Annotated in this window: 47 protein-coding genes; 36 read left to right on the top strand and 11 right to left on the bottom strand. The window is 37.9% G+C overall.

Features of this window, described 5'->3' with window-relative positions:
• Positions 1-216 precede the first annotated feature (216 nt).
• Both CWC11_RS13170 and CWC11_RS13175 read left to right on the top strand, forming a co-directional pair.
• Positions 217-1,221, top strand: coding sequence for a family 16 glycosylhydrolase (locus CWC11_RS13170; RefSeq protein ID WP_138683050.1), 1,005 nt, complete (start codon positions 217-219; stop codon positions 1,219-1,221).
• Positions 1,222-1,233: 12 nt separating this feature from the next.
• Positions 1,234-3,162 (top strand): CRTAC1 family protein, encoded by a 1,929-nt coding sequence (locus tag CWC11_RS13175; protein WP_138683051.1) that lies wholly within the window; start codon positions 1,234-1,236, stop codon positions 3,160-3,162.
• A 70-nt stretch (positions 3,163-3,232) separates the two neighbouring features.
• Here CWC11_RS13175 and CWC11_RS13180 read toward each other — a convergent pair whose 3' ends face one another.
• Together CWC11_RS13180 and CWC11_RS13185 are read right to left on the bottom strand one after the other, a co-directional pair.
• Positions 3,233-5,767 (bottom strand): TonB-dependent receptor, encoded by a 2,535-nt coding sequence (locus CWC11_RS13180; protein ID WP_138683052.1) that lies wholly within the window; start codon positions 5,765-5,767, stop codon positions 3,233-3,235.
• A 338-nt stretch (positions 5,768-6,105) separates the two neighbouring features.
• Complete coding sequence (locus CWC11_RS13185) at positions 6,106-8,241, bottom strand: multiheme c-type cytochrome (RefSeq protein ID WP_138683053.1); 2,136 nt, start codon at positions 8,239-8,241, stop codon at positions 6,106-6,108.
• A 344-nt stretch (positions 8,242-8,585) separates the two neighbouring features.
• On the opposite strand from CWC11_RS13185, the gene CWC11_RS13190 reads away from it, so the two are divergent.
• The 10 genes from CWC11_RS13190 (at position 8,586) to CWC11_RS13235 (ending at position 19,987) form a co-directional block, all read left to right on the top strand.
• The gene (locus CWC11_RS13190) at positions 8,586-10,007 is read left to right on the top strand and encodes a sulfatase (RefSeq protein WP_138683054.1); all 1,422 of its coding nucleotides are present in this window, start codon (positions 8,586-8,588) and stop codon (positions 10,005-10,007) included.
• A 19-nt stretch (positions 10,008-10,026) separates the two neighbouring features.
• On the top strand, positions 10,027-11,190 hold the full coding sequence (locus tag CWC11_RS13195) for a mandelate racemase/muconate lactonizing enzyme family protein (RefSeq protein ID WP_138683055.1): 1,164 nt from the start codon (positions 10,027-10,029) through the stop codon (positions 11,188-11,190).
• Between the two features lie 17 nt (positions 11,191-11,207).
• Positions 11,208-12,083 (top strand): SMP-30/gluconolactonase/LRE family protein, encoded by an 876-nt coding sequence (locus tag CWC11_RS13200; RefSeq protein ID WP_138683056.1) that lies wholly within the window; start codon positions 11,208-11,210, stop codon positions 12,081-12,083.
• A gap of 193 nt (positions 12,084-12,276) precedes the next feature.
• Positions 12,277-13,848, top strand: coding sequence for a sugar porter family MFS transporter (locus CWC11_RS13205; protein WP_138683057.1), 1,572 nt, complete (start codon positions 12,277-12,279; stop codon positions 13,846-13,848).
• An 11-nt stretch (positions 13,849-13,859) separates the two neighbouring features.
• Entirely contained in the window at positions 13,860-14,639 is a 780-nt protein-coding gene (locus CWC11_RS13210) for an SDR family NAD(P)-dependent oxidoreductase (protein WP_024594147.1), read from the top strand.
• A 1-nt stretch (position 14,640) separates the two neighbouring features.
• Positions 14,641-15,624, top strand: a complete 984-nt coding sequence (locus tag CWC11_RS13215; RefSeq protein WP_138683058.1) for an aldose epimerase family protein — start codon at positions 14,641-14,643, stop codon at positions 15,622-15,624.
• 124 nt (positions 15,625-15,748) lie between these two features.
• On the top strand, positions 15,749-17,176 hold the full coding sequence (locus CWC11_RS13220; RefSeq protein ID WP_138683059.1) for an NAD-dependent succinate-semialdehyde dehydrogenase: 1,428 nt from the start codon (positions 15,749-15,751) through the stop codon (positions 17,174-17,176).
• A gap of 10 nt (positions 17,177-17,186) precedes the next feature.
• Entirely contained in the window at positions 17,187-18,350 is a 1,164-nt protein-coding gene (locus CWC11_RS13225; RefSeq protein WP_138683060.1) for a mandelate racemase/muconate lactonizing enzyme family protein, read from the top strand.
• A gap of 18 nt (positions 18,351-18,368) precedes the next feature.
• A complete protein-coding gene (locus CWC11_RS13230) occupies positions 18,369-19,376 on the top strand; it encodes a 2-dehydro-3-deoxygalactonokinase (protein WP_138683061.1) in 1,008 nt (335 codons plus the stop codon).
• The gene (locus CWC11_RS13235; RefSeq protein ID WP_138683062.1) at positions 19,367-19,987 is read left to right on the top strand and encodes a 2-dehydro-3-deoxy-6-phosphogalactonate aldolase; all 621 of its coding nucleotides are present in this window, start codon (positions 19,367-19,369) and stop codon (positions 19,985-19,987) included. Before CWC11_RS13230 ends, CWC11_RS13235 begins: the two co-directional genes overlap by 10 nt.
• A gap of 91 nt (positions 19,988-20,078) precedes the next feature.
• On the opposite strand, the gene CWC11_RS13240 is transcribed toward CWC11_RS13235, so the two are convergent.
• Complete coding sequence (locus tag CWC11_RS13240; RefSeq protein WP_171038427.1) at positions 20,079-20,813, bottom strand: FadR/GntR family transcriptional regulator; 735 nt, start codon at positions 20,811-20,813, stop codon at positions 20,079-20,081.
• Between the two features lie 68 nt (positions 20,814-20,881).
• On the bottom strand, positions 20,882-21,619 hold the full coding sequence (locus CWC11_RS13245) for a FadR/GntR family transcriptional regulator (RefSeq protein WP_138683063.1): 738 nt from the start codon (positions 21,617-21,619) through the stop codon (positions 20,882-20,884).
• Between the two features lie 194 nt (positions 21,620-21,813).
• On the opposite strand from CWC11_RS13245, the gene CWC11_RS13250 reads away from it, so the two are divergent.
• The 6 genes from CWC11_RS13250 (at position 21,814) to CWC11_RS13275 (ending at position 27,315) form a co-directional block, all read left to right on the top strand.
• The gene (locus tag CWC11_RS13250) at positions 21,814-22,596 is read left to right on the top strand and encodes a 2-keto-4-pentenoate hydratase (RefSeq protein ID WP_138683064.1); all 783 of its coding nucleotides are present in this window, start codon (positions 21,814-21,816) and stop codon (positions 22,594-22,596) included.
• A gap of 281 nt (positions 22,597-22,877) precedes the next feature.
• Positions 22,878-23,780, top strand: a complete 903-nt coding sequence (locus CWC11_RS13255; protein WP_138683065.1) for a LysR family transcriptional regulator — start codon at positions 22,878-22,880, stop codon at positions 23,778-23,780.
• 154 nt (positions 23,781-23,934) lie between these two features.
• Positions 23,935-25,155, top strand: a complete 1,221-nt coding sequence (locus tag CWC11_RS13260; RefSeq protein ID WP_138683066.1) for an MBL fold metallo-hydrolase — start codon at positions 23,935-23,937, stop codon at positions 25,153-25,155.
• Positions 25,156-25,334: 179 nt separating this feature from the next.
• Entirely contained in the window at positions 25,335-26,345 is a 1,011-nt protein-coding gene (locus CWC11_RS13265; protein ID WP_171038428.1) for a haloalkane dehalogenase, read from the top strand.
• 173 nt (positions 26,346-26,518) lie between these two features.
• A complete protein-coding gene (locus CWC11_RS13270; protein ID WP_138683068.1) occupies positions 26,519-26,830 on the top strand; it encodes a hypothetical protein in 312 nt (103 codons plus the stop codon).
• A gap of 38 nt (positions 26,831-26,868) precedes the next feature.
• Positions 26,869-27,315 carry a redoxin domain-containing protein gene (locus CWC11_RS13275; RefSeq protein WP_138683069.1) on the top strand — a complete coding sequence of 149 codons (447 nt, stop codon included), beginning with the start codon at positions 26,869-26,871 and terminating at the stop codon, positions 27,313-27,315.
• Between the two features lie 1,236 nt (positions 27,316-28,551).
• Here the strand turns inward: CWC11_RS13275 and CWC11_RS13280 are convergent.
• Together CWC11_RS13280 and trhA are read right to left on the bottom strand one after the other, a co-directional pair.
• On the bottom strand, positions 28,552-29,052 hold the full coding sequence (locus CWC11_RS13280; RefSeq protein ID WP_138683070.1) for a hypothetical protein: 501 nt from the start codon (positions 29,050-29,052) through the stop codon (positions 28,552-28,554).
• A 284-nt stretch (positions 29,053-29,336) separates the two neighbouring features.
• Positions 29,337-29,966, bottom strand: coding sequence for a PAQR family membrane homeostasis protein TrhA (trhA, locus tag CWC11_RS13285; protein ID WP_138683071.1), 630 nt, complete (start codon positions 29,964-29,966; stop codon positions 29,337-29,339).
• 173 nt (positions 29,967-30,139) lie between these two features.
• Between trhA and CWC11_RS13290 the strand changes: the two genes are divergently transcribed.
• From CWC11_RS13290 to CWC11_RS13370, 17 genes are all read left to right on the top strand, one after another.
• Complete coding sequence (locus CWC11_RS13290; protein WP_138683072.1) at positions 30,140-30,481, top strand: hypothetical protein; 342 nt, start codon at positions 30,140-30,142, stop codon at positions 30,479-30,481.
• Positions 30,482-30,817: 336 nt separating this feature from the next.
• On the top strand, positions 30,818-32,191 hold the full coding sequence (locus CWC11_RS13295; protein WP_138683073.1) for a cellulase family glycosylhydrolase: 1,374 nt from the start codon (positions 30,818-30,820) through the stop codon (positions 32,189-32,191).
• A gap of 426 nt (positions 32,192-32,617) precedes the next feature.
• On the top strand, positions 32,618-32,890 hold the full coding sequence (locus CWC11_RS13300) for a hypothetical protein (RefSeq protein ID WP_138683074.1): 273 nt from the start codon (positions 32,618-32,620) through the stop codon (positions 32,888-32,890).
• 237 nt (positions 32,891-33,127) lie between these two features.
• On the top strand, positions 33,128-33,706 hold the full coding sequence (locus tag CWC11_RS13305; RefSeq protein WP_138683075.1) for an LON peptidase substrate-binding domain-containing protein: 579 nt from the start codon (positions 33,128-33,130) through the stop codon (positions 33,704-33,706).
• A 69-nt stretch (positions 33,707-33,775) separates the two neighbouring features.
• Entirely contained in the window at positions 33,776-34,399 is a 624-nt protein-coding gene (locus CWC11_RS13310) for a sigma-70 family RNA polymerase sigma factor (protein ID WP_058550261.1), read from the top strand.
• Positions 34,392-35,072: a ChrR family anti-sigma-E factor gene (locus CWC11_RS13315; protein WP_138683076.1), complete on the top strand. Its 681-nt coding sequence runs from the start codon at positions 34,392-34,394 to the stop codon at positions 35,070-35,072. Before CWC11_RS13310 ends, CWC11_RS13315 begins: the two co-directional genes overlap by 8 nt.
• Positions 35,073-35,080: 8 nt before the next feature.
• The gene (locus CWC11_RS13320; RefSeq protein ID WP_138683077.1) at positions 35,081-36,034 is read left to right on the top strand and encodes a YbgA family protein; all 954 of its coding nucleotides are present in this window, start codon (positions 35,081-35,083) and stop codon (positions 36,032-36,034) included.
• Positions 36,034-37,428 (top strand): deoxyribodipyrimidine photo-lyase, encoded by a 1,395-nt coding sequence (gene phrB / locus CWC11_RS13325; protein WP_138683078.1) that lies wholly within the window; start codon positions 36,034-36,036, stop codon positions 37,426-37,428. The genes CWC11_RS13320 and phrB overlap by 1 nt, the downstream gene beginning before the upstream one ends.
• A 1-nt stretch (position 37,429) precedes the next feature.
• Positions 37,430-37,858, top strand: coding sequence for a nuclear transport factor 2 family protein (locus tag CWC11_RS13330; RefSeq protein ID WP_138683079.1), 429 nt, complete (start codon positions 37,430-37,432; stop codon positions 37,856-37,858).
• A 2-nt stretch (positions 37,859-37,860) separates the two neighbouring features.
• Entirely contained in the window at positions 37,861-38,571 is a 711-nt protein-coding gene (locus CWC11_RS13335; RefSeq protein ID WP_138683080.1) for an SDR family NAD(P)-dependent oxidoreductase, read from the top strand.
• Positions 38,568-39,824 (top strand): NAD(P)/FAD-dependent oxidoreductase, encoded by a 1,257-nt coding sequence (locus CWC11_RS13340; RefSeq protein WP_138683081.1) that lies wholly within the window; start codon positions 38,568-38,570, stop codon positions 39,822-39,824. Before CWC11_RS13335 ends, CWC11_RS13340 begins: the two co-directional genes overlap by 4 nt.
• Positions 39,817-40,545, top strand: coding sequence for a DUF1365 domain-containing protein (locus tag CWC11_RS13345; RefSeq protein ID WP_138683082.1), 729 nt, complete (start codon positions 39,817-39,819; stop codon positions 40,543-40,545). The genes CWC11_RS13340 and CWC11_RS13345 overlap by 8 nt, the downstream gene beginning before the upstream one ends.
• A 51-nt stretch (positions 40,546-40,596) precedes the next feature.
• Positions 40,597-41,859, top strand: a complete 1,263-nt coding sequence (locus CWC11_RS13350; RefSeq protein WP_138683083.1) for an SAM-dependent methyltransferase — start codon at positions 40,597-40,599, stop codon at positions 41,857-41,859.
• Positions 41,837-42,346 (top strand): DUF2878 domain-containing protein, encoded by a 510-nt coding sequence (locus CWC11_RS13355; protein ID WP_138683089.1) that lies wholly within the window; start codon positions 41,837-41,839, stop codon positions 42,344-42,346. The genes CWC11_RS13350 and CWC11_RS13355 overlap by 23 nt, the downstream gene beginning before the upstream one ends.
• Before the next feature lie 81 nt (positions 42,347-42,427).
• Positions 42,428-42,916, top strand: coding sequence for a chalcone isomerase family protein (locus CWC11_RS13360; RefSeq protein WP_502704800.1), 489 nt, complete (start codon positions 42,428-42,430; stop codon positions 42,914-42,916).
• 3 nt (positions 42,917-42,919) lie between these two features.
• The gene (locus CWC11_RS13365; protein ID WP_138683084.1) at positions 42,920-43,456 is read left to right on the top strand and encodes a DUF3833 domain-containing protein; all 537 of its coding nucleotides are present in this window, start codon (positions 42,920-42,922) and stop codon (positions 43,454-43,456) included.
• A gap of 210 nt (positions 43,457-43,666) precedes the next feature.
• Positions 43,667-43,942: an HU family DNA-binding protein gene (locus CWC11_RS13370; protein WP_004586404.1), complete on the top strand. Its 276-nt coding sequence runs from the start codon at positions 43,667-43,669 to the stop codon at positions 43,940-43,942.
• 365 nt (positions 43,943-44,307) lie between these two features.
• On the opposite strand, the gene ilvN is transcribed toward CWC11_RS13370, so the two are convergent.
• Positions 44,308-44,805, bottom strand: coding sequence for an acetolactate synthase small subunit (gene ilvN / locus CWC11_RS13375; protein WP_058550273.1), 498 nt, complete (start codon positions 44,803-44,805; stop codon positions 44,308-44,310).
• Positions 44,805-46,529 carry an acetolactate synthase 3 large subunit gene (locus CWC11_RS13380; protein ID WP_138683085.1) on the bottom strand — a complete coding sequence of 575 codons (1,725 nt, stop codon included), beginning with the start codon at positions 46,527-46,529 and terminating at the stop codon, positions 44,805-44,807. Before CWC11_RS13380 ends, ilvN begins: the two co-directional genes overlap by 1 nt.
• 477 nt (positions 46,530-47,006) lie before the next feature.
• Between CWC11_RS13380 and CWC11_RS13385 the strand changes: the two genes are divergently transcribed.
• Positions 47,007-50,012, top strand: coding sequence for an immune inhibitor A domain-containing protein (locus CWC11_RS13385; RefSeq protein ID WP_138683086.1), 3,006 nt, complete (start codon positions 47,007-47,009; stop codon positions 50,010-50,012).
• A 272-nt stretch (positions 50,013-50,284) separates the two neighbouring features.
• On the opposite strand, the gene CWC11_RS13390 is transcribed toward CWC11_RS13385, so the two are convergent.
• The 3 genes from CWC11_RS13390 to CWC11_RS13400 form a co-directional block, all read right to left on the bottom strand.
• Positions 50,285-51,292, bottom strand: coding sequence for an isocitrate dehydrogenase (locus tag CWC11_RS13390; protein ID WP_058550276.1), 1,008 nt, complete (start codon positions 51,290-51,292; stop codon positions 50,285-50,287).
• Positions 51,293-51,517: 225 nt separating this feature from the next.
• On the bottom strand, positions 51,518-53,206 hold the full coding sequence (locus CWC11_RS13395) for a hypothetical protein (RefSeq protein ID WP_138683087.1): 1,689 nt from the start codon (positions 53,204-53,206) through the stop codon (positions 51,518-51,520).
• Positions 53,207-53,217: 11 nt separating this feature from the next.
• Positions 53,218-53,601: a DUF3192 domain-containing protein gene (locus CWC11_RS13400; protein WP_058550278.1), complete on the bottom strand. Its 384-nt coding sequence runs from the start codon at positions 53,599-53,601 to the stop codon at positions 53,218-53,220.
• Between the last annotated feature and the right edge of the window lie 93 nt (positions 53,602-53,694).

The following is a 53,694-nucleotide window of genomic DNA, read 5'->3' on the forward strand; positions in this document are numbered from 1 at the left end:
CGATAAACTCTTTGTTGCCTACATGGATGTAGGTAAGGGGCGTGAGCAGGACGCGGAAGCTTTACTCGGTTTTTACTTAGCCCACTAGGTTACAAACCTCGCGCCGCGATTTAATCGCCCCTAGATTGAACAAATTTCAATACACAAAGATCAACACGCCCTAAATATTCCCTAACATTAATTTTAAAATCTGATTTATAGGATGCAAAATTTTATATGAATACTTTACACATTAAAAAGCCAGCAATAAGTGTAATTGCTCTTAGTATACTGATGTTTTTTGGTAGTAAGAGCGTTTCGGCTAATGAGTTACTACTTCCACTAACGGATCCCCTAAATGAAGGCGAGTGGGTTTTAAACACTCAAGTAAGTGATGAATTTGAAGCCAGCACTATCGATGAAGAACGTTGGTACATTGTGGGTAAAATAGAAAACGGTAAACCCGTTTATAAGCACCCTGATAAGCCAAATAAAAAAGTATGGAAAGGTCGAGCACCTTCGCAATTTTCGGGTAATAACTACCGATTAGAAAATGGCAAACTAAAACTCGAGACACGTTGGGAACCCGACTTTCCTTTTGAAGAAAAAATACATAAGCCCGTGTTTGGCGATGCACTTAAATACGAAAACCTCACGACGGCATGCTTTATTGGCAGAAAGTCTTTTCAGTACGGATACATAGAAATTAAAAGTAAAGCCGCTGATGCCCAAGTTAGTAGTGCATTTTGGTCGATGGGCGAAAAGTTAGAAGTTGATTTTTTTGAATTATTTGGCGATTCGCTCGATCCTCAAAAAGATCACATAGACAGTGAATTATGGTGGTCAATTCGCGATTGGAATAAAAAGGTCATGGGCAAGCCCACTTACACAGAACGAAAAGACTTAGGTTTTAGAGTAGCCGATGACTTTCACGTGTATGGAATTGATTGGAGCGCTGATGGAATTAAATATTATGTTGACGGTAAATTATTTAGCGATGTATCTGCAGCACAAGCTGATGCCTGGGCAAAACAGCATCGCGGGGTTGATAAAGGCTATGTAGCCACTAAGCCATTATTTTTATGGCTTGATCAGGAGACTTTTCCTTGGCATGGCGTACCAAAAAGCAAAGAAGAGCTTGAACGTAATAGCCCTGAGGGCAAAAAAGATGATGGTGTAGTCGACTTTGAAATTGAATACATCCGTGTGTGGCAGCAAAAACCGTTACAGTCAGTTAAGTAAGGAATGAGTTAAATGAAAAAAAATATTAAGTCAGCAAACACGTTATTTTGTTTATCAGTGATTGCTACAAGTGTTCTGCTTTATGGATGTAACACTACTCAAAAGCAAAGTAATGAAACGCTAAGTGAAAATAGCAGTAATAAATTAATGTTTAGCGAATCGCACAATATTATACCTTTTGAGCCGCTATCGCGTCGTAAATGGGACAGCGCACTAATTGCGGACTTTGATAAAGATGGCTATCAAGATGTATTAATTACTGAGCATACTCACGCAGTAAAAATTTTTTGGAATAACAAAAACAATACATTTTCAGCACCACAGGTAATTATTAAAGGCGATACACACGGCGTTGCTGCTGCTGACTATGACTTAGATGGTCGAATGGATTTAATAATAGCCCAAGGCGGTGGTGGAGGCCTAAAACCGCGTTTACCTGTATCGTTTCAAATAAATCATGACCGTACTGTTGAAGGAGGGGAAACATTTGATGATTTTGAACGTACACGCGGACGTGCGGTTAAATTAATTGATGGTAATAACAGTGGCACTTTAGATTTAATGCTCTCTGCTTTTCCGCTTAAGAAGCAAAAAAAGGGAGCTAATCATATATATAAAAACGAAGGGCATAATCAGTTTAAGTTTGTCGATTACTTACCTACTGCAAAATGGCTTGGATATAAAGCCTTAGTTAGTGATTTTGATAATGACGGGCACGATGATTTATTTTTTTACGGTGGAGATGACATTGTTGCAGCGCAGAGTAAATCTGATTTAGGTTATAAAAATAAAAGTAAGGCTGTACTAGGAAATAATCGCAATATTAGCCATGTAAGCAGCATGACCGAAATCGACTTTGATAATGACGGTGACTTTGATTTATTTTTAACCCGCGCTAAACACCAATTTGAACAACATACTTTTTATGACGCTCAATCTCAAAATTTTGCTTTTTTTACTCGTAACGAAGCATTTAAATTTGAAGATTTTAAAATCCAAGGTAATTTTGAAATAGAAAACCTGCAAATGGCTTACCCCCATTTTAATGTGTTTATTGGTAAAAATAGTGCGCCTTTAACACTCGAAGGGCATGGCGGTAGTGAACGTACGGTACAGGTAACAAAAGAGCAAGCTGCTGGCTGGCCTAAAAAGCTAAATAAAAAAGGTTTATATATAGGTTACTTAGGTAACGATACTTGGCGCGTAGCGGGGGATACTAAATCGCCTACAGCCGGTGTTATTAAAAGAGTGACTAATTCACCCAAAGTAAAAGGGCTTGAGCCATTACCAGCGGTATTATTAGAAAATCAGCAAGGTAAATTTGTTGATGCAACAGCCAAACTCAATATTAATCTTAGCGAACCTACAACCAGTGCTGTAGCCGGAGATTTTAACAACGATGGTTGGAGTGACTTATTTGTATTGCGTTATGGTAACCCGGCAAAAGCTAACGAGCAGCTTCTATATTTAAATCAGCAAGGTAAAGGCTTTGAGGATTTACAAAAGCATGGTGTTATTTCAACTGAGCTTGGAGCAACAGGGGGCAGTGCACAGGCCTTTGATTACGATAATGATGGCGACCTTGACTTAATTTACTCAAACGAGCGCGGGCGTTGGCATTTATTTACCAACAACACAGTTTTAGACGCGCAGCATAATTTTTTAGTCACTAATATTGGTTACTCACCTAACGCTGGTGTGTCGGCATTGGGAGCTACTGCGACTATAAAAGCGTGTGGGCAAACTTATAAACGTGTTGTAGGCGCAACAGGTGCCGGATTTTCACAAAGCGAAAACAGCAAGCTACACGTTGGTTTAGGTACGTGTACAAAGATAAATAATGTATCAGTTCGTTGGAGTAATAATGAACATGTAGATATTAGTAATGCGGTTATAAACGATGCTAACGGGGAGTTAGTTGGAAGAAAAGAGCCGTTGTAAGTAATAAAATGCAGGTATAAAAATAGCGCTTAATTAGCGCTATTTTTTTATATTCAGTTTTCGTTATTTACTAAAAGCTATACTCAACACTTGCACCTACATAACGTTTCCAATCACGAGGGTAAAACGCTTCACCAAAACCTTCAGAGTTTATACGTTGGCGAGTAGTGTAAGACTTATCAAATAAGTTTTTAACGAATACGCTCAACTTAACGTTATCTTTGCTAACAGTTAAGTAGCCATCCCAAATGCTTGAAGATGGGTTTGCTGATTCACCAAAAGCAAGTTCATTAATTGATTTAGTATGGCTACCATTGTAACGCCAAACCGCACGGGTATTTGCACGCCAGCCTGTATTAGCAATTTTTGTATTATACGAAATAGTACTTAAAAATTGCTGCTCGGCATTATTAGGGAATGATAAGCCTGTTTGATCAAAGCTCTGACGGCCTGTTGCATCGGTTGTACAACGTGAGGCAAGTAAACCACCATCATCTGCAGGACAATTAATAGGAGTGTCTGCAAAATCTTCGTAACGAGCATCAAAATATGCATAGTTAAATGACCACTTAAAGTTGTCTGTAATCTTAACTACAACATCTGCTTCAATACCGGTAGAGCGGGCTTCGTTTGCGTTTACATAACCTGCAAATATAATGTTATTGTCTTCATCTATTACGCGGCTGGCACGTACTTGATAATCTTCAACCCTCATATCAAAGTAAGTAAAGTTAAACAGTAAATCGTTATCAAAATAAGCTGAACGCAGACCAATTTCAAAGTTTGATGAGTTTTCAGGGTCTGTAGGGAAGTTATCAGCTTCAGCAGGATCTGTATTTGTTGTTACAAAGTAAGATGCCCCTTTATAGCCAGTTGAGTAATTTACATAACCACGAATATCGTCAGTAAAGTCATACCCTAATACCGCTTTATAAATAAAGGCAGTGTCTGAGTCTGAAAACTTAGTTGGGTCGTCTTGGCGTTTAATAAGTGATGGATCGGTTTTAGAAAGTTCAAGTACTTGATCAAACGTGTCCATTCCTGTGCCTGTACTTGGCGTAGCTAGGTCTGTACGTGCAAATGTGGCTTCGCCTTTTTCATGAAGTAATCTAAAACCAAATGTAGCGTCTAACTGCTCGGTAATTTGGTATTCAAGTTGACCAAAAACGGCAATATTTTCAAAGCTGGTGGTAAAGTCACCACTGTTAAGTAAGCGAGACGGCGTTAATAATGAGCGGTCATCATCGCCTGTGGCTGCATAATTAGCTAAAAAAGCATCGGTCGATTGTTTTGAATAACACCCTGTTAATTCACCGCCTTCAATAAAGCCACGGTTACCTGCAATACACCCATCTCTTACTTCAGAGCGTTGACCATCTGTATCGTGATAAAAAAGGCCTAAAACCCAGTTGAATTTTTCGTTGTTAAAAGACGAAATACGAAATTCTTGTTGAATTACGTCAACCGACTCGTTACCTCCAAAGGCCGTGCGCTCTACAGGAAAGTTTACAGTAAAAAATGCAGAACTATTATATAAATCAAAGTCTCTGTAGCTACCATTATAGCTAAGAGTAATTTCATCATTTAAGTAATAGTCAGCTGACATAGAAAAACCAAAGTTTTCGGTTTTACCGTAATTGGCTTCTGCATTTCTGGCTGTAACTGGGCCGCCCGCTTCTTCAAAGGTAGACTCAGGATTTACACGGTTATAGGTAGTACCTTCAATAGTACCATCGTCTTTTACATTAACGATAGGGCGCGGACCAAAGTCTGGGTTAATTCCACCTAAACGAGTGAGTGAACAACAGTTTGTGTCTGTCTCTGAGTACTCTAAACGAAATAGAACATTTAATTCTTCGCCATTATCATATAAAAGCTGACCACGGCCCGCTTTAGTCTCTTTAGCACCAATATCGTAATTTTCTTCGCCTGGCATGGTGTTTTTTATCCAGCCATCTATATCGCTGTATTGTGCATTAAATCGAGCAGCCCAGTTTTCGTTAAGGGGGATATTAATAGTACCGCTAAAATCGGTGCCATCAAATTCGGTAACTTGTGCTCTTACCTTGCCAGCAACTTCATTTAGTTGCGGTTTCTTAGTTACGTAATGCAATAGGCCTGTTGATGTGTTTTGGCCAAATAGCGTACCTTGCGGGCCGCGCATAGCTTCCACACGCTGTACGTCTGAAATAGGTAGATTAAGCATAGATTGGCGAGGTAGTACTTCGCCATCAATCACTACTAAGTTTGATGATTGCAAGCCAATAGAGTTTGTAAAAGTGCCTATACCGCGTGTTTTTAATGTTGTAGTTCGAATTTCACTGCTGTCATCAATTCCAAAGCCAGGTAGATAAGTAACTAAATCAAAACCGTTATCTATACCTACCTCTTGAATTAAATCACCACTTAATACCTCAATTGAAGACGGGACTTCTTTTAGTGCTTGGTCACGTTTTTGTGCGCTCACTAAAATAATCTCGATATCATCATCATTTTTAACTTGCTTCGTAGGTGCCTCTTCTTGAGCTGATACTGTATATGTGAAAGCTGATAAAGAACAACATGCAAGCAATATTGCTGTGTGCAATTTACTGTGTTTAAGCATTTTAACCACTCCATTTCTTTATAATTATCTTGTGTGTGCAGATAGTGCTTTGCAGTACCTGTTATATAGAACCAGGCCAATTAAAGGTTATTTACTGTTGCTTAATTAAATATTAACAGCGAATGACAAAATAATAATTAGCACGATTCATTCTAACAATTTAAACATATGATGTTTGCACTTGCAATATGTTGAATACTTGTTTATCAAATGTTGCTTATAAAAAAGAGTGAGCAACCTTGTATTACAGTGCAAATAATACAAGGGGATTTAATTTAGGGTATTGAATTTAAAGCTATAAAAAATATCTATAGGCTAGCTAAAAACATATTTAAAATTTACTTTAAACGAGCAAAAAAGTAGTAATCCTCAGCATTTTTCAGCTTTTGAGCAAAGCTCATTCCTAAATTTTTAAGCTGCGGCGCATTATTATAAGCACCTATTTTGAGTTTTAATTCACTCACGGCTTGCGCTGTTGAGCCAATGCTATCTAGTGCTAAAAAGTATAAATAAGCGTATTGCACGTTATTACTCTCAAGTGCCATTGCGTGTTTAAACGAATCAACCGCAGCGGGTTTGTTACTGCTTCTAATAAGCGCCATACCGTTTGCATAGTTCAGCGACGCAGAGGTAGGTACTGCCTTTAAACCACTATTTAACGTGCTTTGCATTTTCGCTGTTTGACCAAGACGATAATAAATATCAGCTAAATTTACATAACTCGCATCAAAGTAAGGGTCTACGCTAATGCCTTTTTGTAACGACTTTATAGCACCTTTTATGTCTTGTTTATTAAGCGCGAGCATACTTTGATTGATGTTGCCTTCACCGCGCCATGTATTTACAGTATTGGCGTGTGCAAGATCTATAATTGATTGATTAAGTCCGCTTAATTGCGCTGTTGTTTGGCTCAGGTTTTGCGCTGCAGCAACACGCACCGACTTTAATTTGTCGGTTAATAGTTGCTTGTAGCTTTTTAAGCGCTCTGCTTCGGGGAGTAAAAAGCCCACTTTAGCAATCGCTAAGCGAATAAGCGGAAGCGGCGAGTTAACCCAACTTTTTACTGTGGCATCGTTTAGCTCAGCGCCTGAATTACCTAAATAGGCAATTGCACTGGCGCGGTCTATTTCGTTTAACGAAAAGTCATTAATCAAGCTCATATGTGCATTTTGCGATATCGCTTTTAATGAGCGTAATTCAAGCATACTGTGCTCGCTTGCACTTAATGCCGGTGCTTTACCATGCCATTTTTCAAGTGTGCTTGCTGCCCACTCATTTGTTTGACCGTCGTGGCATTGCACACACGCATTGGGTGTATCATATTTTATTGATATGTCAGGGCGCGGAATTTTAAAGCTGTGGTCGCGCCTGTCATCAACGCCCATGTATCTGTTAGTTGGCATGTGGCAACTAACACATTGAGCCCCGGTTGATTGTTCTTTATGACGATGATGCTCGGGTTTGTTGTATTCGCTGGCACTGTGGCACTGTAAGCACAGCCCATTTGTTTTAGTTTTAACTTTCATGGTGTGTTTATCGTGGCAGTCAACACAGTTAACCCCGGCTTTGTACATTTTACTTTGTGCAAAAGAGCCAAACACATACACTTCTTCTTTAATTTGGCCATCGGCGTGATACAAATTCGGTTCTAAAAAAGAAGGGCTAAATTGATCTAAAAACGCTTGGCCGTTATCAAAACCATCAGTCAGCGGGCTTCTAAGCGAGTGGCATGCATAACAGCCTTGCATAAAGCTGTTATCGCGGGGCTCACCTTGCCAAGTAGCAATTTTATTATCGCCAATTATTTTCCACTGCGACATATTGGTAGGGCTTGTTTGAGCTGTCTTTATTATTTTTTTAGTTTTATGTTCATCCGTTATATCGCTGTGGCAAGATTTACAGCCCACATTTATATTTGAAAAGTGGGTATCAAAGCTTTCTTTTTCAGTAGTGTAATTACGCTTTAAATTATCTGAATGGCAATCGGCGCACATGCCGTTCCAGTTTTGTAGAGGTTGCAGCCAATGGAGACGGTCGTTAGGTTTTACATCCTCGTTAGCGTAGTTGGCATACCAACGCTGGCCGCCTAGTGATTTAGCGCGGCTATCCCATGCAAAAGGAAATACCTGGTACTTACCTTTTTCAACTTCAATTAAATATTGTTGCAGTGGCTTAAAGCCAAATACATAACTTACGGTATACGTTTTTTTAGTGCCTTGCTCGGTCAAATCAATTAAAAAGGCTTCTTTTTCTTTATAAAACACGGCTTTTTGAGAAAAGTGGGTCGCGGTTATATTATTAAAATCACCAAGCACGGTATCTTTATTGGCTAAAGCCATTGAACTTGCATGGTCTGATTGTTTCCAATCGAGGGTTTGTTGTTGATGGCAAGACTGGCACTCATCATTTGCAATCGCTGAAAAACAATTGCATAAAAAAAGAACAACAAAAAGGCTGTTTTTTATATTTATCATTTTAGAATCCACCTTTAATAGCACACCAATGCATACTTAAAACTAAATAACAGGCCGCAGCTAAGTACTCAATAAATGAGCTTTGCCTTTAAGCTGACGCTGTTATTAAGCTTAAGTAATAGTGAGAAATTGAAAAATTAATTTCAAAATATCATACATCATATGTTTGCAATATTGTTATGTTTTGTTTAGTGTAGCGATATTGTGATTTATAAACGCATTATTTACAACTCAACCATTAAATTAACTAGCCGTAATAGTCTAATATAACCAATATGTTAGCTATGGTGTAATTAATGTTTTTTAGTTATGTGCTTAACTATTATATTAAATAGGAAACTGTGATGAATAAGCTACTTGTTCTTCTTTGTGTATGTTTAGGCTTTTGCGTTAGTGCTAATGCAATGGCAAAAGCACAAACAGAAAAACCTAATATTGTTTTAATTTTTGCTGATGACGCAGGTTTTGGTGATTTTGGCTTTCAAGGTAGTACGCAGCTTAAAACACCTAATTTAGATAAACTTGCCCAAAGCGGTGTTCGATTTACTCAAGGTTACGTAAGTGATTCTACTTGCGGCCCTTCACGCGCAGGTTTAATGACGGGTAAGTACCAGCAACGTTTTGGTTACGAGGAAATTAACGTACCTGGTTTTATGAGCGATAACTCAGCACTTAAAGGTGCAGATATGGGCTTGCCATTAGATCAAAAAACAATGGGCGATTACCTTAAAGAGCAGGGCTATAAAACAGCGGTATTTGGTAAGTGGCATTTAGGTGACGCCGACAGGTTTCACCCTTTAAAACGTGGTTTTGATACCTTTTTAGGGTTTAGAGGTGGCGATAGAAGCTACTTTAACTATTCAGAACAAGAAATGAAGAATGGAAACAAACATTTTTTTGATAAAAAATTAGAGCGCGACTTTGGTAATTACGAAGAGCCAAAAGAGTACTTAACCGATGAGTTAGGTAAAGAAGCCGCTAAATACATTGAAAAAAACAAAGATGACTCCTTTTTTATCTACCTAGCTTTTAACGCGGTACACACTCCGCTTGAATCAGATCCTAAAGATTTAGCTAAGTTTCCACACTTAACGGGTAAACGTAAAGAGCTTGCTGCTATGACCCTAGGGCTAGACAGAGCCAGTGGGTATGTACTTGATAAACTTAAAGAGCTAGGCTTAGATGATAATACTATTGTGGTTTTTTCAAATGACAACGGTGGCCCATCTGATAAAAACGCATCAAATAATGCACCACTTGCAGGGACTAAATCAAACCAGTTAGAAGGGGGCATTCGTGTACCATTTTTAATTAGCTGGCCAAAGCATATTAAACCGGGTTCTACTTACGACTACCCAGTAAGCACACTAGATTTACTGCCTACTTTTTACAGTGCCGCACAAGGTAAAGCGTTAGGTAATGATATTGATGGTGTTGATTTACTTCCTTATATTCAAGGTAAAAACACAGCACGCCCACATAAAGTAATGTACTGGAAAAAAGAAAATAGAGCTGTAATACGCGATAACGATTGGAAACTTATTCGTTACCCAGACAGACCTGCTGAGCTATACGACCTAAGCTCTGACATTAGTGAACAAACAGATTTAGCAGCAAAAAATCCTGAACGTGTTAAAACTATGTTTAAATCATTGTTTGAATGGGAATTAACGTTAGAGCGTCCGCGCTGGTTATTAAAAAGAAAATACGAAAAATACGATATAGACCGCATGGATAAATACCGTTTACCAGCAACTCAACCTTAATAACGCATAGGTAATAATAATGAAAATAGAATCTGTTGAAGCGCTCTTAGGCTGCGTAGGAAAACGTAATCAGCTTTTAGTAAAAGTAGTAACCGAATGTGGCGTAGTTGGTTGGGGCGAATCGGGCTTATCAAATAGAGAACAAGCAGTTATTGGCGCGATACATCACTTTGCTGGATTTTTAAAAGGGCAAGATCCGCGTAAAATTGGCCGTATTTGGCAAGAGCTTTACCGTAGTCATTACTTTGAAGGAGGCCGTGTAATTACAGCTGCTATTTCAGCGATTGATATTGCTCTTTATGATATTTTAGGTAAGTCACTACAAGTGCCTGTATATCAGTTGTTAGGGGGCAAACAACGCGAGCACATAGCGTGTTTTGCGTGTTGCTATACAGAGGCCGATCCTGATAAATTTGACGATTTAGTTAAAGAAGCTAAAGCACTTATTGCACTTGGTTGGACAACAATAAGAGTGATACCGAGCCGTTTTGACGATTTACAGTTTTTTGAGCCTCAAGAATCTATTACCAGAACGGCACGTTGCTTAAATGAGCTTCGTAAAGTACTTGGGCCTGATATTACACTTGGTATTGATTACCATCACAGATTAAGCGTGGCTGAGGCAGCTTCGTTTTGCCAACGTTTAAAGCCCGATACACTCGATTTTATTGAAGAGCCTATTCGTCATGAATCTCCTGATGCGTATAAAACGCTGCGTACTTTAACGCATATTCCTTTTGCGATTGGAGAAGAGTTTAGTTCTAAATGGGCAGCTAAGCCTTATATAGATCAGGGGCTTACTCAATATTTACGTGTAGATGTGTGTAACATTGGTGGCTTAACGGAGGCGATGAAAGTGGCTGGTTGGGCTGAGGCACATTATATAGATGTTATGCCACATAACCCGCTTGGCCCTGTGTGTACAGCGGCAACAAATCACTTTGCAGCAGCGCTGCCAAATTTAGGTTTAATGGAAACACACCAAGGTCCGTTTAGTGAGTTTGGCGCTCATGATCCACTTCTTTTTCCTAAGCAGCATGTGTTAACAGGCAATAAGTTTACTATTCCTGAAGTACCTGGTTTAGGTGTTGAAGTGAATGAAGCCGCGTTTAGATTGGCAACCCCTGTAGAGACCGAAGCGCCGCATTTATCAAAGCGTGATGGTTCTCATACTAACTGGTAACTTGTTTAGAGAATTAAATGAATACACTTACAGCGACTGTTATTGACAACACACTAAATTTTGTAGGCGAGGGGCCTTTGTGGCACCCGATCACACAAACGCTTTATTGGGTTGATTTTCCAAACCACATTTTGCACAGCAAAAAAGGCGACCATAAAGTTGAGCAACGCTTAAATAATATGGTTACCGCTCTGGCTTGGGTAAACAATGAAACCCTATTACTAGCAAGTGATAAAGGCCTAAATACCTATAATACCAGCACGCATAAGCAAACTTTTTTGTGCAGCGTTGAAGCAGATAAACCTGACAACCGCAGTAACGATGGGCGTGCCGATCCGTGGGGTGGGTTTTGGATAAGCACAATGCACGGCGATGCTCACGAAAACGAAGGGGCAATATATCGTTTTCACAACGGCGTACTTACTCAAGTTGTTAGTGATTTAACCATACCTAATGGTATTTGTTTTGATAAGTCGCGTGCTAGAGCTTATTACGCAGATTCAAAAACGCAAAAAATTTACCGATTTGACGTCGACCCACTTACGGGGTCGCCAATAGGAGAAAGTGTGTTGTTTTATGACTATTCAAGCTCAGCTGTATCACCTGATGGCGGTGTAATTGATTGCGAAGGCAACATGTGGATTGCGCTTTGGGATGGCGCACGTGTAGATTGCATATCGCCCAAAGCAAAGGTAATTCAAAGCTTAGCGACTCAAACACCTCGGCCTACCTGCCCAGCGTTTGGCGATGACGGTACAACACTTTACGTAACGTCAGCACAATGTGGCCTAGAAGATACCCCATTTGATGCTATACCTCACGGTGCTACGCTTGCATTTAAAAATGCAGTAAAAGGCGTATTTGAGCCTTGCGTTAAAATAGACGGCTTTTAATTTTACATATTTACTTCAGATATTAATTTTTCCTCTTTCATTAGTTCAATGTGAGAGGAAAAACATATTGCACATATAAACATCATATGTTTATATTGTTTTCATTAATTCTATCAATGTTATTCTTTTATATGTTGTAGAGCACTCATTACCAACACAGTAAAAGTATAAAAATAAAACTAAGGGTAATACATTGAAAGACACACACACACCATCAACAAAAGCAATTAAGTACTCCCTCATTGCAGCATTTGGCGGATTTGTATTTGGCCTAGACGCGGCTAATATATCAGGGGCGTTACGCTATGTTAGCTCGCAGTTTGAGCTAACTAGTTTGCAAACAGGTAATGTAGTGGGTTGCGCGATTGTTGGCGTAATCATCGCACTGTTTTTTACAGGTACTTTATGCCAAAAATTTGGCCGTAAAAAGGTGCTTATTGGCATTGCTTTAACGTATTCACTCTCAACGGTTATTTCTGCTTTTGCGGTAAGTTACCCCATGCTGGTTGTTGGCCGCTTTATAGGAGGAGTCGCATTTGCCTCCATAACCGTCTCAGCCATGTATATTGGTGAAATTGCACCCGCTAATAAACGAGGCAAATTTGTATCAGTTAATCAGTTGCTTATAACGTTAGGTAGTTTATTTGCGTTTGTTGTTAATTACTTTTTTGTTAAATATATGGGCTCAATTGAATGGTTAAATGAAGCTAATATTTGGCGTTATATGCTTGGCTTTGAAATAGTGCCTAATATTATTTGGTTTTCGTTATTAATGACAATTCCTGAATCGCCGCGCTGGTTAATGAGCAAAAAACGTGATGAAGAAGCACGCGCTGTATTTAAAGGTATGGGGATCAATAACGCCGATACCGAAGTAGTACTTAATGATATTAAAGCAACCATCCAAGAAGATTCAAAAAACAGTGCACTAGAGCAACTTAACGTATTGTTTAGTAAGCCTATGCGTTTTGTTGTATTACTTGCTGTATGTTACGCGGTAGTGCAGGGCGCAACCGGCATGAACGCCGTACTGTTTTATGCACCTACCGTGTTTGAACAAATAGGTATGAGCGTCGAAAACTCATTTTTACAAACAATAGTACTTGGTGCAGTATCTGTATTATTTACATTGGTCGCCATATTCTTTGTTGAAAAACTCGGCAGAAGAACATTAACCATTAGCGGTTTACTGCTTATTGCTGTTGCGCATGTATCAATTTGGTATGGCTTTGAAAATGCCACTTACTCACTCAACAGTGAAGCAATAACCAAAGTTGCAGATCAAAAAGTAGATATTACAAAGCTGCACGTTTTCGAAAATAAAATATACAGCACTGATGTTGCGCTAAAAGCAGATTTAGCCACTATTTACAGTAAAAAAGAGCTACCAGTTGTTACCGGTGCAATTATTAATGCTTCTATAAATATTAGCCCTGCGTATGTTCTATTTGGATTATTTGCATTTTTAGCCGCTTTTAATATGTCGATAGGGCCAATAATGTGGGTGATATTCTCGGAGATATTTTCAAGCCGAGTTCGCAGTGTTGCGCTACCCTTTGCCGCATTAGTACAGAGTATTTCTAGCTGGAGTATTCAGCAGTTTTTCCCTTGGCAATTAGAGAACATGGGCGCAGCAAATACGTTTTTATATTACGGAGGCGTCGCTATTGTGGGCTGTATTGTTATGGCATTCATACTTCCCGAAACTAAGGGCAAGTCTATTGAAGCCATTGAACGCGATTTGGTCCCAGGGCTTAATAAATAAGGAACATAACTATGTCATCACGATTATTAAACGAAGTTGCTATTGTCACTGGCGCAGCCGATGGAATTGGAAAAACAGTAGCACGTGTATTTTGTGAGCAAGGGGCTAAAGTGTGTGTTGCTGATATAAATAAAGAAATGGGCGAAAGTGTTGTAGCAGAGCTAAAAAGCAAAGGGTTTGATGCTATTTTTGCTCATACCGATATTAGCGACGAAACGGCTATAAAAAACATGGTTGAAAAAGTAGTTAATGAGCTCGGCAAGCCCAGTATTTTAGTTAATAACGCCGCTTTAATTAGCCCTGGGCGAAACGTAGATGACGTTACTCCACAAATGTGGCGTGATAGCTTTGCGGTTAATGTTGAAGGTATGTGGCAGTGTGCTGTAGCCGTACTTGAGCATATGAAAGAGTTAGGTCGTGGCAGCATTATAAATGTAGGTTCTGTACATTCTTATAAAATTGTACCGGGGTATTTTCCGTATGCGGTAACTAAGCATGCGGTTATAGGGTTAACTAAAAACTTAGCCGTTGAATACGCAAAGCACAATATACGAGTAAACGCACTGTGCCCAGGCATGATAGAAACACCTATGGCGTTTAAGTCGTGGGAGCAAACAGACGACCCGCAAGCTTCACGCAAAGCAATGGGCGATGTACATCCTCTAAAACGAAATGGGACAACTGAAGAAATCGCTTACCCAGCCGTGTTTTTAGCCAGTTCAGATTCGAGTTTTATGACAGGGCAAAGCTTAATCATTGATGGTGGCCGCTCTGTAATTTATCACGATTAAAGTGCTTAACTTAACACACTGTAAGGCTCATGGTTTTGAGGCTATTTTGCTAAAAAATAGTGAGCTTGCTATCACAGTCATTCCTCAGTTGGGTGCAAAAGTCATCTCTATTGTAAGCTTAAAACACAATAGAGAATGGCTTGCTCACGATAAACAAATCACTTTAAAACCTGCAAAAAATAATGATTTTTCTGAGCATGATAGCGGTGGTTGGGATGAATGTTTTCCGGGTATTACTCCTCAGTTGTACGAACATATCCCCAATAAAACGCACTTTTCACATGATCACGGTGAGTTGTGGTGCCAAGCATGGCAAATAACTAATACCCATATTAACGATGAAGAAATAATACTTAGCTTACAAGCTGAGGTTTTTGACTCTACTTTTACATTTATAAGAACGTTTACCTTAAAAAAACAAAGTAAGCGGCTGCTTGTTGATTACCTTGTAAAAAATAACTCAACTCACAATCTCCCTTTTGTTTGGTCAGCGCATCCCATTTTTGCCGTAGAACCAGAGATGCGTATTTTAATAAATAACAAACATATGGAGTTTAAAGTTGATGAAGGGCTTAGTCGTTTTTATAACGTTAATAGATCCTTTATTAACTGGAGTGATTTCTCAACTAAAGTCCCGCCGCTAAATAAAGTCATGCCCTATAACAGTAGTTTTGCAAGTAAGGTTTTTAGCAAACACTTAAATACGACCACTTATAAAGATCAAAATATAATTGTAAAACTGATTGATGATAAAGCTCAGCAAAGCTGCGGGTTTGAATTTTCTTCAACAAACATAAGTCACTTAGGGCTTTGGTTTAATTACAATGGTTGGTCTACAACTGGAGCTTCAGCTCCTTTTGTATTAGGTATTGAGCCGTGTATAGGTAACAACGACTCTTTAAATCATTCAATGCAAAGTAGTGAACATGGAACGGTTGCAAGAAACGAATCGAAATTTTGGCAGCTAATTTTTTTTGTTAACTAAATGTATTTTCTGTTTGCTCATTCAAACATCATATGTTTAAATAGTTCGTATGTATTAAGGCCGGTGAGTCTTTCTTTAATCATTTAGCCCTAGTGGGTGTTGTAGATAATAATGGAGCGACAGAATGCTTTCTAAACAACTGTATATTGGCGGTAAATTAATAACCAGTGAAGTAACAACTGATGTTATTAACCCTGCAACACTTGAAGCCGTTGGGCAAATATCAGCAGCGGGTATTAACGAAGCTTTGTTAGCACTCGATGCTGCAAAGAGTGCATTTGCAAGGTGGTCAACAACATCAGCAAAGGTGCGTGCGCAGTGGATGCTTAAACTGCGTGATGCTGTAATCGAAAACGAAGAACACCTTCGAGAGTGTGTTCATTTAGAAATGGGAAAACCGTGGGTTTCAACAGCTGATGATTATCAAATGCTTGTTGATAGCCTGACTTTTTACGCTGATGCCATTGTTAATATCGCCGATGAAGAATTAAAAGACAATGAAGGTACACACAGCCATGTTCTTTCGCGTGAGCCTATTGGTGTAGCTGCAGCATTTTTAGCATGGAATTTTCCATTATTAAATTTGGCTTATAAATTAGGCCCAGCAATGGCTTCGGGTTGTCCGCTTGTAGTAAAGCCATCAAGTAAAACGCCTTTGTCTGCTTATGCTGTAGGCGAATTATGTGCACAAATCGGCTTGCCAGCAGGTGTGGTTAACATACTTTCGGGCACAGATAGCACCGTAGGCGATGCTATTTCAGCGTCAACGATTCCCTCTGTACTTACTTTAATTGGTTCTACTAATGTGGGTAAGCATGTAATTGCAACAGGAGCTACGTCAATCAAGCGTTATTCAATGGAACTTGGTGGTAATGCGCCCGCCATTGTATGTAGCGATGCAAATTTAGATAACGCAGCCGATGTAATTTGTGGTGTTAAGTTTGCCAACGCAGGGCAAATTTGTGTTACCCCAAATCGTGTATTTGTACACGAAAGCGTTGCAGACGAATTTATTGAAAAAGTACTTACTCGTGCAAAAGCAGTAAAAGTCGGTTTTGATAAAAACGAGGCCATTGATATGGGCCCCGTTATGGATGCTAACTCATGGCAACGGATTGATGAGCTAGTCAAAGATGCACAGCAAAATGGCGCACAATTGCAATTAGGTGGTAAAAAACCAGCCGGCGTTAATGGGTATTTTTATGAACCAACCGTGCTCACTAATGTTGATTCGAGCATGAAAATATACAAAGACGAAATATTTGGCCCCGTTATTAGCATTATTATATTTAGTGATAACGAACAAGTGCTTAGCGATGCAAATGACACGGACGCTGGCTTAAGTTCATTTATTTTTAGTAGTAACGAAGAGACCATTTCTTACTTTGCAAAACATTTACGCTTTGGCGAAGTACAGGTTAACGGCATTAAATACAGCATTAATTTACCTCATTTTGGTATTAAGCAATCGGGCGTGGGTGTTGATTGTTCGTTGTTAGCTTTAGATGACTACCTTGCATATAAACGCGTTTCTCGTGCGTTAAAGGTTTAAGGAACAGACTATGAAAATCACACAAATTATTAGCCACGTTTTACAGTACGACCTTGAAGAAGAACTTGGTTATTCGCAGCAGTATTACGCTAAGCGCACCGCGCATTTAGTTGAGGTTCGTACTGATATAGGTATTACAGGTTGGGGTGAATGTTTTGGCGGTGGCGGCGTTGCGTTTGCCAATAAAACCATTGTTGAGCATGTAATTCAGCCTATGATTTTGGGAATGGATCCACTCGACAGAGAAGTAATTTGGCATAAAGTTTATAACTTACTGCGCGATCATGGCCAAAAAGGCATGCCTATTCAGTCTTTATCTGGTGTAGATATTGCTCTGTGGGACATTGCAGGTAAGTTTTTAGATCAACCCGTTTATAAGTTACTAGGGGGGGCTTTTAGAGACCGCATTCCGGCTTATGGTTACGGCATGATGCTACAAAAGTTTCCAAACCTCGAAGAGCGTTTTACAGAAGAAAGCCAACGCATTAAAGAAATGGGCTTTACGGCCATGAAAATGAAAATAGGCCTTTCGCCAGAGCGTGATGTAAAGCTTGTTGAGGCCGTGCGTAAAGGAATTGGCAGTGATATGCGTTTAATGGTTGATGCTAACCATGCATATACAGCGCGAGAAGCGATTCCGCTAGGTCGAGAGCTGCAAAATTTAGGCGTGTACTGGTTTGAAGAACCAGTAGCACCAGAGGATCATCAAGGCTATCGCGATTTATGTGAAGCACTTGATATGAGCATTGCCGGTGGCGAAGCTGAATTTACACGCTGGGGCTTTAGAGATTTAATTAAAAACCGCTGTGTTGATTTACTCCAGCCAGAAGTGTGTGCACTCGGTGGTATTACCGAATATCAAAAAGTATTAGCTATGGCTCATGCGCATTTTGTACCTGTAATAAATCATGTGTGGGGCTCGGCTATTGCGGTTGGCACTAACCTACACTTATTGGCTGCACTGCCTGATTTACCAGGTGCTGCGCATCCTGTACAGCCTATGCTTGAGTACGATACAACACCAAACTTATTTAGAGAGCAGTTATTGCAAGAGTCTCTAAACATTAACGAGCAAGTTAAAAATAACAACGGAACTGTTGCGCTACCACAAGGTCCAGGCCTTGGTATTGAGCCCGACCTTGATTTTATTAAACATTACGAAGTATCAATTTAATAAATAAGGGCAAAGCTTATGAGCGATAACAAAAGCAACTTACCAGCATTAATTGTGGTTGATTGGGGAAGCTCTAACTTTAGAGCTTTTTTAGTCGATGGCAAAGGCAGCATTTTAGATACTGTTAATGGCGAGCAGGGTGTACTTTCGATAAAAAATGACTGTTTAGAAACCGTTTTACTTAGTTATATATCAGGCTGGTTATCAAAGCATAAAACGCCGATTATTATGGCGGGTATGGTAGGCGGTGCTATTGGTTGGCAAGATACAGGCTATGTAAATACGCCAGCTAATCTAGGTAGTATGAGCGTAAACCTTTGTAAAGCAAATAATAAAGCAGGCTTACAAATTAGTATTGTGCCGGGTGTTAAATACGTTATGGAAAATAATGTATGCGATGTAATGCGCGGTGAAGAAGTACAAGTATTTGGTGCCGTATTAGATGTAGAGCAAACAGCGGGTGAGCTAAGTAATCAAACCTTAAGTGAGACTATGTTTTGCTTACCAGGTACTCACTCTAAGTGGGTTCAAGTTGCAAAAGATACTCACCGCAAAACGGTTATTACGAGCCTTAGTACGTTTATGACCGGCGAAATATTTGATTTATTGACCAAACAAAGCATTTTAGGTGAAGGGTTAGAGTCACTAGGTAAAACACCAACAGATATGCCAAGCTTTTTAAAAGGCGTTGGTGTTAGTCAAATTCAGAGCAGTTTATTAAGTGCATTATTTAGTGCACGTACTTTAAAGCTAGATAAACAATTAACGCTGCAAAACGTACCTAGTTACTTATCTGGCTTACTTATTGGCGCTGAGCTTGCGGGTATTAAAAGTAAGCTAAACGACATTAAGCATGTTTATTTAATTGGAAACTCAAGTTTAAACACTTTGTATTGTGAAGCGTTAAAAGAACTCGGCTTTACTTCTTCTATTTTAAGCAGTGCAACTGCATCGACTAAAGGCATGTTTACACTAGCTGTACAGGCCGGTTTAGTCACTGAAAAGGAAACTCAATTATGTCATTAATTTCGTTAACACATGCTATGAAGCAACTACCACTAGTTGCTATTTTACGCGGCATTACACCAAGTGAAGTGCTTGATTATGCAAAGGTACTTATTGATATTGGTTACCGCGTTATAGAGGTACCACTTAACTCTCCTGATGCATTAAAAAGTATTAAGTTATTAAGTGATAAATACGCAGATATAGCCATTATTGGCGCAGGCACGGTTGTTACTAAAGACGAAGTTGAGAAAGTTATTAAAGCGGGCGGTCGTATTATTATATCTCCGCATAGCGATGTAGAGCTGATCCGTTTTAGTAAATTAAAAGGACTGTACTGCGTACCAGGATTTTATACACCCACTGAAGGGTTTGCTGCATTGCATGCCGGTGCAGACGCGCTTAAGTTTTTTCCAGCAGATACAGCAGGTCCAAAAGGCTTAAAAGCAATTACTACAGTGCTTTCAGGAATTAATATTTACCCTGTGGGCGGTGTATCGCCTCAAAACCAGGATGAATTTGTTAATGCTGGGGCATCGGGTTTTGGTTTAGGAAGCGGCTTGTATAAAGCTGGAATGGGTTTAGAAGAATTTACGACTAATGCTAAAAATTATGCTGAATATTATCTTTAATTAAATTGCGATAAAACGTTGTTGTGCTTGCATCGCTACTCATCATTCCTCTCACATTAAATGATGAGTTAGCGGTGCTATTTAAAATAATTTAAATATCCATTAACTTGGCTAAATTAGCTTTAGCGTCAGCTAATAGCTTTTCGGTTAAAGCGAGCGCTTTATCACTGTCACCTTTTGCTATTGCATCAAATACTTCTTTATGAAACGGAATAGAAGCATGATTACTTTCTGCGCTTTGATTAGTTACTTTAATACTTACTAGTAGCGCTGAAAAAATAACACATTCCATAGAAATAAATAGCTCATTATGAGAAGCTCGTAAAATAGCGCCATGAAAATGCGCATCAGCAATAACATACTTATCTAAATCGCTTACTGAGCTTTGCATTTCATTTAAAGCATCTTCTATTGCTTTTATATCTTCAGGCGTCGCACGCTGAGCAGCAACACTTGCTGCTTTTGGCTCAAATGCTAAACGAAATTCCATTAATTGAGTTAAAAACTCAGGGTTAAGAGGAGCACTTAAATGCCACGCCAATACATCGTCATCAAGTAGGGCCCAGTTATCACGCGTTTTTACGCGAGTGCCAATGCCTCTGCGTACATCTAAAAGCCCTTTACCAACAAGAATTTTTACTGCATCACGAACAACAACTCGACTTACTTGAAAACGTTCAGCTAAACGGTTTTCATCATCAATCAGTGTGCCAGGAGTATATGTGCCAGCAACAATTCTACGGCCTAATTCTTTAGCTACCTGTACCGGTAAGCTAGGTGACATGGCGCTGCTGCGTCTTAGATCGTAGTATGTTAATTCGCTCATAGTATCTTAGTGTCCGTATTATTTATTTATACGTACTATTTATATGAATTTGCGACAATAAACAATGGCTATTTGTTATTTACTGTCGCAGAAAGGCGAAAACTGGCGTCTTTGAGGAGTTTTTCGGTTAGTAGTTCAGCTTTTTCGCCATCTTTTGCAGCAATGGCTTCGTACACTTCACGATGAAACGGAATAGATGCACCGTTATCGCGAGGGTCTTTATTAGTTACTTTAATACTAACCAAAAGTGCAGAATAAATAACGCCTTCCATAGAAGCTAAAAAGCTATTTTGTGCTGCTCTTATAATTGCCTTATGAAATAAAGAATCAGCAATAATAAAATCTTCTGCGCTGTTATCTGTTTTAGCCATGCGCTCGCATGCGGCTGCAATTTCAATTAAATCCTCAGGTCGTGCGCGCTCTGCAGCCCAGCGAGCAGCTTTTGGCTCAAAAGCCAAACGCACATCCATTAGTTGTTCTAAAAATTTACGATTAGGTGGTGCTGACAAATGCCATGCTAATACGTCATCGTCTAGCATATTCCATCTATCACGAGGTAGTACACGCGTACCAATACCTCTGCGTACATCAAGTAGGCCTTTGCTTACTAAGATTTTTACCGCGTCGCGTACTACTACGCGGCTTACTTGGTAGCGTTTAGCGAGTGCATCTTCATCATCAATTAAACTGCCGGCTTCAAATGATCCAGACACAATGCGTCTGCCAATTTCTTTAGCAACTTGCACAGAAAGGCTTGCTGCCATTCCTGATGTTTGTTTTAGGTCGTAATATATAAGTTCACTCATACCTTTAATATAAACATATTATGTTTACTCGGTCAATTTAATATCAAAAATAGTGAGGTTAAATCATAAATATAAACATCATATGTTTATATTGAAAGTCTGATATTATTACCACATTTACTATATGGATGTAAGCTCACACTCTTTTGTGAAATAGCTAATGTTCAACCTAATACTAATCAAAGGATTATAAATTGAGTGATTTAAAGCAATTAACAGATATAGCAGCACACTTATTAAGCAAAAGAGAGTGTGGAAATGGCGCCTCTGATCTCCCTGAAGAGTTTACGATTGAATCGATTGAAGACGTTTTAGCAATTCAAAAATTGATGATAAAGCTAAATGATGAGACCGTTTACGGTTGGAAATGTATGCTTCCATCAAGCACAGGAGCTATTACTTTAGCCCCACTGCTTTATAAGCCAATTAATGCCACTAAGACTTGCTTATTAAATACAAAAAATAACAAAGCTCTGATAGAGCCTGAGATTGCCTTTGTTCTAAATAAAGACCTAACTGTATTAAAAGAATATACAAATGAACAAATAGACAGTGCCGTAAGCCGTGCGCACTTAGCATTAGAGCTTATTGAAAACAGGTTTAGCAAGCAATACGAAGCTACACAGTTTGAAAAGCTTGCGGATGGATTATCTAATCAAGGTGTATATATCGGCCCAGAAATAAGTCTGGAAAAAGCATATGAGAGTAATAATATTACGCTGATAGTAGAGCAAGAAGGCGATAAGAGCTTTAATGTTATAGGGCAGCACCCTGGTCATTTACCTCAACTTCCACTTTATTGGGCCATTAATTTTTTATCTGCAAATGGCTTTAAGTTAGAAAAAAATCAAGTATTTATAACCGGCTCATTTAATGGCCTTATGGAGATGGATATAAATAAAGAGATACAAATAACATATGAAGAATTGGGTAAACTGCATATCAAATTTGAAATAAAAAACTCAAATAAACCCTAAACCTAAAATTTACTATTAAACTGAGTTAGCTAAATTCTACCCGTATGAGCGGTAACCAATCATTGAGATTGATTAAATATAATAGTTAATTTATCAGTAGAACTTATGTTTTCTTATATATTTTCGAAAATGATCGATGCGCAAATTGTCTTATTCAACTTTACTGAAACTATTTTAGGTCGTTAGAAATAAGCTAATCTCCAAAATTTTATTTTAGCTTAAATATAAACTTAAAAATTTTTATGATAATTTAAGTTTTAGACTTCTTTACAGGATTGCAGATGAAATTTGATGATATGGCACTTTTTTTATTGGTGGCGGAGTTAGGTAGTTTTACTAAAACGGCTGAATATAAAAACATGCCTAAATCAACTGTTAGCCGTCATGTTAAAGACTTAGAAGATAGTTTAGGTGTAAGGCTGCTTGATCGCACGACGCGAACTTTAAAGCTAACAGCACAAGGCGAACTTTTTTATCAACGGGCAAAAAAAATTCTGCAAGATATCGATAAAGTACGCGATGATATCGGAGAAGAGCAATCAACAGCTGCAGGTGACATAACCATGTATGCCCCAAGTATTCTATTTCACTTATTTGGTAAGTGGATTATGCAGTTTCGTGAGCAGTATCCCGATATTCATTTAGAGTTGCTTAACCTTGACTCAAACACTCGTTTTCCAGAGCAAGCGAGGTTTGACCTTATTCTACAGCCTGGTGTAGTTAACGACTCAAGTTTTATTTCAAGGAAGATAGCCGATACGAAGGGGCAATATTATGCTAGCCCAGAGTATATTAGAAAAATGGGCGCACCTAACGAGCCCAACGACCTAACACAACACCATATTGTTTTTTATTCCTTACATCACGGTGAAGTTCCACGCTGGCAGTTTCATGGCAGCAATGAGCCATACTTTGTTGATTTTAAACGACAAATAAATAGCAATTCAGTTGAAACAACACTATCTTTAGCGTTGGAAGGGGCTGGTGTGGTTCGCTTACCCTTGATGTTAAGTAAACCTTATGTGGAAAGTGGGCAATTATGCGAGTTGTTTAATGGGGCCCATAAAATGAATGTTCCACTTTATGCCATTTACCCTTCACGTCGTTATATGCCGGAACGAGTAAGACTCATATTACAGTTTTTATTAGATAACGCCCAAAGTGCGATAGATGAACTCTCATAGTTTATCAACAACAAAAGACAGCTTATTCTCAATAAGCAAACTTCAATTACTGTTCCATTTTATGGAATAGTTCATCCTGCCAGTAGCTATTTATCTCGAGATAGATGACCACTAAACTCAACGCCATCAAATTTGTATATTAAAGAGATGGAAAATGTTGAAAAAAACAAAAAGTATTTTTATTCCCATGTTGATATCCAGCGTTGTTACAGGCTGTGTTACTCACGAACATATCTCTGAAAAGCAACAGCCTAGCGAAATAACTCCAGAGATGGCAATCAATAAGTTATTCGGTCCGTTTCCTCCAGAAGCCCAGGTTCCAACTGGATTTCAACGTCATGAACCTGTGCACAGCGTTAATCCACCGGACCCGTCGATTCCGACTCAAGCTTTATCAAAATGGGAGAAATTAAAACCGGGATATCAAGCTGATGTGCCGGAATGGCCAGAAGAAGTAGGTAAGTATTACATTCAGCGACTTACAGACAATACTTGGTGGCTCTATTCTGATGTGTTTGCAATGACGCTATATGTTGGTGAAAAAGAAGCGCTTATTATAGATATGCCTGAATTCGTACATATGGATGAGCTATTTGAAAATATTGATGATATTTTAAATGGGAAACCAATTACTACATTAGTCTATAGTCATCCGCATGCTGATCATATTGGTAAATCACAAGAGTTTGTTGCTTATCAGAAGGCCAAGGGAATTGATGTCCGAGTTGTTGGCAGTGAAGCCACAGTTCGTGAAATCAAACGTTATAACCAACCAGTGGCTGTGCCAACAGATGTGTTACCGACAGGTCGTGCAACTTTTGAATTTGATAGTAAAGAATTTGTTTACGCTACTATGTCTGATTGGGCTCATACAGGTGCTGATGCTTATATTATCACGCCAGACAAAGTGCTACATGTCGTTGATATTTTTTACAGTAATCGGTTACCGTTGCATGATTATTCAGGTGTTCAAAACATGAATGGTTGGATAGAAATTATGCGTCACCTTGCCGGCGAAGAAAATTGGAATGTAGCTAATATTGGCCACGTCAATGTTGCTCACCGTAAGGGATTAATCAGAAGTCTTGAATACACAAAAGACATTTACGATACCTGGTTCAAGGTAGCGCCTAAATATTGGAGCCGAGATATTCTCGTTCATGGTCAAGGTTATGTAGGTGCATTATTGCGTAATTTGTTTGACAAAATTTCTTATGAAGTTGCACTGGAGCTTAAACCTAAATGGGGACATTTACCTCATTGGTCGCTAGCGCATGATCACGCAATGAAAGTGCAGTGGGAATTGTTTTTAAACTATCGCTTCATCGATCATCCGGAAATTCGCCCGAGCTTTGAGCCAATAAAACCAGAATAAGCCAAAAGTAAGTTCTTGATATCCACGAATCCCTGTTATGTCGATAGTACAGGGATTCTATGCCTTCGTTGAACAACTCTGTGTAAAACAAATTTAACTGTCCACTTAAGGGTTGTTCAGTGTTTGTCGTAATGTCAGGCATAGAATATTCAATTAACAATTCATCGAGAAATAGAGTAATGAAAATAACAAACCTAAGTCGTTTAGCAATGGCTGGATTAATACTAATACCAACTTTTACCATTAATGTCACAGCCGCAGAAATTAAGGTTGAATCACCCAGCAGTGTAAGCGCCAAAGCACAAGAGATATCCGCTGATTTCCCTTTTGAATCAAAATATATAGAGGTGTATGGCTCGAATATGCACTATGTGGATGAAGGCACTGGTGCTCCTATTTTATTCCTGCATGGCAATACAACATCTAGCTACCTGTGGCGCAACGTGATGCCGCATTTATCAGGTCAAGGACGTATTATAGCCCCTGATTTGATTGGTTATGGTAAGTCTGACAAGCCAAACCTCGAGTACCGAGTATTTGACCAAATTAAATACGTTGAAGGCTTCATTGAAAAACTCAATTTAAACAATATCACCTTGGTAATTCACGATTGGGGTTCGGCGATTGGTTTGCACATTGCGATGAAATATCCTGAAAAAATTAAGGCTATTGCCATGATGGATGCCCATTTAAAACCAATGGAATCTTGGGATGAGTTTGCAGATGATGAACAAACGATTAAAGGCTTTCAAGCATTTCGGACACCGATTCTAGGTTGGGATCTCGTGACTAACAAAAATGTATTCATGAGAGAGTTATTTCCAAGTGTGATTCTCCGAGATTTGAAGCCAGAGGAAATGAATACCTATTTAGCACCATTTCCAACACCAGAAAGTCGTCGACCAATTTGGCGATTAGCGAATGACATTCCAATGATGGGGCAGCCAGTTGACACTCACAAGTTGTTTGCAACCTATAGTGATAAGTTAACAAAATCTGACCTACCAAAACTCCTGATCTACTTTGAGCCGGGACTGATTATCAGGGATGAGCAGTTAACCTGGGCAAAGACAAATCTAAAAAATCTTACTTTAACTAAAGTTGGAAACAGTGTGCATTTTGTTCAAGAAGATGACCCTCATGGTATTGGCGAAGCTATTTCAAACTGGTATCAGAAGCTGAAGCATTAGAAATACTTGGGCCTGGAAAGCATCGGCCGGTGGGAAAAAATGTTTTCTAATGCTATGAGCGACCCTGAAATGGAAGCAAAAGTGACTAATGAAAACTATTTTGCGACCGAGATAATGCAAAAATACATTAATGAAAGTCTGCCAGGAATAAGGTAATTACAGATGCTTATGCTATGCCGTTCCCTACACCTGAATATCGTAAAGGTACCGCTTTATTTCCGCAGCAAAAAATAATTGCTACACCTTGGTTAGAAAAAATTGAAAGTAAATTGGACACACTTTCAGATAAACCCATTGAATTGATTTTTGGATTAAATGGTGAGGTTTTAGGCACAACCGATATTCAAGAAAAGTGGCATGGTTTTTATCCAAATGCACCGGTGCAGTCACTTCCTAATGCGAATCATTTTACTCAGGTAGACAGGCCCGAAAGCTTTGTATTATCACTGATACGAATTTTAAAACAACTTTATTCAGAACAATAAATTATTAATATTACTTTTATAAACGGTTGTATAATCAAATGAATAACATAAATAACGCAAATGATATTAAGCAAATTTTAGAAAGCCACGAAACTGTTATTTTACTTACTTATAGAGGGTCATGGTGCCCATTTTGTAGGAAGTATCTAAGTGATTTTTCCAAAGCATTTCGCTCAGTAGATAAGAGTAATAAAATTATTGGGATTTCGTCAGAGAGTGTTGAGGAATCTCAAAAGCTTAAAGAGCAGCTTAATTTAGATTTTGAACTTGTCTCTGACCATAATTTTATTATGAATTCTTTATATCAAGTAAAAACAGGTGAAAATAGAAGTGGAGCCTATCTGCAACCAAGTATTTTTATATTTCATAAGGGGGTTAAAGTATTTGAGTGGATACAAAACCCAAGCTTATTTAAAAATTTAGGTGGTGCTATAAATAGAATACCCGTCGGAGATGTTATAAAGGAATTAAATGCATTGACCTAAAGGTGGTACACCAGGGCGTGTTGAACTTTGAAAATTAAAATCCGTTTAATATAGGTGGTATTTAATCGAGGTATGAGAAATGACCTCGAAAACTGCCTATGCGTTATTTTACTGATACCTATGTTCAATAGTATCTGATCAATTTTTGGGCTTAAACCAGACGCCAACTGTGTTAAAAAATTCTGATATACAACAAGTGGGTAACGAAATTTTCGCTTTGTTATCGACACGATTTTCTTACCTCAAAATAACTCACTTAATTAAGCTGATTGGTATGACTTACTGTATTTCCCCGCTTTCACTAGACACCGGCTTATAATCTTAAAGTACAAAACGGAAGTAAACTTCCGGCTTGTAAGCCTATATTTATATATTACGGAATCAAACTTCCGTTTCTAGGGCTTTAATGGTAGTTATCGGTAATTTACTTCTGTATTTTGAAAGCGTTAACCTAGATAGCTATATGAACAACTTATCGGGGTCTTCTTTGAACTCACAGCACTTTCTAGCCACTCGGCAACATAAAATGTTGATAATAATTGGCAAGGTATTTTACTGTGTCGGATGGTGCTTCGCTTATCCGACCTACACTTACACAAACCGGCAATCACCACCCATAAATTCGGTATTTATACATTAAGGTTTTTAAAGCCTTAATGTAATTAATTTTCCACAATTCAAAAATTTACCTAAACCTAATCTTACTTAGATTTAAGGTTGCCTCTAATTAATAAATCTCAATCTGTGTGCTACACCTTGCTTAATATTCAAACTATTCTCAAGCTGCCGCGAATTCTCAAGTTAAGTGGCGCTGGCCATATGGACATAAAAACTCCCGCTAATACCAATGCAATCCCGATATATCTTTTTTTCATATTCCCTCACAACGTCAGAGCATTTTGGTGATTTTATAAGATTACCTTTGCCATTTTTAATGAGATTTAAGCTACTTTCGCAAAAAGCATGATCTACAAGTGCCCATATATTCTCCACTATAAAAATTAAGCATCTGGTTCTCGCGCCTTATTTTATGGCTTATATAGACTTCCCAGGATTTATTTAGATCTTTTAGGGTTAGTTCTTCATATTTCTCTAATAATTTTAAAATTATTAAAGTTAAACTTTGCACAACCCCTACATTTCAGCTCGCTTCTAATTAACAGGCACTAGCATGGCGTACTCAATACGAAAGGCGCGCCGGATTTTGTACATATGAAGCAACAATCAATGCATGATTTAACGACTCGTTAACGGGACGATTTTAAAAATGTGATTTTTCTGCCCGTCTCTGACATAACTGATTTCCATACACTGGCCTTCAGTGATGAAGTTATCGGTATGATCATCTCCAGTAAAATATAAACTTTGAGTGTAATTACTAAATTGGAATCTTGTATTTTCGATTACGAACGTTTCCGTACGGTAGTTTGTTGGTGAAGTCTCAGAATTGTAATGTTTCACGCATCCAGCTACCATCTGGTACTTTTTCTCATCAATGATTTGGCGTAAATGTGAAACTTTAAAGTAACCAAAGATACTATCCGATACCAAAACGCAAGATAAAAAACCAAAACCCAAAAGAAATTTGTTGCTACTTATTTTTAAAATCTCTGAAATATATTGAGTAACATCAGAAAATTTAAATAGTATAAATAAAATCAGTACTATTGGGAAAATAGGTAAAAGCTGATCTAAGGCAAAACCTATCTGAGTTTCAAAATATGCACCTGAGTTCAATTTAGTCCTACTAATAATTTAATAGTGCGCTAGTCGCGCATACTTCTGTCGACGCCACGCTAATTTTTCTGCATGATATAGTTTTAGCAAATAACCTAAGTTATTACTATCACAAAGTTTTCTAAAATTTTTAGGTAAAGTTAAGTGAACCAATATGCGCGCAGTGTTCATTTTTATGAATCAATGGGCAAAGAGCAGCCTACCAATTAATTCACGACGATATTTGGCCAATCTCAATATCCTGCTATCGCTCAAACCAGACCACTCTAAATGGCTTTACCAGCCTAATAAACATACTTACTAATTGAAATATAATGGCAAACACACCCAGCAATCACAAACAAATGCCAAATAGCGTGGCTAAATTGGGTGCTTTTAGCGCTGTAAAATAAAGTACCTAAGCTGTAAAAAATGCCACCGGCGAGTAACCAATAAAGTGCATTTACATCAATATTTAAATAAAGCGGGTATACAATCGCTAGGGCAAACCAGCCCATGAGTAAGTAAGTAGCTAACGATACTTTTTTGTTACCATTTTTAACCAGTATTTTATAAGCAACGCCGCTAAGTGCTACAGCCCATATAAAGCTAAGGGTGCCCCAAGACCAAGCGCCATTTAGCGATAGTAATAAAAAGGGGGTATAAGTACCGGCTATTAATACGTAAATTGCGCAGTGATCACATTTTTTATAAAAGGCACGGAGTTTAGGCTGTACGCTTGCGTGATAAAGTGTGGATGATAAAAACAAAATAAATAAGCTTGCCCCATAAACAGCTGTGCTTATATATGCTTTAACACTGGTTGCTTGAGTGAATAAATCCCACATTACAAACACTGCAAATGCAATACCCAATGCATGGCTTAATACATTGAGCTTTTCTTCTTTTCGGGAATAAGGCGCGTCTAACGACATAACAGATCCTACCACTGTAAAATTTAATTTGAGTGTACAGTTGTACGCTGAAAGTTTCAATATGGTTTTTATGCGTTCTCGATTTGAGTTAATTAAGCTTTTACTTGATTTTAAAGAGAATTAATTCACTATGTTGTTGTCTACTGTAATCCATATTACGAGCTGAAACAAACATGAAAAAAGATTTAAAAGCGGCTTTACTTACCGCTGTTGTTTACCCTGGAGCGGGGCACTTTTCGTTAAAGAAACACCTAATAGGGAGTATTTTTGCAGGTGTATTTTCTATTTTATTAATATTGACGCTTAAAGACATTTTTGCGATTGCTCAATGTACTGCTAATGAACTTGTGTCGGGTAAAATACCCATGACAATTGCGGGTATATTAAAAGCAGCGCAACAACCTTCTGATGAGTGCGCAAAGCTTGCTGAATATAAGTATGTACCCTTAATGGTTGTAATTTGGTTATTAAGCATTGTAGATGCCTACCGTTTAGGTAAAAAGTCCTCAAAATAAAACGAACCGATTTATCCCTTACAGATTAAGTGGCTGCTATATGCAGCCTTTTTTATTTTTAATTTATTATTTTTATAACTTACAACATGTGTGTAAATGCATTGTAAATATAGTTAACTCCCTCGTTATGGCTCCCAACTACTAAATACGTATTACTTTTATGCCTAGGCATCAATAAATTACAGCTCTTTTGATGGGTTTTGTTCATTTGTTGTTAATAAATCTTTGCTATTTTTACGACGCAAATAATATTGATTGTTATTTGTGTATCTAAATTAATACAAAACTTTATTGGTTTAGCTTTAACGAGCTAATATTTTATTTAAGGAAAATGTTATGAATGTTTGTTTAAGTAGTCATATAAAAGGGAGCTTTAAGGTTGCTAGTTTATCTGTAGCGCTATTGTTGGGTGTTTGCTCTACTGCGCATGCTGCTGTTGAAAAACTAACGGTAAGTGGGAATCAGGTTTTAGCGGGCGGTGTGAGTAAGAGCTTTGCTGGGCCAAGCTTATTTTGGAGTAACACAGGCTGGGGCGGTGAAAAATTTTACACGGCAGAAACAGTCGCAAGTGCTAAAACACAATTTGGTGCAACGTTAATCCGTGCAGCTATTGGCCATGGTACAAGTACGGGTGGTAGCTTAAACTTTGATTGGGATGGCAATATGAGCCGTTTGGATAGCGTTGTAAATGCGGCTATTGCTGAGGATATGTACGTTATTATTGATTTTCATAGCCATGAAGCACACACAGACCAAGTCACTGCAATTCGTTTTTTTGAAGAAGTAGCCACTAAATATGGTGATTACGATAACGTTATTTATGAAATTTATAATGAGCCATTACAAATCTCTTGGGTTAACGATATAAAACCGTATGCAGAAACCGTTATAGATAAAATTAGAGCAATCGACCCTGACAATTTAATTGTTGTTGGTACGCCTACCTGGTCACAAGATGTTGATGTAGCATCACTAGACCCCATTGAACGGGCAAATATCGCGTATACACTTCATTTTTATGCAGGTACGCATGGTCAGTCATATCGTAATAAAGCTCAAACGGCACTTGATAACGGTATTGCCTTGTTTGCTACTGAATGGGGTAGTGTAAATGCCGATGGCAATGGGGCTGTAAATATTAATGAAACAGATGCATGGATGGCGTTTTTTAAAACAAACAATATTAGCCATGCAAATTGGGCATTAAATGACAAAGCAGAGGGTGCATCAACATTTACTCCTGGTGGAAGCTGGGGCTCGTTAACAGCGTCTGGCACTAAAGTTAAAGAGATCATTCAAGGATGGCATGGTACTAGTGGTAATGTTGATTTAGACAGTGACGGAGATGGCGTTATAGATAGCCTTGATCAATGTAATAACACACCAGCTGGAACAACCGTTGATAGTATTGGCTGTGCAATTGCAGATACTGATGCTGACGGGGTGAGTGACAATATAGATCAATGTCCTAATACGCCAGCAGGTACTAATGTTGATTCAAGTGGCTGTGCTGTATCTGTTGGTACTGGCTGCAGTGATGCTAACGTTTATCCTAATTGGGTAAGCCAAGACTACATAAACGGTCCATATACGCATAATAATACCGACGAAAAAATGCAGTATCAGGGTAACTTATACACAGCAAAATGGTATACCAATTCGATACCAGGTAGCGATAGTTCTTGGGCGTTCTCGCAAAGTTGTGACTAACGAATAGTCAATCATTTATTAAATGATTTAATATAAAAGTTAAGTACAAATGTACTAAGTGTTTGTGCTTAACTTTATCAATAACAAATGCACTTTAAAGCACAGTTTTATTATATCTACCTTCTAAATTCCTTCTAAATATTCCGCTGTAAATTTAATCCCTACAGATAAACAGGCTCAATATTAAATAAAAATGGCCTAATAAAATTTTGTACAAAAATATATTTTACTCGTAAGTAGATTTTTAACTAAATATTGGTCAAAAAGTTAATTTTATGTAGTTAAATTAACTAGTGCTGAATTGTTTTATTTTAATGATTATTTATAAAGTTGTTTAATAACAACTCCTTAGGTTTTATTCTTATATTGGCACAACCCTTGATTATGTTATTACGTCTAAACAATACACAAACAAGGAATACCATTATGAAACATTCAATTAAAATCGCTATGGCAAGTTTATTAGTATTAGGTTCTGCACATGTTAATGCAGCTGAAGTGGACCTAGATGTAACTGATATTTTATCAACCAGTGTTAGTAACTATGTAAAGCAAACAACGTCTGAGCTTGAAAACTCGTTAAAAGAAACGCTAAGTTTTGATGCACAAGCTATTTTAGATAGCTTATTAGAAACCAAGCAGCCAAGTGAAGTTAGTGATAGTGCTACAGCAAAAAATGTAGCAAATAACGCGCAGTAAACTAATTAAAAGGAATTAAGACGATGAGCAATGAATTAGGATTATTTGCATTAATGTTAGCACCAGTAGTGAGTATGATAAGTGCTTATTACTCGGTTCAAATGATTAAAGTTATGGGGAGTTGGTTTAATCTTTAATTAATAACATTACAGGTAATTAATTCGATTGATACTAAGCTGATCGACTTAGCAAAAGCGCACGTAAATAAAGGCAGAGTGATTTAAATAAGTAGACTTTATGAAGCGTGCGATTTTTCCATTACCAATTTTTATACTACCTCAGGGCTATACGCGTTTACGTATATTTGAGCCTCGCTATTTAAATATGGTTAAAACAGCACTAGAGAACGACACCGGATTTGTACTGTGTACTTTTGAGCACGACACACCGTTTAATATAAGCGCTCAAGGTTGCTTAGTCGACATTATAGACTTTAACCAAGATGACAGCGGTATGTTGCTTATAGATGTAATTGCATCCAAAACCGTGCAAATTGATGATGTTTACCAAGATGAGCAAGAGCTTCGCCATGGTTTAATTTCAAATTGTATTGCACCTTATTGGTACAACCAATCGTTCGTTGATATTGGCGAGCATACAAAGCTTAAATTGACCCTTCAAAATATATTTTCAACCAATCCTGAACTGAGTGAATTGTATAAGCAAACTCGCTTTGACGAACTAACGTGGGTTGTAGCCCGCTGGTTAGAGCTATTGCCTATATCTATTGAGAAAAAACAGCAACTTGCGTTCGAAACTAACTTTGATAACTTACTAAGTTTCCTCCATACTGTGATTAATAACGAATTTGCCTGATTTTATTTGATCCTAAACAAACTTGCGTGCGTACTTACTAATACAAAAGCAATAACGGGATATATTATTATGGTAAGTCAACAACAATCACCACGTTGTGAACCTAATACAGGTAAGTACACTGCCATGCCAGAAACGCCAAGCAAAGAACTCATGCAAGCGCTCATTGACGTAGCTCAATCGCGAGACAAAAAAGCGTTTGCTTATTTATTTGAATATTTTGCTCCAAAAATTAAACGATTCGGCATTAAACAGTTTGGTGTTGAAGCGCAAGCAATGGAACTTGTGCAAGAAACACTAACATCTGTATGGCGAAAAGCGCATTTATATCACAGTGACAAAGGCGCTGCGACTACGTGGGTTTACACGGTAATGCGTAATGCATCGTTTGATATGCTTCGAAAAATGAAAAGCAATAAAGAAGAAAACATTAGCGAAGATATTTGGCCGTTATTGAACGAAACTCAAGATACTAATCACGAATACACCGATCACCTTGAAGATAAACAAATTAAGCGCTACCTCGACAAGTTACCACTTGCACAAAGAGAAGTTGTAAGAGGCGTTTATTTTCAAGATATGTCGCAAGAGCAACTTGCACATCAACTTAACATTCCAGTAGGCACGGTAAAATCACGTTTACGTTTGGCCTTACAGAAATTACGTAATGAAATGGGAGATCAGCATGATTAAACATCACCCGAGTGAAACTTTACTGACACAATATTGCAGTGCATCACTTAGCGCATCACTTAGCTTAGCCGTATCTATTCATGTAGATATGTGCCCAGTTTGCCAAGCAAAAGTAGCAAAAATTGAGGCCAGTAACGCCGAGCAAGTTTTTAGCGACTCTTTTGAGCAAAGTACGCAACTAGATACATTGCCTGTTGATATTACAGATGAGCAAGAGTCTAGCTTATTTGATTTTATTACTGCCGATACAAGCGCTGATGAAGTATATGAAGTAGAACCGGTTGCTATTAAAGTAAATAACCACAACTACCAGTTACCACGAGCACTGACACGCATATCGCATGGTAAGTTTACGCAGGTTGGTAAATTAGCCCGCTCACGTGTAGCGCTTGATGACGGCCCATTGCGCTCAAGCTTGTTACATATTGATGCTGGTGGTGAAATTCCGGAGCATACTCATACTGGCTTTGAAATTACTTTATTACTTGATGGTGAGTTTAGTGACGAAGAAGGTAGCTACGTACCAGGTGACTTTATTTTTCAAGATGGTAGCCACCAACACACACCACTTACAAAAGATGGTTGTTTATGCTTTACAGTGGTCAGTAGTGCGCTACATTTTAATAAGGGCTTCAGCAAGTTACTAAATCCAATTGGTAATTTGATTTATTAAGAGAATTTATGCAAACAGACACAATAAAAATAGGCATAAGCGCCTGCTTAGCAGGCGAAAAAGTAAGATTTGATACAGGTCATAAAAAATCTAACTTTTGTATGGATGAACTGGGTAAGCACGTTGAGTACACACGTTTTTGCCCAGAGGTCGCCGTAGGTTTACCAATTCCTAGACCTACGATTAGGCAGGTTAAGGTTGGCGACACAATTAAAGTGTGCAGGCCAGATGGCTCGGGTGATGTAGGCCCACAATTAACCGAATATGGTAAAAAAGTAGCCACAGAGCAAGCAAGTACATTAAGCGGTTTTGTTTTTTGTGCCAAAAGCCCAAGCTGTGGTATGGAGCGTATTAAAATATACAACGAAGCAGGTACAGGTAACACATCTGAAGGCGTTGGTTTTTTTGCAGAGCAAATAATGAAACACAATCCGTTATTGCCATGTGAAGAAAACGGCCGTTTAAATGACATGCACCTTCGTGAAAATTTTGTAATGCGTGTTTACGTATATAAAAACTGGCAAATGCTAGCAAAAGAACCGCTAAGTGTTCATAAATTAACTCAATTTCATTCTCAGTATAAATATTTGCTAATGGCTCATAATTACCAAGCTTATAGAGATCTAGGCAACTTACTGGGTACTTTTGTTGGGGATGATGTAAACGCACTTGCCGACGAATATATTTTAGGTTTAATGACGGGTTTAAAAAAGCCTGCTTCTCGCAGAAATAACTGCAATACCTTAATGCATTTACAAGGTTACTTTAAAAAAGATTTATCTAAAGTTGAAAAACAAGAGTTACGTGACGCAATTGATGAATATAGAGAAGGCTTGGTGCCGTTATATGTACCGTTAACGTTACTTAAACACCATTTAAAAGTGCATCCAAACGAGTACCTTGAAAAACAAGTATTCTTTAACCCTTACCCTAACGAACTAAAACTACGATACGGTATTTAATGAACACATTATTTTGGTTTAGGCGCGATTTGCGCCTTTTTTCGAACGAAGCGTTGATCCAGGCGCTAAATGATGGCGCTAAACACGCCATTTTTTTTGTTTGTGAAAAGCAATGGCAGCAGCATAACACCGCGCCAATTCAAATAGATTTACTTAAGCGACGAGTAAAGTACTTACAACAGCAACTAGCAGATTATGGTATTACGCTGCATGTAATTAGTGCGCCATACTTTAGTGATTGCGAATCGAAGTTAATTGAGTTTTGCCAGTCGAATAACGTTAAACATATTGTTGCTAACACTGAATATGAATTAAATGAAGTAAATCGTGATAAGGCAATTTTAGCTAAATGCGATGATGTTGGTGTTACATTTACTCTGTACGAAGGGGATTTAATTGCGCCAGCGGGCAGTGTTAAAAACCAAAGCAATGAAATGTATAAAGTGTTTACTCCGTTTAAGCGCGCATGGCTAAAGCAGTATCAAGACATTCACTTTAGTTTACCAACGTGGCCTTTAGATAAAGCGTCAGTTGATGTAAAAGCTGAACCACTTCTTAAAAGTGATGATAGCTCTGAAAAATGGCCTGTAGATGATGAAACACTCTTTAAAATAGTGAATGATTTTATTGCTGACAAACTAACAAGCTATGACGATAACCGTGATATACCAAGTATTAAGGGGACTTCGGGCTTAAGCCCTTATTTAGCGCTTGGTATTGTGAGTACAAAGCAATTATTAATTAATATTCAGCAGCAATATCCTGATATTTTAACAACGTCAAAAAGTAAAACCTTCACATGGGTAAACGAACTTGTTTGGCGTGAATTTTACCGACATTTAATTTCAGAGTTTCCTAAGTTATCGCGTGGAGATAATTTTAGCGAAAAGTATAACGCGGTAAAGTGGCGTAAAAACGAAGATGACTTTAATGCATGGTGCGAAGGTCGTACAGGTTATCCACTTGTAGACGCTGCTATGCTTCAGTTAAAGCAAACAGGTTGGATGCACAATCGTTTACGTATGGTAGTTGCAAGTTTTTTAACTAAGCATTTGCTTATTGATTGGCGTGAAGGCGAAAAGTACTTTATGCAGCATCTAATTGATGGTGATTTAGCATCTAATAATGGTGGCTGGCAATGGGCTGCCAGTACAGGGTGTGACGCTCAGCCTTATTTTAGAATTTTTAACCCTATCACCCAAAGTGAACGCTTTGATCCAATAGGTAAGTTTATACGTAAGTATTTGCCAGAGCTTAAAAATGTGCCAGATAAACAGATTCACTTTCCACATACTTATATTGCTTCTATGGGTAAAACGAAGGACTGTTACTGGCCGGCAATTGTAGATCATAAAGCTGCACGTGAGCGTGCGTTGGCTGCTTTTAAGGTGTGATATGGATAACGTGCTACCAGTAGGTAAATTTGTAGATATTTATCAAAAACTTGATAACAGTAATTTAGAGCTATTAAGTGAAATTTACAGTGATGATATTGAGTTTATAGATCCAATGCATCAGATAAACGGTATTGCCGAGTTACGTGCTTATTTTGCTAATTTATATAGCAATGTTAAACACTGCCAATTTGACATAACGGATTCCTTTAGCGCCGGTAATAACGCGTTTATTTACTGGACTATGCACTACGCACACCCAAAACTTTCCTCGGGTAAAACAATATCTGTACAAGGGCACAGTAAGCTTATTTTTAAAAACGATAAGATCATTAAGCATCGAGATTATTTTAATGTTGGTGAGCTTTTGTATAAACACATTCCGTTATTAGGCTCTGTTATTAACTACATAGATAAAAGGGCAGGCTGAATATGATTACATTAATTACAGGGGCTACCTCAGGTATTGGTGAGCAACTAGCGATTAAATATGCTGAGCAGGGCGATACCGTTATTGCTTGTGGTCGAAACAGAGAAAAACTAGCCGAACTTGCTCAACACAAAAATATTCAAATTTGTCAATTTGATGCCACAAGTTTAGATGATATTAAACAATCAACCATTGGTTTTACACAATTTGACCGCGTTATATTAAACGCAGGCAATTGTGAGTATGTTGATGATGCACGAAATTTTGATAGTGCTTTATTTGAACGTGTCATTACAGTTAATTTATTAGCAATGGGTTACTGCCTAGAAGCTTTACTACCTAAAATTAACGCAGGTGGCCAACTTGTATTAGTAAGCTCAAGCGTAACTTATTTGCCACTTCCTCGTTCAGAAGCCTATGGGGCATCTAAATCAGGCGTTAGTTATTTAGCTAAGAGCTTAGCCGTAGATTTAAGTGACGTTGATGTAACGCTAGTTCATCCTGGGTTTGTAAAAACGCCGCTCACAAACAAAAATGACTTTCCTATGCCAATGGCGGTTACCGCAAAAGAGGCGGCAGATTATATGATTAAAGGTATTGGTAAGCGCCGCAAAGAAGTTCATTTCCCTTATCGTTTTACACTTATCTTAAAAGCTTTGCGAATATTACCACTCCCGCTATGGCTTAAAATCGCAAAAGGATTAACTCGTTGAAAAAAATAGCAATAATTGGAACTGGTGTATCTGGATTAACTGCCGCACATTTACTTCATAAACATTATGATGTAACAGTGTTTGAAAAAAATGATTACATAGGCGGGCACACTGCAACAGTTGATGTAACTATAAGCGGAGCCAAATACGCTATTGATACTGGTTTTATTGTTTTTAATGATAGAACTTATCCATACTTTGAAAAACTACTTGCTCGTATAGGCGTTGATAAACAGCCTACCCAAATGAGTTTTAGTGTGCATAACGATGCTACTGGCTTTGAATATAACGGCCATACTTTTACTAGCTTGTTTGCTCAGCGAAGAAATATATTTAGACCTAAATTTTGGCGTCTTTTATACGATATCGTTAAGTTTAATAAAGTGTGTAAAGCTATTTACGAGCAAGGTGACTACAAACAAGAACACTCGTTAGGTGAGTTACTTAATGAACATGGCTTTAACGACTTTTTTAAATATCATTATATTCTGCCGATGGGCGCTGCTATTTGGTCTACCAGTATTAAAGAAATGGAAAATGTTGGTGTCGAGTTTTTTGTTAAATTTTTCTTTAATCATGGACTCTTAGACATAACAAACCGCCCGCAGTGGTATGTTATTCCTGGTGGGTCTCGTGAGTACATTAACCCTTTAATTAAGGGGTTTGCAGATAAAATAAAACTAAATAGCAGTATAGAATCAGTGATCCGCACTAACGACAAAGCTATTATTGAGTTTGCAAATGGTGACAAAGACGAATTTGATAAAGTCATTTTTGCTTGCCATTCAGACCAAGCACTTAGCCTTTTGGGTGATGCAACAGCGCAGGAGCAATCCGTATTAGGTGCCATCGCTTATACTGAAAACTCTGTGGTTTTACATACCGATACGAGTTTATTACCTGACAGAAAAGCAGCGTGGGCAAGCTGGAATTATCTTCTTAATAACAACACTGATAAAGCCGCGGTTGTTACGTATCAAATGAATATTTTGCAAGGAATTGCAAGTGATACACAATTTTGTGTAACGCTTAATCACCTGCAGGGGATTGAACAAAGTAAAATACTTCGTGAGTTTACTTACCATCACCCTGTATTTAACCAATCATCCATAGCCGCACAAAAGCAAAAACACAGTATTGATGGGCAAAATAACAGTTATTTTTGTGGTGCTTATTGGTATAACGGCTTTCATGAAGATGGTGTGCGAAGCGGTGTAGACGTAGCTAAGCAGTTAGGTGTTGAGTTTGACTAGTGCAGTGTACTTAGGCGATGTTAGACATCGCCGATTTGCTGTTAAAAACCATAGCTTTAACTACTCGCTTTATATGATGTGGGTTGACTTAAAGCAGCCTTTAAACTTAAATAATATTCATCCTATGTTGGGTACATTTGGGTTTAAAGCACTTAGGTTTAAACAGGCAGATTACTTACAAAATGTACCTAATCCGCAGCAACATACCGTGTTTGAGCGTGCACAAATGCAGTTGCAATCATTAGGTGTTACTGAAGAGTTTGAGCATATTTATATGTTGGGGCAGTTGCGTTGCTTTGGAATTTATTTCAGCCCAGTAAATTTTTATTTTTATGGCCACACTAGTGACGAATTTAAGTATTTAGTAGCAGAAGTAAGTAATACACCTTGGAATGAGCGACATTACTATTTAGTTCCTTTAGGAAAAAAAGTGAACTTTAAAAAGGTTTTTTCCGTATCACCATTTATGGATTTGAATATGGACTACCACTGGCATATTCGACATACACTTAGCAATACATTGATACACATAGAAAATAAAAAAGACGAAACATTGTTATTTGATGCTTCTCTTAGGCTAAAACGTCAAGAGCTAACCAAAGAAGCGGTTAGTCAATTACTAAAACGCTTTCCAGCTATGACGTGGTCTGTTTTCAAAGGCATTTATGTTCAAGCTTTTAAGTTGTTTGTTAAAAGAGTGCCTTTTTTAGGTCATTCGTAAAGCCATTAGGTGTTAAGCCTTGGTAGTTAAAACAATAATATAGGTAATTCAATGGAAAAAGTGTCGAGTTTAAATTGCGCACAAAACACAGGTTGGTTTACTAACTTTTATAAAAAGTTAGTAATAGGCGCATTTTCTTCTATAGAAACAGGCCAAATAGTTTTAGTTGATGGTAGCTCTCGCTCTGTTTTTGGCGATACTTCGTCAAACCTAAAGGTGACTATAAGTGTAAACGATAAAGCAATGTATAAAGCATTTGCATTATCAGGCAGTGTTGGCGCTGGTGAATCTTATATTTTAGGGCAGTGGTCTTGCGACAACTTGACGCGTCTTATCGAAATTTTTGCAATTAACCAAGATCAATTAGACAATTTTGAAAAGAAATTCTCTTTTTTTAGTAATATTGCCCATAGAATTAACCATTTTAAAAATAAAAATTCAGAGTCTGGTTCAAAAAAGAATATTGTTGCTCACTACGATTTAGGTAATGATTTGTATGAATCTTTTTTATCTGATGAAATGTTGTATTCAAGCGCCATTTACCCTAGTAAAGATGCAACGCTTGAGGAAGCGCAGCAATATAAGCTTAAACGTATTTGTGAGCAGGTAGAGTTACAGCAAGGCGACTCGGTGATTGAAATTGGTACAGGTTGGGGGGCTTTCGCTATTTATGCAGCCACCCACTATGATTGCCACGTAACAACTACAACTATTTCTGACGAGCAGTACGATTACGTTGCTAACAAGGTTAATGCCCTTGGTCTTGAAAGAAAAATAACATTATTAAAGCTTGATTATCGTTTATTAGAAGGGCAGTACGACAAGCTTGTTTCGATTGAAATGATAGAAGCTGTCGGTCATGATTATTTACCAAGCTTTTTTACCAAGTGCGGTGATTTACTCAAAGAAAATGGCGCTATGCTTATTCAAGCAATAACAATAAGCGATCAGCGTTATAAACATTATTTAAAAAATTCTGATTTTATTCAGCAATATATATTTCCTGGTGGGTGTTTGCCATCGCTCAACGAAATGAGTGAACAAATTAAAAATAACACCAACATGGTTATTCATACTGTAAATGATATTGGTGCTCACTACGCGCGAACATTAGCGGATTGGCGCGAACGTTTTATTCAAAGCTGGCCAGAGTTAGATAGAACTAAATTTGACGAACGATTTTATAGACTATGGTTATTTTATTTTGCTTACTGTGAAGGGGCATTTAGAACTCGTGCCACTAGTACGGTACATTTAATGGCTCGTAAACCGCGCTTTACTAGCGATAATGATGAAATTGCACTCGGTTATTAATTTTGTCTTGTTTCAAGCAGTATGGTTTTTATCATTACTGCTTGAAGAGCAATCTATTTTTGCTACTCCTTTAATAATTGCTTTAATGTTTTATTTATCAAAGCAAAAAAAACATGATGCTATTTTATTGTTAAAAGCGCTGCCATTAGGGCTATTCGGCGAGTTTATTGCTGTAAAGCTAGGTTTGCTTGAGTTTCATTCTTACCCATTTCCTCTTTGGCTTGTTTTTTTATGGGCCTCTTTAGTGCTGTGTATTAACAGCTCTATGTCTTTTTTGACGTCACTTAAGTTTTGGCAAGCATTTTTAGTATGTTTAGCCTTTGCACCTGCAAGCTACTGGGCCGGTGCACGCTTTGGTGTACTAAACTTACAATTACCCCTGATACAATTTTGGCTGATATACGGCTTAATATGGGCAAGTATGTTTACTTTAATATTGTTTACAAACTCAAAAATAAAATCGGTGCTGAATACAAAACCTCTTTAGCATGCCTCAGCCCGCTTGTGATTTGATCAAACTTGTTCTGTAGCGCGTATATTTAGTACTTTATAAAGTTAAGGAACGATTTTGAAAATAAATTTATTAATTAGTTTTTGCTTTTTACTCACCTCCTATAATGCCTATGCAAATGATGACTTTACAAAAGTAGGCGAAGCCAGAATGGAGTATTTATTTTGGGACGTTTACGATGCCACATTGTTTACACCTTCTGGTAAATATAAAAACGGTGAAAACCCGATAAAGTTTAAGCTTAAATACTTGCGTGACTTTGAGGCAAAAGACATTGTTAAAGCAACTAAAGAGCAGTGGGAGCATTTAAACAAACCTGACTTATCTCAAAAGTATGCAGATAAATTACTTAATATTTGGCCAAATATAAGTAAAGGCGACTCCTTAATGCTAGAAACAGACGTAAATGGTAAAAGTACATTTTATTATAATGATGAAAAAGTGGGCCAAATAGATGATGTTGAATTTGCTAATGATTTTTTGGCAATCTGGCTTGATAAAAATACGTCTGAGCCTGCGCTTCGACAACAACTACTAGGAAACTAACTTATGAGCTTATTAAAGATAAAACCACTTATGGTGTGTATTTTTGCTGTATTTTTAATTAGCTGCTCAGCGCCGAGTGTTGAGCATTATAAAAACAGTTCGCCTGAGTTTAACTTCAAAGAGTTTTTTAGTGGTGAATTAAAAGCATATGGCGTTGTACAAGACTATAATGGTGAATTAACCCGAAAGCTTGTTGTTGATATGAACGCAAGCTGGAATGGCTCACAAGGCGTTATTGAAGAAGATTTTGTATACGACGATGGTGAAACGCAAAGACGTGTTTGGAAAGTGACACTTAACGATGATAATACATTAACGGGCACAGCCGCAGACGTTACAGGTGTAGCTAAAGGAAAAAGTACGGGCAGTGTGTTTCACTGGAACTACAATGTAGAGCTACCTTACGATGGCTCTACATTAAATGTAAACTTTGACGATTGGATGTACCTGGTTACACAATCGCGCTTGATAAACCGCACATCTATTGTTAAGTTTGGTGTCGAGGTCGGGGAAGTGACCTTAGTTATCGAAAAAATATAGTTGATTTACGTCGTTGTTTAACTTGCACCAAAATTGTACTCAAATTAAGTCTTTGTTAACCCAACACGCTGTATTTTACCGAGAATTATTTAAATTTTACGCATTTTTTAAGAATTTAAGCAAAAAACGCAATTTGCTGTTGCTAACTCTTTAAAAATGCATAAAGATAGGTTTTGCGAAGGCAAAATAATAACGAATAGGAATCTAACAATGAATAAAGCTCAATTAGTTGAAAAAATCGCTACTGATGCAGAAATCTCTAAAGCTGCTGCTACACGTGCACTTGACGCGTTTACTGGCGCTGTAACTTCTTCTTTAAAAGAAGGTAATTCAGTTGCATTAGTTGGTTTTGGTACTTTCTCAGTTAAAGAACGTGCAGCACGCACTGGCCGTAATCCACAAACGGGTGCTGAGATCCAAATCGCAGCGGCAACTATCCCAAGCTTTAAAGCAGGTAAAGGTCTTAAAGACCAAGTAAACCCTTAATTGGCGATTTACAGAATTTTTTAAAAAAGAGCTATTTAGCTCTTTTTTTTTGCCTGTATAAAAGTTACCACCAAAGCGGGTAAACTACTGATCCGCAATAATACTCAATTAAATTGACGCAAATGCGTTAAAAATTTCTCATATACGATTGTATTAATGCAGGCGGTAGAACAATGCAGAAGCAATTAGTGATAACAATTAAACAACAAATTTTTTGCCTATACGGTTTATTGCCTAAAATTGCTCTCCTAATTAAACGAATTGGTATGATTTTTTATAGGTACAGACCATAAAAAATCCCTACTAATTGCTTAGTAGGGATTTTGCTTAAAACTCACTAAAAATGCGCTGTAACGTATTTAAAGTTACGCTTTTAAAGCTTTGTCGCCTCGTCCGATACCAACGGCACCTGAGCGTACAACTTCAATAATATCTGTTTCATGACGCAGTGTGTCTAAAAACGATTCTATTTTGTCTGTACTGCTTACAAGTTGTAGGCTGTAACTTTGTCGGCCCATATCTAAAATAGCGCCTTGGAACACATCAACCACACGTGTTACTGCAGCGCGTGTGGTTTCGTCTTGGGCAAATACTTTAACAAGTAGTAACTCACGCTCTATATGGCTCATTTCTGTTAAGTCGATGATTTTAAGTACATCAACAAGCTTATTTACTTGTTTTGTAATTTGCTCAACAATTCTGTCATCGCCCATAGTTGTAATAGTGATACGCGATAATGATTGATCGTCAGTAGTACCCACCGTAAGGCTATCAATGTTATAAGCACGTTGTGAAAAAAGTCCAACGATACGCGATAGTGCACCAGGTTCGTTTTCTAATAATATAGATAAAATACGACGCATTATGCTTTTACTCCTTTACGTAACCACATCTCATCAATGCCGCCTAACTTAATTTGCATTGGGTATACATGTTCTTTTTCATCAACGTTTATATCTAAAAATACTAAACGGTCATTTATACTCATAGCTCTGTCTATCGCTGGTTGTAGTTCATCGAGCGTGTCTACCTTTATACCAACGTGACCGTAACTTTCTACAAGTTTTACAAAGTCAGGTAAAGAGTCCATGTAAGACGATGAATGGCGACCGCCGTAAATCATGTCTTGCCATTGGCGTACCATACCTAAAGAGCGGTTATTTAATGATACAACTTTAACAGCTAAGTTATATTGTAAACACGTTGATAGCTCTTGGATGTTCATTTGAATAGAACCATCGCCCGTTACACATACAGACTCTTTATCTGGGAACGCAAGTTTAACACCCATTGCAGCAGGTAAACCAAAGCCCATAGTGCCTAGGCCACCAGAGTTGATCCACTGGCGAGGGTTTTTAAACGGGTAATATTGAGCGGCAAACATTTGATGCTGACCTACGTCTGAGCTTACATATGCTTCGCCATTTGTTGCTTTGTACACTGCTTCAATAACAGCTTGGGGCTTAATTTTATCGCCATCGGTGTTGTAATTAAGGCATTTTTGTTCACGCCAGCTAATAATTTGTCGCCACCAATCTTCTTGGGCGCTTCTATCAATTTGTATTGGGCTTTTATCAATAGCAGTTTGTAGTTGTTCTATAACCGTTGCTAAACACCCTACAACTGGAATATGAGCTTTAATAGTTTTAGAAATTGAGGTTGGATCTACATCAACATGCACGATGGTTGCGTTAGGGCAAAACTTGTTAACGTTATTTGTAACACGATCATCAAAACGTGCGCCTAAGGCTAAAATTACATCGGCATTGGCCATTGCTTTATTTGCTTCAAGCGTACCATGCATTCCAAGCATGCCCACAAAATTAGGGTGTACACCCGAAATACCACCAAGGCCCATTAAAGTATTTGTAATAGGAGCATTTAATGATTCAACTAAGTGAGTTAATTGCTCTGAGGTATTAGAAAGTACAATTCCGCCGCCAGAATAAACCACTAACTTTTTAGCTTCAAGAATAGCGGTTACGGCTTTGCGTATTTGTTTTGAATGACCTTTTGTATTTGGGCTATAGGTTCTAAGCTCGGTAGTTTTAGGAAATTCGTACTCAAACTTAATCGCTGGATTAAGCATATCTTTAGGTAGTTCAACCACTACAGGGCCTGGGCGACCAGTACTTGCAATATAAAACGCTTTTGCAAGTATTGCTGGGATCTCTTTAGCACTTCGACAGTTAAAGCTGTGTTTAACCACAGGGCGAGAACAACCAACAATGTCGGTTTCTTGAAAGGCATCATCACCAATTAAATTAGTCGGTACTTGGCCTGATAAAACAACCATAGGGATTGAATCCATATAAGCTGTAGCAATACCTGTAATACAGTTTGTAGCGCCAGGCCCTGAGGTTGCAAGTACAACACCTACTTCACCGGTGGCACGGGCATAGCCATCAGCCATGTGCGTTGCTGCTTGTTCATGGCGTACTAAAATATGCTCAATATCATCTTGTTGAAAAAGTGCATCATATAAGTCTAAAACCGAACCACCGGGGTAGCCAAATATGTATTTAACCTTTAACTCTTTCAATGCCTGAACTACTAGTTCAGAGCCATTATACTCTTGTTTGCTCATCCTCATTCCTCTGTGCGCTTTTTTGTGCATAAAAAAACCCCCGCGTAGTGCGAGGGTTTTTAAAAAGCAGTATCACCTTTTAATACATCCCCGCTGGGCTTATAACTAAGACCAGTACGAGTACGACTAAAAGGTTAATTTGTGTGTTCATAGTTTTTACTCTATTTAGCAAAACACTGCTTTTAAATTAAATATTCTGTATAGGGTTATTTTTAAGGGTTTTAAAGCTCTATGTCAACCTTGAAATGGCTTTTTTGCATTGAAATTTCATTTTAAATTATTTTTCAACTTGAAATTGCAAAATATGGCGTTTTTATCTAGATACTCAGTAAATATTATGCATTTTTTACAGCTATAAAGGTAAGCATAAAAATTAAATTTAGCTAAGTTTAGTTGTGTTAATTATATGTTTTAGAAACTGCCTAAATAGTAAATTTTAGGTATGATGAATTCATAAACATGATTGAGGAATCTACAGTGAAAAAAGTGACTATAATTTCGCTTTTATCTACATTAATAAGCCCTTTAGTAATTGCTGATACAGCATCTCCACATGATGTGGGTATTACTAACAAGGAGCGTATTTTATATTGGCTTAATAAAAGAGATAACATTGCGCCGAGTGATCTTGAGTCATCATATGAGCAATACATGGATATGAGTTCTAATAATCCACATTTAATTAAAAATGGTTTTAGGCAATTTAATTCTAAAATTGATAATTCAGCGGGTTCAGTAAAATCTCAAGTAAGTTTTTCTACTGCTTTGATTCCCGATCAGACTGTAAATCAAGTAAAAATACTGACTATATTAATAGACTTTCCTGATTTGAAACATGACGATAATAAGTTATCAGCCCAAGATACCGATATGTTTTACGCTGATTACTCTAAAGAACATTATCAACAGATGTTATTTAATAGCGAAAGTTATTTAGGTCCAGATGATCAAAGCCTATTAACCGCAAAAAGCTATTATTCAGACGCGTCGGGTGCAAGCTTAAATTTTAGCGGTGATGTTTATGGCTGGGTAACCGCTGATAGTAACGCCAAAGTATATGGAGAACGACAAGGGAATACCCGAGATATTAATGCGCCATCTTTAGTTAAAGAAGCAGTAGAAAAAGCTGTAGCACAATATAATATTAATTTAAGTGATTACGACCTTACTGATTTAGACGATATTGACGGTGACGGTATTATTAACGAACCCAACGGAATAATAGACCATGTAATGGTTTTTCATTCAAGTATTGGGGAAGAAGCCGGAGGGGGGTATTTAGCTACCGATGCAATTTGGTCACACCGTTACTATGTATTTGATGAAAATAGCCAACCTAGTGAAGTAACGGGGAGTTCTGTTAAGCTTTTTGGTTATACAATTAACCCAATTGATGCTGGAATTGGTGTGGTTGTGCACGAATTTGGCCACGACCTAGGGTTGCTTGATGAATACGATTTACAATCTAATACTGTGGGTGAGCCGGTTGCATCTTGGTCGGTTATGTCTACAGGTAGTTGGGCGGGGGCTTTAAGGGGCTCAGAGCCTGTGATGTTTAGTCCTTATGCACTTGAATACTTACAAACGCGGTATCAGGGTAATTGGGTTAATCAGCTAGAGCTTGAAATGACAGAAGTTAACGCAAATTCTGAGCAAATACTTGTTGATACATCAAGTGCTTCACAATCACAAAGCCAATTAAAAGTTGTTTTACCTAAGCGCCTAGAAAAGTTTAAAACACCGGTAGAAGGTGAGTTTCAATATTATTCAAATACAGGTGATAACCTGCGTAATAGTTTTATAAATAAGATAGAACTGCCACAGACCAATGATGCACTAATGCTAAGTTTTATTGCCTATTACAGCATTGAACGTGATTACGATTTGGTACAAATAAAAGTGAATGGTACGCCAATTAGTGGCAATTACACCCAAGCTATTAACCCGTATTATGGCGATATTGGGCCTTACATTACCGGTGATTCTTTTTTAAATAGTGATGCTAAACAACCTAACGGCTATTTAACGCATGAGTTTGATTTAACCTCTTATGCAGGGCAAACAGTAGAGCTTAGTTTTGAATACATAACTGATGCAAATACTCATTACTATGGTTTTGTTGTTGATGATATGAAGATTAGGCAAAACGAAACGTTAATTTGGCAAAACAACGCAGAAATGCAAACGTCTGCTCAACTAACAAACTTTGAAAGAATAGGCAGTTACATATACGCCTCACCATCGCATTATTATTTACAATTAAGATCTTATCTAGGTATCGATCGCGGATTGCAAAGTGAGCAATATTCCCCGGGAGTACTTTTATGGTATGCCGACGAATCACAATCAGATAATAATACCACCGAGCACCCAGGAACTGGCTTTGCGTTAGTTGTTGACGCAGACCAGCGAGCAATTAAAACAGGCACTACGCAAACAACTGCCGATACGGCAATACAAATACGCGATGCTGCATTTAGTTTATATGACCAGCGTGCAGGGTTAGGCGATGACGATTTATCAGCCATTAGTGAGTTTAGTGATAAAACAGATTATAGTTTTTCACAACAAACTGAATCGGGTGTTGAATTACCACAATTAGGTTTTGGGTTTACTTTATTAAATCAATCAACTAATAACGAAAGCGTTAGTGTTGAGCTAAGTTATAGTTCTGCAAATGGGATTAAATTTAGTATTACTGATCTTAATGTAAAATTTGATATTGAGGGATTAACTTTAACACCAACCGATAAGTTTATGTGGCGTTTTGATGATGGATCAACAAGCACTGAGCTTGCACCTTCACATGAGTATGTCGATTTTGGCACTTATAATGTTGAGTTTCTTGTTAGCAACGATAATGCTGAGCAAGTATTTACCGCTGAAGTAAATATTACTGAGCCATTAGCAATTAACGAGGTTGATTATGATATTAACCAAGGGGTATTGACAGCCCAAGCAAATATTACGGGTGGCGTTTCACCTTTTAGTTATCAGTGGAGCTTTGGTGATAACAACAGCTTGGCGACGCAGAGTATTACACATAGTTATTTATATTCAGGTAATTACCAAGTTGAACTGACCGTAACAGACAGTCAAGGAAATCAAAGTGAAAAAACGCTAGATATTTCTACAACAGTGCCTATGAGCATTGAAAGTGGTTTTACTTCTAATAATTTAAATGTTCAGTTTAATAGTGATATAAACGGTGGTTTTGGTAACTACACATACAACTGGAATTTTGGAGATGGAAGTACTTCTAACATACAAAACCCAAGTTATGTTTATCAAAATGAAGGGAATTATACTGTGACACTTAAAGCGACTGATGCTCAGACGGGCGAAGTTATTACTGAAAGCTTAATTGTTAGTGTAAACGTAGAGCAAAGTATTTCAGGCTCAAGTGGTGGTACACTGTTAGGTTTACTTATTTTATTAGCCTTTAGTACCCTTAGAGTAATACCAATGGGCAATAATACTTAATCATTCTACGGGCTAAACGTGTCGCTACCTGTGCTAAAAAATTCTCATTTACGACTGCATGGATGCAGAAGGTAGAGCAATGCGGGAGCAATTGCCGAGAACAACTAAGTAGCAATTTTTTTGCGTAGCTATCAACACGTTTTTCCTGCCTCAAAATAGATCAATTAATTAAGCGAATTGATATAAAACTATTTTTTCGCGCTTAAAACAAAAAAGCCAGCATAGCTGGCTTTTTAACGTTCAAATAGAAGCCGCTATTAAGCGGCTACTTTTTAAAGACGATCAATCACTGATTGAGTGAAGTCTGTAGTACCGTGGCTGCCGCCTAAATCACGTGTTGTACGATCACCTGATTTAATTACATCAGCTACAGCGCTACGAATTCGCTCTGCAGTGTCGCCCATGTCTAAATGCTCAAGCATTTGAATAGACGCTAAAATTACTGATGTAGGGTTAGCTAGGTTTTTACCTGCGATATCTGGAGCACTACCGTGTACAGCTTCAAAAATAGCCGCATCTTCACCAATGTTAGCGCCTGGTGCCATACCTAAACCACCCACTAAACCAGCACATAAGTCTGATAAAATATCACCAAATAAGTTAGTCGTTACAATTACGTCAAACTCTTCTGGTGTCATTACAAGTTTCATACATGTTGCATCAACAATCATTTCTGTTGACTCAATTTGTGGGTAACGCTCAGCTACTTCACGGGCTACTTTTAAAAATAAGCCAGATGTAGATTTTAAGATGTTAGCTTTATGTACCGCTGTTACTTTTTTACGGCCTTCACGTATTGCAAGCTCGTAAGCAAACGTTACAATTTTTTCTGCGCCTTCACGTGTTATCACTGATTTTGCTTCAGCTTCGTTGCCATCTTCGCTAACCACTTGGCCTGCGCCTGAGTACATACCTTGCGTGTTCTCACGAATAGTAATGATATCAATATCGTCGTAACGTGCTTTAGTACCAACAAACGATTTCACAGGGCGAACATTTGCGTATAAACCAAATTGCTTACGCAGTGTAACGTTAATAGACGTAAAACCTTCACCTACAGGCGTAGTTAATGGGCCTTTTAAAGTGATTTTATTTTTAGCTATTGTATCAATTGTTTCTTGTGGAAGTAGCTCACCTGTTTTTTCAAGTGCAGCAAGGCCTGCATCAACAAATTCATAATCAAAGTCGCAACCTGCGGCTTTTAATATTTCAAGTGCTGAGTCGATAATGCTCGGACCGATGCCGTCGCCTTTGATCACTGTGATGGTTTGTTTGGCCATTGACTTTTCCTTTAAAGAGTTTGATTTGCACATAAATTATTACTCTGAGAGAGTAACTGCTTGTTAGGTCATTTATGTGAACGTGCTTGAAAATTTAAGGGCGCATTTATACCAATTTATCACCCATTTTGCTAGTTTATACAGTAAATACTGGGTATAAATGCCATTTATAGTGGGTATAGAAATATTAAATAACCTTTATAGATTTATTATTCGCAATTTAGGTTAAATACTATTGCATATACCCAAAGCAGCTAAATGTTGGTTGAAATCTGTTTCGTCATGCCACTTTTGTATTTTTAGTTGCTCGTTTAATGTTTGCTTTTGCCAAGCACTCATTTCAAGGTCTGGTTTAAATACGATCTGTGCAATTATTTTAAGCGACACCCATAGCTTATGAGAGTTAGTTAAATGTTTTTTAGGTGTTTGCTCTGCTTCTAATAATGCCATTGTCCATGGGTTATCACTTAATAAATGAGTTAATTGCTGAGTTAGTGCATCAGAATTAACGTCTTTTACGCCAAAAAATGAGCAAATGGGCGCGCTCAATATTTTATTAGGGGTGCTGTCTATTAATGTTTTACGAGAAAGCAAGGTACTGCACTGTGTTAGTAAAAAATGTGTATAGGCGTATAAGGGCAATGTTATATGTTCAAACTGATCGTGTTTATTTTTACTTACAAGCAAAGCCATTATTTTTACCAGTGCATTTAATCTATTAACAATATAGGCATGTAAAGGGTGGGGGGTAACATTTACAAGCTGCTCAAATACAACACGTTGTATTATAGCTGGCGCATTATAATAGCCGACCATTGACAGACTGTGCTTTAAATCTTTTGCGGCTTGATACTCTTTATTATAGGGCTTTACTGCTTCACATAAATTTGCGACGACGAGTGGGTGGGCTGCCATTAGTTGGCTTAACCCTTTATAACTGTATTCATGTTGTAATTTAATATGGCTAATTAAATTAAGCAGCTCTTGTGCTTTATTTTCAAACGAGGGACTTTTTGTTTTAATGTGCTCGCTATTAAATACCGTAAAGCTAATGCTTTTACTAATGCAGCTCCATTGTTTTGCGTTGTCGCTAAAGGATGCTTTAACTTTGTACCACTCGAGTTTTTTAGGATTTTCAGTGCTTATTAATACATGCTTCCCTTGGGGATCTGTCGCTAAATAAATCATTGATTGGTCAGCATAGTTTACTCGGCTACCTGGTAATAACGGACCTAAATGAGCAACTAGTGATTTAATTAGTTCTAGAGCAAACAAGTTTGGAGTCCGAATATATAAATCACTTAAAGCTTTATATATGCTCATATGCTTATTTTGCGAGTTATTGCTAATGTTCATTGCAATGATATTTGCGATGGCAAGTAGTGTAATACCGCCGTCGTAAAGCATAATTTTTGGGGTACTCACCAATGCTTGCTTGTATTTATTTAGCTTAGCTAGCAATTGTGCAACGTGCTGGGCTGGCTCTCCAGCCGTAAGCATAATTTTTGCAGCTAGTTTATGACGCATCTTCCAAATATGTTTATCTGTATCGGTAAACTCATCTTGATTGCCTAATTTATTTAACTGAGCACCAACACATAAATGCTCAATAAGCGCGGTGCTAATATATAGCTCGCTTAGCTTTGAGTCGTAGCTTTGAGATTTACACAGAGCTGCAGTGACAACGCACTGTGCAATAACGAGGTTAGTAGCGTATGAATAATTTGGATTGTAAAGCGTAAGCCGTGCTTGAAGCGCATGGGGTTGTTCCGCATAGAGTGTTCTATATTGCTCGGCGAGCTTATTTGCCATAGGATATATGGCTGTCCACTTTTTCTTATTACTATAAGTACCTAAAAATAACTGCGTATTACTAAGTAGCTGCTCTAAGGTGGTTGATACGGCTTCTTCCATTAAACCTGCACCTAATTTTGTTCTTGGTATTTGTTATAAGCGCTGGGACCCCATAAAAAAAGCTGTCCATTTTTAAAAAGTAATCCAGTACATTCATCCATTGTTGTAATACCGTCAGATGTTTTATGTTGTGTACGATAAAAAACAATTTGAAAAACTTGTTCTCCATCGCGTTTAGCATACGTTAAATCGGGGCTGCCTAAGTAATCAAGCACACTATTTAAAGTAGTGGGTTGCTCAAGAGATAATTTTTCTATAAATCGTTTATTAAATGCTTCGCGGTCTTGCCAGATCATAGCTTGCGGATCGTCTTTATAAAACATGATCACAGATGCTGCTATTAGCGCATATAGCCCTAAACCTAAAATTAAATATCTAATAAACTTTTTCAACATGCTTAACTCTGGCTGCTATAACTAATAATAGTATACGTATTGATGGTAACGCAGGCTATAAACTTGCGACTAATTTAGGGCGTGTTGATCTTT

Origin of the sequence: Pseudoalteromonas sp. S3178 (assembly GCF_005886985.1) — a bacterium.
Taxonomy (GTDB): domain Bacteria; phylum Pseudomonadota; class Gammaproteobacteria; order Enterobacterales; family Alteromonadaceae; genus Pseudoalteromonas; species Pseudoalteromonas carrageenovora.

What these genes read in the sequence shown, in the direction of transcription:
- CWC11_RS13190 (WP_138683054.1), top strand. Translation starts at nt 8,586, where the DNA reads ATGAATAAGCTACTTGTTCTTCTTTGTGTATGTTTAGGCTTTTGCGTT.
- CWC11_RS13220 (WP_138683059.1), top strand. Translation starts at nt 15,749, where the DNA reads ATGCTTTCTAAACAACTGTATATTGGCGGTAAATTAATAACCAGTGAA.
- CWC11_RS13390 (WP_058550276.1), bottom strand. Translation starts at nt 51,292, where the DNA reads ATGGCCAAACAAACCATCACAGTGATCAAAGGCGACGGCATCGGTCCG.
- CWC11_RS13335 (WP_138683080.1), top strand. Translation starts at nt 37,861, where the DNA reads ATGATTACATTAATTACAGGGGCTACCTCAGGTATTGGTGAGCAACTA.
- phrB (WP_138683078.1), top strand. Translation starts at nt 36,034, where the DNA reads ATGAACACATTATTTTGGTTTAGGCGCGATTTGCGCCTTTTTTCGAAC.
- CWC11_RS13380 (WP_138683085.1), bottom strand. Translation starts at nt 46,529, where the DNA reads ATGAGCAAACAAGAGTATAATGGCTCTGAACTAGTAGTTCAGGCATTG.
- trhA (WP_138683071.1), bottom strand. Translation starts at nt 29,966, where the DNA reads ATGTCGTTAGACGCGCCTTATTCCCGAAAAGAAGAAAAGCTCAATGTA.
- CWC11_RS13355 (WP_138683089.1), top strand. Translation starts at nt 41,837, where the DNA reads ATGAAATTGCACTCGGTTATTAATTTTGTCTTGTTTCAAGCAGTATGG.
- CWC11_RS13170 (WP_138683050.1), top strand. Translation starts at nt 217, where the DNA reads ATGAATACTTTACACATTAAAAAGCCAGCAATAAGTGTAATTGCTCTT.
- CWC11_RS13275 (WP_138683069.1), top strand. Translation starts at nt 26,869, where the DNA reads ATGAATAACATAAATAACGCAAATGATATTAAGCAAATTTTAGAAAGC.
- CWC11_RS13235 (WP_138683062.1), top strand. Translation starts at nt 19,367, where the DNA reads ATGTCATTAATTTCGTTAACACATGCTATGAAGCAACTACCACTAGTT.
- CWC11_RS13200 (WP_138683056.1), top strand. Translation starts at nt 11,208, where the DNA reads ATGAATACACTTACAGCGACTGTTATTGACAACACACTAAATTTTGTA.
- CWC11_RS13370 (WP_004586404.1), top strand. Translation starts at nt 43,667, where the DNA reads ATGAATAAAGCTCAATTAGTTGAAAAAATCGCTACTGATGCAGAAATC.
- CWC11_RS13350 (WP_138683083.1), top strand. Translation starts at nt 40,597, where the DNA reads ATGGAAAAAGTGTCGAGTTTAAATTGCGCACAAAACACAGGTTGGTTT.
- CWC11_RS13180 (WP_138683052.1), bottom strand. Translation starts at nt 5,767, where the DNA reads ATGCTTAAACACAGTAAATTGCACACAGCAATATTGCTTGCATGTTGT.
- CWC11_RS13240 (WP_171038427.1), bottom strand. Translation starts at nt 20,813, where the DNA reads ATGAGCGAATTAACATACTACGATCTAAGACGCAGCAGCGCCATGTCA.
- ilvN (WP_058550273.1), bottom strand. Translation starts at nt 44,805, where the DNA reads ATGCGTCGTATTTTATCTATATTATTAGAAAACGAACCTGGTGCACTA.
- CWC11_RS13210 (WP_024594147.1), top strand. Translation starts at nt 13,860, where the DNA reads ATGTCATCACGATTATTAAACGAAGTTGCTATTGTCACTGGCGCAGCC.
- CWC11_RS13230 (WP_138683061.1), top strand. Translation starts at nt 18,369, where the DNA reads ATGAGCGATAACAAAAGCAACTTACCAGCATTAATTGTGGTTGATTGG.
- CWC11_RS13320 (WP_138683077.1), top strand. Translation starts at nt 35,081, where the DNA reads ATGCAAACAGACACAATAAAAATAGGCATAAGCGCCTGCTTAGCAGGC.
- CWC11_RS13330 (WP_138683079.1), top strand. Translation starts at nt 37,430, where the DNA reads ATGGATAACGTGCTACCAGTAGGTAAATTTGTAGATATTTATCAAAAA.
- CWC11_RS13260 (WP_138683066.1), top strand. Translation starts at nt 23,935, where the DNA reads ATGTTGAAAAAAACAAAAAGTATTTTTATTCCCATGTTGATATCCAGC.
- CWC11_RS13365 (WP_138683084.1), top strand. Translation starts at nt 42,920, where the DNA reads ATGAGCTTATTAAAGATAAAACCACTTATGGTGTGTATTTTTGCTGTA.
- CWC11_RS13175 (WP_138683051.1), top strand. Translation starts at nt 1,234, where the DNA reads ATGAAAAAAAATATTAAGTCAGCAAACACGTTATTTTGTTTATCAGTG.
- CWC11_RS13305 (WP_138683075.1), top strand. Translation starts at nt 33,128, where the DNA reads ATGAAGCGTGCGATTTTTCCATTACCAATTTTTATACTACCTCAGGGC.
- CWC11_RS13310 (WP_058550261.1), top strand. Translation starts at nt 33,776, where the DNA reads ATGGTAAGTCAACAACAATCACCACGTTGTGAACCTAATACAGGTAAG.
- CWC11_RS13225 (WP_138683060.1), top strand. Translation starts at nt 17,187, where the DNA reads ATGAAAATCACACAAATTATTAGCCACGTTTTACAGTACGACCTTGAA.
- CWC11_RS13255 (WP_138683065.1), top strand. Translation starts at nt 22,878, where the DNA reads ATGAAATTTGATGATATGGCACTTTTTTTATTGGTGGCGGAGTTAGGT.
- CWC11_RS13270 (WP_138683068.1), top strand. Translation starts at nt 26,519, where the DNA reads ATGCCGTTCCCTACACCTGAATATCGTAAAGGTACCGCTTTATTTCCG.
- CWC11_RS13395 (WP_138683087.1), bottom strand. Translation starts at nt 53,206, where the DNA reads ATGGAAGAAGCCGTATCAACCACCTTAGAGCAGCTACTTAGTAATACG.
- CWC11_RS13295 (WP_138683073.1), top strand. Translation starts at nt 30,818, where the DNA reads ATGAATGTTTGTTTAAGTAGTCATATAAAAGGGAGCTTTAAGGTTGCT.
- CWC11_RS13195 (WP_138683055.1), top strand. Translation starts at nt 10,027, where the DNA reads ATGAAAATAGAATCTGTTGAAGCGCTCTTAGGCTGCGTAGGAAAACGT.
- CWC11_RS13290 (WP_138683072.1), top strand. Translation starts at nt 30,140, where the DNA reads ATGAAAAAAGATTTAAAAGCGGCTTTACTTACCGCTGTTGTTTACCCT.
- CWC11_RS13315 (WP_138683076.1), top strand. Translation starts at nt 34,392, where the DNA reads ATGATTAAACATCACCCGAGTGAAACTTTACTGACACAATATTGCAGT.
- CWC11_RS13245 (WP_138683063.1), bottom strand. Translation starts at nt 21,619, where the DNA reads ATGAGTGAACTTATATATTACGACCTAAAACAAACATCAGGAATGGCA.
- CWC11_RS13265 (WP_171038428.1), top strand. Translation starts at nt 25,335, where the DNA reads ATGAAAATAACAAACCTAAGTCGTTTAGCAATGGCTGGATTAATACTA.
- CWC11_RS13400 (WP_058550278.1), bottom strand. Translation starts at nt 53,601, where the DNA reads ATGTTGAAAAAGTTTATTAGATATTTAATTTTAGGTTTAGGGCTATAT.
- CWC11_RS13185 (WP_138683053.1), bottom strand. Translation starts at nt 8,241, where the DNA reads ATGATAAATATAAAAAACAGCCTTTTTGTTGTTCTTTTTTTATGCAAT.
- CWC11_RS13300 (WP_138683074.1), top strand. Translation starts at nt 32,618, where the DNA reads ATGAAACATTCAATTAAAATCGCTATGGCAAGTTTATTAGTATTAGGT.